This is a genomic window from Caenispirillum salinarum AK4 (assembly GCF_000315795.1).
Classification (GTDB): Bacteria; Pseudomonadota; Alphaproteobacteria; order Rhodospirillales; family Rhodospirillaceae; genus Caenispirillum; species Caenispirillum salinarum.
In genome coordinates, this window is the sequence record NZ_ANHY01000007.1 from 1 (window position 1) to 55,210 (window position 55,210).

Annotated in this window: 55 protein-coding genes (1 of these 55 cut by a window edge); 35 read left to right on the forward strand and 20 right to left on the reverse strand. The window is 68.6% G+C overall.

The genetic code is table 11. From position 1 onward, the window contains the following. Nucleotides 1-99: 99 nt before the first annotated feature. Nucleotides 100-1,035: a phytoene/squalene synthase family protein gene (locus C882_RS23075; protein ID WP_009540130.1), complete on the forward strand. Its 936-nt coding sequence runs from the start codon at nucleotides 100-102 to the stop codon at nucleotides 1,033-1,035. Nucleotides 1,036-1,050: 15 nt separating this feature from the next. Here C882_RS23075 and C882_RS08305 read toward each other — a convergent pair whose 3' ends face one another. Together C882_RS08305 and C882_RS08310 are read right to left on the reverse strand one after the other, a co-directional pair. Then, nucleotides 1,051-2,061 carry a zinc-binding metallopeptidase family protein gene (locus C882_RS08305; protein ID WP_009540131.1) on the reverse strand — a complete coding sequence of 337 codons (1,011 nt, stop codon included), beginning with the start codon at nucleotides 2,059-2,061 and terminating at the stop codon, nucleotides 1,051-1,053. A gap of 46 nt (nucleotides 2,062-2,107) precedes the next feature. Next, nucleotides 2,108-2,839: a winged helix-turn-helix domain-containing protein gene (locus tag C882_RS08310; RefSeq protein ID WP_009540132.1), complete on the reverse strand. Its 732-nt coding sequence runs from the start codon at nucleotides 2,837-2,839 to the stop codon at nucleotides 2,108-2,110. Between the two features lie 313 nt (nucleotides 2,840-3,152). Here C882_RS08310 and C882_RS08315 point away from each other — a divergent pair, with 313 nt between their 5' ends. The 9 genes from C882_RS08315 (at nucleotide 3,153) to C882_RS08355 (ending at nucleotide 12,397) form a co-directional block, all read left to right on the forward strand. Further along, nucleotides 3,153-3,335, forward strand: coding sequence for a Flp family type IVb pilin (locus C882_RS08315; protein WP_009540133.1), 183 nt, complete (start codon nucleotides 3,153-3,155; stop codon nucleotides 3,333-3,335). A 146-nt stretch (nucleotides 3,336-3,481) separates the two neighbouring features. After that, on the forward strand, nucleotides 3,482-4,030 hold the full coding sequence (locus C882_RS08320; protein WP_009540134.1) for a prepilin peptidase: 549 nt from the start codon (nucleotides 3,482-3,484) through the stop codon (nucleotides 4,028-4,030). Between the two features lie 22 nt (nucleotides 4,031-4,052). After that, complete coding sequence (gene cpaB, locus C882_RS23080; RefSeq protein WP_009540135.1) at nucleotides 4,053-5,267, forward strand: Flp pilus assembly protein CpaB; 1,215 nt, start codon at nucleotides 4,053-4,055, stop codon at nucleotides 5,265-5,267. Nucleotides 5,268-5,366: 99 nt separating this feature from the next. Then, nucleotides 5,367-6,830: a type II and III secretion system protein family protein gene (locus C882_RS08330; RefSeq protein ID WP_009540136.1), complete on the forward strand. Its 1,464-nt coding sequence runs from the start codon at nucleotides 5,367-5,369 to the stop codon at nucleotides 6,828-6,830. 38 nt (nucleotides 6,831-6,868) lie between these two features. Further along, nucleotides 6,869-7,516: a CpaD family pilus assembly lipoprotein gene (locus C882_RS08335; protein ID WP_009540137.1), complete on the forward strand. Its 648-nt coding sequence runs from the start codon at nucleotides 6,869-6,871 to the stop codon at nucleotides 7,514-7,516. Between the two features lie 82 nt (nucleotides 7,517-7,598). Beyond that, nucleotides 7,599-8,741: an AAA family ATPase gene (locus tag C882_RS08340; RefSeq protein ID WP_152415261.1), complete on the forward strand. Its 1,143-nt coding sequence runs from the start codon at nucleotides 7,599-7,601 to the stop codon at nucleotides 8,739-8,741. Between the two features lie 81 nt (nucleotides 8,742-8,822). Further along, entirely contained in the window at nucleotides 8,823-10,319 is a 1,497-nt protein-coding gene (locus C882_RS08345; protein ID WP_009540139.1) for a CpaF family protein, read from the forward strand. Next, the gene (locus C882_RS08350) at nucleotides 10,312-11,415 is read left to right on the forward strand and encodes a type II secretion system F family protein (RefSeq protein ID WP_009540140.1); all 1,104 of its coding nucleotides are present in this window, start codon (nucleotides 10,312-10,314) and stop codon (nucleotides 11,413-11,415) included. Before C882_RS08345 ends, C882_RS08350 begins: the two co-directional genes overlap by 8 nt. Before the next feature lie 16 nt (nucleotides 11,416-11,431). Beyond that, nucleotides 11,432-12,397, forward strand: coding sequence for a type II secretion system F family protein (locus C882_RS08355; RefSeq protein WP_009540141.1), 966 nt, complete (start codon nucleotides 11,432-11,434; stop codon nucleotides 12,395-12,397). Between the two features lie 38 nt (nucleotides 12,398-12,435). On the opposite strand, the gene C882_RS23085 is transcribed toward C882_RS08355, so the two are convergent. Together C882_RS23085 and C882_RS08365 are read right to left on the reverse strand one after the other, a co-directional pair. Beyond that, a complete protein-coding gene (locus C882_RS23085) occupies nucleotides 12,436-13,266 on the reverse strand; it encodes a tetratricopeptide repeat protein (protein ID WP_009540142.1) in 831 nt (276 codons plus the stop codon). A 45-nt stretch (nucleotides 13,267-13,311) separates the two neighbouring features. Continuing rightward, entirely contained in the window at nucleotides 13,312-14,082 is a 771-nt protein-coding gene (locus tag C882_RS08365; RefSeq protein WP_009540143.1) for a Crp/Fnr family transcriptional regulator, read from the reverse strand. Between the two features lie 263 nt (nucleotides 14,083-14,345). Here C882_RS08365 and C882_RS08370 point away from each other — a divergent pair, with 263 nt between their 5' ends. Both C882_RS08370 and C882_RS08375 read left to right on the forward strand, forming a co-directional pair. Next, complete coding sequence (locus tag C882_RS08370; RefSeq protein WP_009540144.1) at nucleotides 14,346-15,803, forward strand: ATPase domain-containing protein; 1,458 nt, start codon at nucleotides 14,346-14,348, stop codon at nucleotides 15,801-15,803. After that, a complete protein-coding gene (locus tag C882_RS08375; RefSeq protein ID WP_009540145.1) occupies nucleotides 15,800-16,891 on the forward strand; it encodes a sensor histidine kinase in 1,092 nt (363 codons plus the stop codon). Before C882_RS08370 ends, C882_RS08375 begins: the two co-directional genes overlap by 4 nt. Nucleotides 16,892-16,925: 34 nt before the next feature. On the opposite strand, the gene C882_RS08380 is transcribed toward C882_RS08375, so the two are convergent. Beyond that, a complete protein-coding gene (locus C882_RS08380; protein ID WP_009540146.1) occupies nucleotides 16,926-17,393 on the reverse strand; it encodes a DUF983 domain-containing protein in 468 nt (155 codons plus the stop codon). Nucleotides 17,394-17,653: 260 nt separating this feature from the next. Here C882_RS08380 and C882_RS24995 point away from each other — a divergent pair, with 260 nt between their 5' ends. After that, complete coding sequence (locus C882_RS24995) at nucleotides 17,654-19,015, forward strand: hypothetical protein (protein WP_009540147.1); 1,362 nt, start codon at nucleotides 17,654-17,656, stop codon at nucleotides 19,013-19,015. Between the two features lie 74 nt (nucleotides 19,016-19,089). Here the strand turns inward: C882_RS24995 and C882_RS08390 are convergent, their stop codons facing one another. Together C882_RS08390 and C882_RS08395 are read right to left on the reverse strand one after the other, a co-directional pair. Continuing rightward, nucleotides 19,090-19,767, reverse strand: a complete 678-nt coding sequence (locus C882_RS08390; protein WP_009540148.1) for a haloacid dehalogenase type II — start codon at nucleotides 19,765-19,767, stop codon at nucleotides 19,090-19,092. Nucleotides 19,768-19,818: 51 nt separating this feature from the next. Further along, complete coding sequence (locus C882_RS08395) at nucleotides 19,819-20,586, reverse strand: SDR family oxidoreductase (RefSeq protein ID WP_009540149.1); 768 nt, start codon at nucleotides 20,584-20,586, stop codon at nucleotides 19,819-19,821. Between the two features lie 336 nt (nucleotides 20,587-20,922). On the opposite strand from C882_RS08395, the gene paaA reads away from it, so the two are divergent. The 6 genes from paaA to C882_RS08425 all read left to right on the forward strand — a co-directional run bounded on the left by paaA (nucleotide 20,923) and on the right by C882_RS08425 (nucleotide 25,119). After that, on the forward strand, nucleotides 20,923-21,891 hold the full coding sequence (gene paaA, locus C882_RS08400; RefSeq protein WP_009540150.1) for a 1,2-phenylacetyl-CoA epoxidase subunit PaaA: 969 nt from the start codon (nucleotides 20,923-20,925) through the stop codon (nucleotides 21,889-21,891). 55 nt (nucleotides 21,892-21,946) lie between these two features. Continuing rightward, on the forward strand, nucleotides 21,947-22,234 hold the full coding sequence (paaB, locus tag C882_RS08405; RefSeq protein ID WP_009540151.1) for a 1,2-phenylacetyl-CoA epoxidase subunit PaaB: 288 nt from the start codon (nucleotides 21,947-21,949) through the stop codon (nucleotides 22,232-22,234). A gap of 16 nt (nucleotides 22,235-22,250) precedes the next feature. Next, entirely contained in the window at nucleotides 22,251-23,090 is an 840-nt protein-coding gene (gene paaC, locus C882_RS08410; protein ID WP_009540152.1) for a 1,2-phenylacetyl-CoA epoxidase subunit PaaC, read from the forward strand. 5 nt (nucleotides 23,091-23,095) lie between these two features. Further along, entirely contained in the window at nucleotides 23,096-23,593 is a 498-nt protein-coding gene (gene paaD / locus C882_RS08415) for a 1,2-phenylacetyl-CoA epoxidase subunit PaaD (RefSeq protein WP_043644545.1), read from the forward strand. Between the two features lie 12 nt (nucleotides 23,594-23,605). Next, entirely contained in the window at nucleotides 23,606-24,670 is a 1,065-nt protein-coding gene (gene paaE, locus C882_RS08420) for a 1,2-phenylacetyl-CoA epoxidase subunit PaaE (protein ID WP_009540154.1), read from the forward strand. A 113-nt stretch (nucleotides 24,671-24,783) separates the two neighbouring features. Then, complete coding sequence (locus C882_RS08425) at nucleotides 24,784-25,119, forward strand: PepSY domain-containing protein (RefSeq protein WP_009540155.1); 336 nt, start codon at nucleotides 24,784-24,786, stop codon at nucleotides 25,117-25,119. 515 nt (nucleotides 25,120-25,634) lie between these two features. Here C882_RS08425 and paaN read toward each other — a convergent pair. Both paaN and C882_RS08435 read right to left on the reverse strand, forming a co-directional pair. Next, nucleotides 25,635-27,314 carry a phenylacetic acid degradation protein PaaN gene (paaN, locus tag C882_RS08430; RefSeq protein WP_009540156.1) on the reverse strand — a complete coding sequence of 560 codons (1,680 nt, stop codon included), beginning with the start codon at nucleotides 27,312-27,314 and terminating at the stop codon, nucleotides 25,635-25,637. Nucleotides 27,315-27,427: 113 nt separating this feature from the next. Then, complete coding sequence (locus tag C882_RS08435) at nucleotides 27,428-27,883, reverse strand: flavodoxin domain-containing protein (protein WP_009540157.1); 456 nt, start codon at nucleotides 27,881-27,883, stop codon at nucleotides 27,428-27,430. A gap of 181 nt (nucleotides 27,884-28,064) precedes the next feature. Here C882_RS08435 and C882_RS08440 point away from each other — a divergent pair, with 181 nt between their 5' ends. From C882_RS08440 to C882_RS08480, 9 genes are all read left to right on the forward strand, one after another. Continuing rightward, complete coding sequence (locus C882_RS08440) at nucleotides 28,065-28,847, forward strand: Phenylacetic acid catabolic protein (RefSeq protein ID WP_009540158.1); 783 nt, start codon at nucleotides 28,065-28,067, stop codon at nucleotides 28,845-28,847. Between the two features lie 195 nt (nucleotides 28,848-29,042). Further along, nucleotides 29,043-29,870: an enoyl-CoA hydratase-related protein gene (locus C882_RS08445; protein WP_009540159.1), complete on the forward strand. Its 828-nt coding sequence runs from the start codon at nucleotides 29,043-29,045 to the stop codon at nucleotides 29,868-29,870. A gap of 28 nt (nucleotides 29,871-29,898) precedes the next feature. Continuing rightward, the gene (gene paaG / locus C882_RS08450; protein ID WP_009540160.1) at nucleotides 29,899-30,690 is read left to right on the forward strand and encodes a 2-(1,2-epoxy-1,2-dihydrophenyl)acetyl-CoA isomerase PaaG; all 792 of its coding nucleotides are present in this window, start codon (nucleotides 29,899-29,901) and stop codon (nucleotides 30,688-30,690) included. An 8-nt stretch (nucleotides 30,691-30,698) separates the two neighbouring features. After that, nucleotides 30,699-32,228 (forward strand): 3-hydroxyacyl-CoA dehydrogenase PaaH, encoded by a 1,530-nt coding sequence (gene paaH / locus C882_RS08455; protein WP_009540161.1) that lies wholly within the window; start codon nucleotides 30,699-30,701, stop codon nucleotides 32,226-32,228. Beyond that, nucleotides 32,221-32,697 (forward strand): hydroxyphenylacetyl-CoA thioesterase PaaI, encoded by a 477-nt coding sequence (gene paaI, locus C882_RS08460; protein ID WP_009540162.1) that lies wholly within the window; start codon nucleotides 32,221-32,223, stop codon nucleotides 32,695-32,697. Before paaH ends, paaI begins: the two co-directional genes overlap by 8 nt. Beyond that, nucleotides 32,694-33,902: a 3-oxoadipyl-CoA thiolase gene (pcaF, locus tag C882_RS08465; RefSeq protein ID WP_009540163.1), complete on the forward strand. Its 1,209-nt coding sequence runs from the start codon at nucleotides 32,694-32,696 to the stop codon at nucleotides 33,900-33,902. Before paaI ends, pcaF begins: the two co-directional genes overlap by 4 nt. Before the next feature lie 138 nt (nucleotides 33,903-34,040). Further along, the gene (paaK, locus tag C882_RS08470; protein WP_043644554.1) at nucleotides 34,041-35,381 is read left to right on the forward strand and encodes a phenylacetate--CoA ligase PaaK; all 1,341 of its coding nucleotides are present in this window, start codon (nucleotides 34,041-34,043) and stop codon (nucleotides 35,379-35,381) included. A 172-nt stretch (nucleotides 35,382-35,553) separates the two neighbouring features. Next, nucleotides 35,554-37,185, forward strand: coding sequence for an FAD-dependent oxidoreductase (locus C882_RS08475; RefSeq protein WP_009540165.1), 1,632 nt, complete (start codon nucleotides 35,554-35,556; stop codon nucleotides 37,183-37,185). A 26-nt stretch (nucleotides 37,186-37,211) separates the two neighbouring features. Then, nucleotides 37,212-37,463: a DUF2783 domain-containing protein gene (locus C882_RS08480; RefSeq protein WP_009540166.1), complete on the forward strand. Its 252-nt coding sequence runs from the start codon at nucleotides 37,212-37,214 to the stop codon at nucleotides 37,461-37,463. Nucleotides 37,464-37,538: 75 nt separating this feature from the next. On the opposite strand, the gene C882_RS08485 is transcribed toward C882_RS08480, so the two are convergent. The 10 genes from C882_RS08485 to nifH all read right to left on the reverse strand — a co-directional run bounded on the left by C882_RS08485 (nucleotide 37,539) and on the right by nifH (nucleotide 46,892). Beyond that, complete coding sequence (locus C882_RS08485; protein WP_009540167.1) at nucleotides 37,539-38,144, reverse strand: nitrogen fixation protein NifQ; 606 nt, start codon at nucleotides 38,142-38,144, stop codon at nucleotides 37,539-37,541. Nucleotides 38,145-38,276: 132 nt separating this feature from the next. Further along, nucleotides 38,277-38,579 (reverse strand): ferredoxin III, nif-specific, encoded by a 303-nt coding sequence (fdxB, locus tag C882_RS08490; protein WP_009540168.1) that lies wholly within the window; start codon nucleotides 38,577-38,579, stop codon nucleotides 38,277-38,279. Nucleotides 38,580-38,594: 15 nt separating this feature from the next. Next, on the reverse strand, nucleotides 38,595-38,834 hold the full coding sequence (locus C882_RS08495) for a CCE_0567 family metalloprotein (RefSeq protein WP_009540169.1): 240 nt from the start codon (nucleotides 38,832-38,834) through the stop codon (nucleotides 38,595-38,597). An 11-nt stretch (nucleotides 38,835-38,845) separates the two neighbouring features. Next, entirely contained in the window at nucleotides 38,846-39,325 is a 480-nt protein-coding gene (locus tag C882_RS08500) for a NifX-associated nitrogen fixation protein (RefSeq protein WP_009540170.1), read from the reverse strand. A 4-nt stretch (nucleotides 39,326-39,329) separates the two neighbouring features. Further along, the gene (gene nifX, locus C882_RS08505) at nucleotides 39,330-39,833 is read right to left on the reverse strand and encodes a nitrogen fixation protein NifX (protein ID WP_009540171.1); all 504 of its coding nucleotides are present in this window, start codon (nucleotides 39,831-39,833) and stop codon (nucleotides 39,330-39,332) included. Further along, on the reverse strand, nucleotides 39,805-41,196 hold the full coding sequence (nifN, locus tag C882_RS08510) for a nitrogenase iron-molybdenum cofactor biosynthesis protein NifN (RefSeq protein ID WP_009540172.1): 1,392 nt from the start codon (nucleotides 41,194-41,196) through the stop codon (nucleotides 39,805-39,807). The genes nifX and nifN overlap by 29 nt, the downstream gene beginning before the upstream one ends. A gap of 3 nt (nucleotides 41,197-41,199) precedes the next feature. Beyond that, entirely contained in the window at nucleotides 41,200-42,618 is a 1,419-nt protein-coding gene (nifE, locus tag C882_RS08515; RefSeq protein ID WP_009540173.1) for a nitrogenase iron-molybdenum cofactor biosynthesis protein NifE, read from the reverse strand. A 236-nt stretch (nucleotides 42,619-42,854) separates the two neighbouring features. Beyond that, on the reverse strand, nucleotides 42,855-44,393 hold the full coding sequence (gene nifK, locus C882_RS08520) for a nitrogenase molybdenum-iron protein subunit beta (protein WP_009540174.1): 1,539 nt from the start codon (nucleotides 44,391-44,393) through the stop codon (nucleotides 42,855-42,857). Between the two features lie 44 nt (nucleotides 44,394-44,437). After that, complete coding sequence (nifD, locus tag C882_RS08525) at nucleotides 44,438-45,880, reverse strand: nitrogenase molybdenum-iron protein alpha chain (protein ID WP_009540175.1); 1,443 nt, start codon at nucleotides 45,878-45,880, stop codon at nucleotides 44,438-44,440. Nucleotides 45,881-46,007: 127 nt separating this feature from the next. Continuing rightward, nucleotides 46,008-46,892 (reverse strand): nitrogenase iron protein, encoded by an 885-nt coding sequence (gene nifH, locus C882_RS08530; RefSeq protein ID WP_009540176.1) that lies wholly within the window; start codon nucleotides 46,890-46,892, stop codon nucleotides 46,008-46,010. A 338-nt stretch (nucleotides 46,893-47,230) separates the two neighbouring features. Here nifH and C882_RS08535 point away from each other — a divergent pair, with 338 nt between their 5' ends. The 3 genes from C882_RS08535 (at nucleotide 47,231) to C882_RS08545 (ending at nucleotide 49,524) form a co-directional block, all read left to right on the forward strand. After that, the gene (locus C882_RS08535) at nucleotides 47,231-48,073 is read left to right on the forward strand and encodes an NAD(+)--dinitrogen-reductase ADP-D-ribosyltransferase (RefSeq protein WP_009540177.1); all 843 of its coding nucleotides are present in this window, start codon (nucleotides 47,231-47,233) and stop codon (nucleotides 48,071-48,073) included. 117 nt (nucleotides 48,074-48,190) lie between these two features. Further along, entirely contained in the window at nucleotides 48,191-49,078 is an 888-nt protein-coding gene (gene draG / locus C882_RS08540; protein WP_043644563.1) for an ADP-ribosyl-[dinitrogen reductase] hydrolase, read from the forward strand. A gap of 20 nt (nucleotides 49,079-49,098) precedes the next feature. Further along, the gene (locus C882_RS08545) at nucleotides 49,099-49,524 is read left to right on the forward strand and encodes an ArsC/Spx/MgsR family protein (RefSeq protein WP_009540179.1); all 426 of its coding nucleotides are present in this window, start codon (nucleotides 49,099-49,101) and stop codon (nucleotides 49,522-49,524) included. Nucleotides 49,525-49,597: 73 nt separating this feature from the next. Here the strand turns inward: C882_RS08545 and C882_RS08550 are convergent, their stop codons facing one another. Then, nucleotides 49,598-50,518 carry a HEAT repeat domain-containing protein gene (locus C882_RS08550; protein ID WP_160166778.1) on the reverse strand — a complete coding sequence of 307 codons (921 nt, stop codon included), beginning with the start codon at nucleotides 50,516-50,518 and terminating at the stop codon, nucleotides 49,598-49,600. A gap of 526 nt (nucleotides 50,519-51,044) precedes the next feature. Between C882_RS08550 and C882_RS08555 the strand changes: the two genes are divergently transcribed. The 4 genes in view from C882_RS08555 to C882_RS08570 are tightly spaced (at most 56 nt apart) and all read left to right on the forward strand, a layout consistent with a single transcriptional unit that may run on beyond the window. Then, nucleotides 51,045-52,640 carry an ABC transporter ATP-binding protein gene (locus C882_RS08555; RefSeq protein ID WP_009540181.1) on the forward strand — a complete coding sequence of 532 codons (1,596 nt, stop codon included), beginning with the start codon at nucleotides 51,045-51,047 and terminating at the stop codon, nucleotides 52,638-52,640. After that, nucleotides 52,630-53,751: an ABC transporter permease gene (locus C882_RS08560; protein ID WP_009540182.1), complete on the forward strand. Its 1,122-nt coding sequence runs from the start codon at nucleotides 52,630-52,632 to the stop codon at nucleotides 53,749-53,751. Before C882_RS08555 ends, C882_RS08560 begins: the two co-directional genes overlap by 11 nt. Beyond that, complete coding sequence (locus C882_RS08565) at nucleotides 53,751-54,671, forward strand: ABC transporter permease (protein ID WP_009540183.1); 921 nt, start codon at nucleotides 53,751-53,753, stop codon at nucleotides 54,669-54,671. The genes C882_RS08560 and C882_RS08565 overlap by 1 nt, the downstream gene beginning before the upstream one ends. Nucleotides 54,672-54,727: 56 nt before the next feature. Continuing rightward, nucleotides 54,728-55,210, forward strand: the 5' end (the start) of a protein-coding gene (locus C882_RS08570) for a BMP family ABC transporter substrate-binding protein (protein ID WP_009540184.1). Its footprint extends 636 nt past the window's final position; only the first 483 of its 1,119 coding nucleotides appear in the window; the start codon lies at nucleotides 54,728-54,730; its stop codon lies beyond the right edge, outside the window.

A 55,210-nucleotide genomic window follows, 5' to 3' on the forward strand; every position in this document is an offset into this window, starting at 1 on the left:
CGCCTGACCCCGGCCGGGGGGTGGCGGCGCGGGGGGCGGCCCCCATCTTGAGTGGCCCGCCCGCCCCGACCGCTCCCCGAGGCCGAGGACCCGTCCGCCATGACCGCACCCGCCGCACCGGCCAGCCAGGCCGGCACCAGCATCACGCTCCTGAAAGGAGCGGCGCGGCTGCTGGCGGGCGAGCGGCGGCGGGATGCCGTGGCGCTGGGTGATGCCTGCCTCGCCGCCGGCGCCCTGGCCGCCCAGCGCACCGGCCGTCATGGCGCCCGCATTCGCCTGCGCCGCCTGCGCGCCGCCCTCCGCGCCGGGGAAGCCTCCGACGATCTGGCCGCGCCCTTCCTCGACCTGCACGGGCGGTGCGGACTGCGGCTGGACATGGCGGAGCTGTTCGTCACGACGCTGCTGCGCGACACGGAAGACCCCGTGATCGAGACGTGGAACGGCCTGATCCGCTACTGCCACGGCTCGGGCGGAACGGTGGCGGTGATGCTCGCGCCCGTGCTGGGCGCAGCGGCCGAGGCCGAGGACGTGCTGCCGTTCGCCATCGACCTGGGCATCGCCGTGCGGCTGGTGGATATCGCCCGCGACACACGCCACGATGCTGAATGCGGCCGCGTCTACCTGCCCGCTGCCCTTCTGCCCCGCTCCGTCACGCCGGCACGTCTGGCCGAGGGCGCGCCGGCCGCCGTCGCGGCTGCGCACGGAGTCGCGCAGAAGCTGTTGAAGCGCGCCGCCGTCCACTTCCGCAGCGCGGAGTCGGGGCTGTCCGCCCTGCCCGCCCGCTCCCGCGCCGCCGTGCTGGTCGCCATCCGCCAGCACGAGGCCCTGGGCGAGCGCATCGCCGACGCCGCGCCAGAGACATGGTGGCAGCGCCCCACCACGTTGCCGGCCATGGGGCGGACGTGGCGCACGGGGCGCACGCTGGCGGGATTTGCCACCGACAGCCGTTTGCGTAACGGCCACCAGCCGCCGCCCGAACACGTCGCCGCGCTTCACCGGCCGCTGCGGGGGCTGCCGGGCGTTCCACGCCCCTAGCGCGCCCCTTACTATCTATAAAGACTCCGCCCGCACGATCCGGTGCACGAAGCCCAGCTTCGCCACCACGGCATCCGACAGTACGAAGGGATAAAGGTCCGCCTGGCCCATGCTGCGGTTCAAGCTGTTAACCGCCACCGTCAGGGGCACCCAGGCCTCCAGAATGCGGTCCAGCTCTTGCTCGGCGTAGGGGTCGAAATCGGCCGCCAGCCGTGCGCCGTCGCCGCCGGCGCGGGGACGGCTGCGCAGGCCGAAGGCATAGGCGGTTTCCAGCGCATCGACCATGTGAAGATAATGCGCGAAGCACTCCGCCCAGTCCTCCCAGGGGTGGGAGGCGGCATAGCGGCTGATGAAGCCCCCGCGCCAGGCGCCGTCATCGGGCGCGTCGTAATGGGCCTGGAGCGCCTGCGCGTAGTCCGCCGTCTCGTCCCCGAACAGGGTGCGGAACTCTGCCAGTGCCGGCCCGTCCTTCACGCGCAGGTCCCACACCCAGTGCCCCACCTCGTGCCGGAAATGGCCGAGCAGGGTGCGGAAGGGCTCGGCCATGGTGTCGCGCTGGCGTTCCCGCTCCACCGGGTCGGCCTCGGCTATGTTGATGGTGACGACGCCGCCCGCGTGGCCGGTCATCACCTCGCGGAACTCGGGGTCGGGGTCGGCCAGGAAGTCGAAGGCAAGGCCGGCTTCCGGCGACTCCGTCTTGGGCGTCAGCGGCAGGCCCAGCCGCATGAGGCTGTAGACCGCCCGGTGCTTCGCGGTCTCCAGCCGGCGCCACAGGACGACGTGGGCGTCTGCCGTCAGGTCGGGGATGGTGCGGTTGAGCCGGCAGGCCCGGCAGAACGCCTGCCCCGGCTCCGCCAGCCAGTTGCAGGCGCCGTGCGCGGCATTGGCGCACAGGGCGTCGCCGCCGTCGGGCGATCGCAGGCGCAGGACGTGCGGATCGAAGGCCAGGGCCGCGCCGCAGGTTTCGCAGCGCGTGTTTTCGAAATAAAGCAGGCTGCCGCAGGTGTCGCACTCGAACAGGCGCATGGCCGATTCTCCCAAGGGACCGTCCGGAGAGGAACGCCGGCGGCGGTCAGTACGGCAACTCGCCGAACATGTATCCTTCGCCGTAGACGGTGACGATCAGTTCCGGGTGGGCGGGGTTGGGCTCGATCTTCTTGCGCAGGCGCCCGATCAGCACGTCGACGGTCCGGTCCGTCGGGTTCCAGCCGCGGCCGACGGCGTCCATCAGCGCGTCGCGGCTCATCACGCGGCCGGGATTGTCCACCAGCGCCTTGAGCACCGCCGCCTCCTGCCGGGTCAGCATCACCGGCTGCTCATCGGTGCCGATCAGCAGCCGCTTGCCGTGGTCGAACACCCAATCGGCGAAGCGCACCCGATCCGCCCCCCTGAGCACGGCAGCGGTGCCGGCTGTGGACACCCGCCACATGAGATTGCGGCAGCGCACGGCCAGCTCTCGCGGCTCGAACGGTTTGGTGACGTAGTCGTCGGCGCCCATCTCCAGCGCCACGATGCGGTCCACCACCTCGGTCCGCGCCGTCAGCGCGATGAGCCCGATGGCCGAGGCCGCCCGCAGGTCGCGGATGAGCATGAGGCCGTTGCCGTCGGGCAGGTCAAGCTCGGTCACCACCAGGTCGCAGGGCCGCACGTCCATCAGCCCCCGCACAGACGCCGCATCGACGGCGCCCAGGGCCTCCATGCCGCTGTCCCGCAGGGCGGACACCGCATGCTCGCGCGCTGCATCGTCACCATCCACGATGATGATGCACCGCCGGTCGCCCTGTTTTCGCGGTTCCTGCGCCATGCGCCCCGTCCGTTTCCACCACCGCGCGTGCAGCGGCTAACCCACCCTTACCTGAATTTACATTTCCTAACATTTTTCCCACAAGTGCGTCACCTCTTTCACAAACGTTTTTCACATCATCTGGCTATACTCCAAAAGACAGAGGGGGACATAGGCCGATCGGCCAGAGGCATAAGGGGCCCCTCCTTGACGGACCAGCCCCGCCGCGACACCGCGGCAACCGCCTCTCCCACCGGACCACCGCCTCCCTCGCGGATACAGGTTTCAGACGCGCCGCGATCGCGGCCATGGACTTAACGCGGAGGATAAGATCATGCGCACCATCATCGCTCGTTTCCGTAAGGACGAATCCGGCGCCACCGCCATCGAATACGGCCTGATCGCCGGCCTGATCTCCGTCGTCATCATCGGCGGCGTGACCCTGGCGGGTACCGAGATCCAGGCTCTGTTCACCACCATCCAGAACAGCCTGACCGGCGTCGGCACCGGCGCCTGACGCCACCCACCACGGCCGCGCGGGCCGCTCCCCCCACGGAACCCCCACAGGCCCGCGCGATCCCACAGGGAGCCGGCCGCCGATCCACCGGCGGCCGGCTTTCCTCGTTTCCGCCCGATCCCCTTTCGGCAGGGAGCAGGTCCGCCATGTTGTCCTACGGTCTGTCCGACATGAACACCATCGCCGACCTGCTGCGCACGCTCAGCGTGCTGGTGCTGTGCGGGGTGGTCACCTATGCGGCGGTGGTCGACGCCCTGACCTTCGAGATCTCCAACACCGTCTCGCTGGTCATCATCGGCGCCTTCGCCGTCTGGCTCCTGACCGGCGCGCCCACCGGCGAACTGGCGCTGGAGCGCCTGACGGCCCACGTGCTGACCGGCGGCGCCGTGCTGATTGGCGGCGTCCTTTTGTTCGCGGCCGGAGCCTTCGGCGGCGGTGACGCCAAGATGCTCGCCGCCGTGGCGCTGTGGGCCGGTCCGCAGTGGGTCGGCCTGCTGCTTCTGTTCACCGCGCTCTACGGCGGCTTCCTGTGCCTGGCTCTGCTGATGGCGCGAGCCGCCGCCCGCCGGACGGACAGCGTGCCGCCGCTTTTGGAACCGCTGCTGAGCGGCGAGACGCGGGTGCCCTACGGCATCGCCATCGCCGCCGGCACCCTGACCCTGTTCTTCGTGCCCGCTTCGGTGGCGGGCGCGTAATGCTGCAAGTGAGGAGGCCGCCATGCGTGGGCTCATGATCGTCCTGGTGATCGTCGCGCTGGCCGCCGCCGGCGGCGTCAGCTTCTTCACCAACCGCCTCATCGACGAAGTGCGCGACAAGCCCGCCACCCCGCTGGAGGCCGAGGTGCCGACGCCGCCCATGGTCGCCGTCGCCGCCTCCGACATCGCCCCCGGTGCGACGCTGACGGACAAGGCCGTGCGCTGGCAGCCGTGGCCGGCCGACGCCCTGCGCCCGGAATACGCGCTGGTGCCGGCCAACGCCGCCCAGCCCGAGGCCGTGAAGGCCAACGCCCTGCCCCGCTTCGCCGGCAAGGTTGCGCGCCGCCCCATCGCCGCCGGTCAGCCGCTGACCGACGAACTGGTGTTCACCCGCGGCGACGCCGGGTTTCTTGCCGGCACGCTGGAAAAGGGCTTCCGCGCCGTCGCCGTACCGGTGGCCGCCGACAGCGCCGCCGCCGGCTTCATCCTGCCGGGCGACCGCGTCGACGTGATCCTGTCGCAGGACGTGCGCCGTCATGTGGGCGAAGCCGTCGCCGCCCAGGCGCGCGACGTCGCCCTGGTGCGCTACGCCGCCGAAACGGTGGTGGAGAACGTGCGCGTGCTGGCCGTCGACCAGTCCATGGCCGCCGGCGAGGAGGCGGCCGACGTCGTCGAGACCGCGACGCTCGAAGTCACCCCCGACCAGGCCGAGGCGCTGGCCGTCGCCCGTCACATGGGCGCCATCAGCCTGACGCTGCGCAGCCTTGAGGAACCCGCCATGATGGTGGCAGGCGATGCCGGCCCCGCCATGGACGAGGCCGGGGACATCGTGCAGGCCAGCGGCGTGGCGCTGGCTGTGGGTCGCCAGGCGGCCGGCACCTGGGTGGGCGACGTGGAGGTCAGCCCGAGCCTTGCGGCCGTCGCCGGCTTCGACCGCAACGGCAATCCGCTTCCGTCCGCACAGCCTGCCGCCCCGGCAGCGCCCGCCGCCGAGACCGGACCGGCGCCCGAGCCGGAGCCCTGGCGGGTCACCATCCACCGAGGCCGGGAGCCAGCGGAGGTGGTGCGTGGTCGCGACGACGAGGACGCCGCTGACGCCGGGGATCAGGGGTTCGACGAGGTCTATCGCGGCAGCCCGGCCCCCGCCGTCAATGCCGACCGCCTCAACCGCGGGTTCTCGGCCATGCGCGGCGGGGCGTTTGGCGGCACCCCTACGCGGATCATCGGCGGCGGATAAGGAATTCAACGCTTAATCGCCCGACTCTGACGTGATACCGTAAGGCCCATCAAGACAAAGAGGCTGGTCCGGGTACGGACGAGGGGAAGGACCGACGGAATGACCCACCGCATGCGGCACCTGGGTGCCGTTTTCACCGCCATGGTCTTTCTGGCCGCGACGCCGGCCGCCGGGCAGGAGGATGAGGCGACGCCTGCCGCGCCGGCTCCGGCCGGGGCGGCGGCCGACCCCGCCGCCACGCCCGTTCCCGTCACCCGCCGGCCCGACGCGCCGGCTACGCCCGTCGACACGGCCCGGACCTACGCCGTGAAGGTCGGCCAGTCGGTGGCGCTGGAACTGCCGCGCCCCATCAGCGACGTGGTGGTCGCCGACCCGGAAACCGCCGACGTGGTGGTGCAGCAGCCCACCAAGGTTTTCGTCCTGGGCCGCGAACCAGGCACCACGAACATGTTCTTCGTGGACGACACCGGCGAGGTGATCCTCAACGCCCGCGTCCTGGTGGCGCCCGACGTGGCCGCCGTGCGCGAGGCCCTCCGCGACCTTCAGCCCGCCAGCGCCATCGACATCAAGACGGTCAACGAAAGCATCCTGATGTCGGGCGTCGTGCAGTCCGCCGCCGATGCCGCCGACGCCGAGGCCGTGGTGCAGGCCTTCATGGGCGCCGACACCAGCGTCATCAACGCCCTGCGCATCGCCGGCGACCAGCAGGTGCTGCTGCAGGTGACGGTCGCCGAGATCAGCCGCACGACGCTCAAGAGCCTGGGCGTCGAGACCTCGGTGGACGTGGGCAACCAGACGCTCCAGACCGTCACCAGCTTCGCCCGCGACGTCACCGGCGGTGTGTTCGGCCAACTGGCCGTGGACGCCGGCATCGACAGCATCGCCTTCTCCGCGCTGGAGCGTGAGGGCCTGGCCAAGATCCTGGCCGAGCCCGCGCTGACGGCCATTTCCGGCGAGACCGCCAACTTCCTGGTGGGCGGCGAGTTTCCCCTGCCCACCGGCGCCGACCGTGACGACGAGGGCAACGTGGAGGTCACCGTCGAGCTGCGCGAGTTCGGCGTGTCGTTGAGCTTCACGCCGGTGGTGCTGGCCAACGACCAGATCAACCTGCGCATCGCCACCGAGGTCAGCAACATCACCGAGGAGAACGCCATCGACCTGGCGGGCGTGCGCATCCGCGGCCTGTCGGTGCGGCGGGCGGACAGCACGGTCATGCTGCCCTCGGGCGGCAGCCTTATGATCGCGGGCCTCATCCAGAACGACGAGTTCAACCGCGTGGAGGGCATTCCGGGCCTCATGGACATGCCCATCCTGGGCGCCCTGTTCCGCAGCAACCAGTTCCAGACCAACCGCACCGAACTGGTGGTGGCCGTGAAGGCCTTCCTGGTGCGCCCCATCGAGTTCGGCCCGCGCATGGCCTATCCCACCGACGGCTTCGTGCCGGCCAACGACCTGGACATCTACCTCTACGGCCGCCTGCGGTCCACCTATGGCCCCAAGGACGGCGAACCGGCCGGCGAGCCCTATGTGATCGCCGGTCCCAGCGGATACATGATGCGATGACCGCCACGCCCGCTTCCGGTCAAGGAGACGCCCCGGCCATGACCGCCCACCACCGCACCGCCGCGTCCCGCCGTCCGCAGCTGGCCGGCGCCGTCGCGGCTGCCGTCCTGGCCCTGGGCCTGGCGGCCTGCGAGACGCCGCCCTCCCCGCCCGTGGCGGACCGCTATGGCATAGAGGTGGAGATCCGCACCTTCCAGGCCTCCGTCCCCGTGGGTGCGCGGGCGGAACTGCCGGCCGACTTCGTAACCGAGTACCGGCGGCGCGGTCGCGGAGCCATGCTGCTCACCGCCCCGCCGACACCCGAGGGCGAGCGCACCGCGCGCCGCCTCAAGCGATGGCTGGCGGACCAGGCCATCAAGGCCGACATCGTCACCGGCTACAGGCCCGAAGCGGTGGTGCAGGCGTCCTTTCCCGCGGCCGTCGCCGCCGTGCCCGAGTGCGGCAACTGGTCGGACGGCGACACCTACAATCCCAACCGCATGAAACCGCTGAACTTCGGCTGCGCCTACCAGCGCAACATCGGCCTGATGCTCGCCGATCCGGGCGACCTGCAGCAGGCCGATCCCATGGGCCGGCCTCGGGCACCCCGCCAGGTGGACATCGTGGAGAGCTACCGCCGCGGCGAACCCACGGCCACCACGTCACCGGCAGAGGAAGGTCGCCCGGCCAGCGACATCACCGAATAGGCCCGCAGCCGCCTGCAGGAGGACCCGTCCCATTCGCATCTCCATCCTGGCCTTCGTGACCTCCGAGGACCGCGCGCGCACGGTGCGCGACGCGACCGGCCTGCCGCGCCTGCACCGGGCCACCTTCACCGCCGAGGCCGGCGGGATGGCCGAGGCGCACGCCCACCTGTCGCGCCACGACAGCCCCGACGTCCTGATCCTGGAAACCGCCGACGACGCCGAGGCCCTGGTCCAGGGCCTGGACAGGCTGGCCGACGTTGTGCGGCCGGGCACCAAGGTCATCCTTCTGGGCGACAACAACGACATCGCGCTCTATCGCCGCCTGCTGTCCATGGGCGTGTCCGAGTACCTTTACGGCAGCGTAACGCCCGACGAGTTGGTCGACGCCGTCCAGCGCATCGCCTCCACCGACGGTGACCAGGCCGGGGGCGGCCGGGTCGTCGCCGTCTTCGGCACCGCCGGCGGCGTCGGCACCAGCACGGTTGCGGTGAACATGGCCGACGCCATCGCGGCCCGCGGCGACGAGAGCGTCGTGCTGGTGGACCTGGACCTGTGGTTCGGGGTCGATGCCCTGGCGCTCAACCTCACGCCCCGCCAGGGTGCGGCCGACGCACTGAGCGACCCCAACCGTATCGACGACATGCTGCTGGACCGCGTGCTGGAAAAGCACGGGGACGGCGTTCAGGTGCTGGCCGCCCCCGCCTCGCCCGAGGTGGCCGCGCCGCCGTCGGAGGACGCGCTGGAAAAGCTTCTGTCGGTGCTGCGGCGGAAGATGGACGTGGTGGTGCTCGACCTGCCGCGCCTGTGGACGCCCTGGGTCAAGACCGCGCTGATCGAGGCGCGGGAGACGGTGCTGGTGACCTACCCCGACCTCGCCAACCTGCGCAACACCCGCTCCATCGTGGACGTCATCGGCCCGGCCCGCGCGGGCGGCGCCCCGCGCATCGTCTTCAACCGCGCCGGCCTCAGCCGCAAGAACGAACTGACGGCCGGCGACTATTCCGAAGCCCTGGGCCACGCCCCCGCTGCCGTTCTGCCCTTCGAGCCGGCGCTTTGCGCATCCGCCATGAACCAGGGCCAGACGCTGCGCCAGGCCGGCCGGACCAATGCCCTGACGCGCGCCATCGGCACCCTTGCCGACACCGTCGATCCGCCGGCCGGAAAGGGGACCGGCAAGGGGCGTCCCCGGCTCAGCCTCAAGACTTTGTTCACTCACGGACGCTAGACTGGCGGTTCGGGGCGCCCTGCCCCGACGCCGTCCCGCCCCCACGTCCGCAACCCTTCGCGAAAGCCCGAGCCCCCGCCCATGTTCGGCCGCCGACAAGGTCCCGTTCCGCCGCCTTCTCCCGCCCGGCCCGCGCCGGCCCGGCCGGCCGCGCCCGCAGCGGCGGAGACCGCGCCGGATCAGCCCGTCGGCGGTGCCGCCAAGCCGGCTCCGGCCGGGTCCGCGCCGCGCGGTGAGCCGACGCCGAGCCCCGCACCCGCCGCCAAGGCCGAGCCGAAAAGCGCGACCGCCGGCGCATCGGCGGCCGCGGACCGCCTGCACGACGTGAAGGTGGAGGTGTTCAACGCCCTGATCTCGGCCATGGACCTGGCGCAGCTGTCCGCCCTGTCGCCCGAGGCCGTGCGCGAGGAGCTGACAGACGTCATCTCCGAGATCATCTCCATGCGCGGCTTCAGTCTGTCGGCGGCCGAGCAGAAGCAGGTGGTCGACGACATCTGCAACGATGTGCTCGGCCTGGGTCCGCTGGAACCGCTGCTGGCGCGCGACGACATCGCCGACATCATGGTCAACGGCGCCGACAAGGTCTACATCGAGGTCGGCGGCCGCATCCAGCTGACCGACATCAAGTTCCGCGACAACGCGCAGCTGATGAACATCTGCCAGCGTATCGTTTCCGCGGTCGGGCGCCGCGTGGACGAGGCGAGCCCCATCTGCGACGCCCGCTTGGCCGACGGCTCGCGCGTCAACGTCATCGCCCCGCCGCTGTCCATCGACGGCCCGGCGCTGACCATCCGAAAATTCCGCAAGGACAAGCTGACGCTTGAGGAGCTGATCGGCTTCGGCACCATTTCTCCGGCCGGTGCCGTGGTGCTGGAGGTCATGGCCGCCAGCCGGTGCAACATCCTGGTCTCCGGCGGCACGGGCTCGGGCAAGACGACGCTCCTGAACATCCTGACCAACTACATCGAGCACACCGAGCGCGTCGTCACCTGCGAGGATTCGGCCGAGCTTCAGCTCAAGAACCCGCATGTGGTGCGCCTGGAAACCCGCCCGCCCAACCTGGAGGGGGCCGGCGAGATCACCATGCGCGACCTGGTGAAGAACTGCCTGCGCATGCGCCCCGAACGCATCGTCGTCGGCGAGGTGCGCGGGCCCGAGGCCTTCGACCTGCTGCAGGCCATGAACACCGGCCACGACGGCTCCATGGGCACGGTCCACGCCAACAGCCCGCGCGAGGCCATCTCGCGCCTGGAAAACATGATCGCGATGGGCGGCTACAACCTGCCGCCCAAGGCCACGCGCGAGCAGATCGCAGCCGCCGTGGACGTGATTGTCCAGGCCTCGCGCATGCGCGACGGCAGCCGCAAGATCACCCACATCACAGAGGTCGTCGGCATGGAAGGCGACGTGGTGACGCTGCAGGATCTGTTCGTCTACGACTTCGAGGGCGAGACCGCCGACGGCAAGATCATCGGCCGGCACCGCGGAACGGGCCTCCGCCCGGCGGTGTGGGACAAGGCGCGGTACTTCGGCCTGGCCGGGCGGCTGGCGGAAGCGTTGGAGATTCCCAATGCCTGACGCGCTGGGCCTCATCGCGCCGGCGGCAGCGGCCGCCGCCAACGCCGCCGTTCCGGCGGCGGAGGCCGAGGGTGCGGTGTCGGGCATGGTGCTGTCGCTGGTAGGGGCGCTGATCCTCATGCTCGTCGCCCTGGCCGCGCTTCTGGTGGTGCTGGTGGCCGACGGGCCGCGCCGCCGCCTGCGCCGACGCATGAGCGCCATCGGCCTGGTGGACGGCCCGCCCGGCGCTGCCGCCGGCGGCGCGCGCCTCATGCGGGCGGGGGCGCGCGGCGGGTCGCAGGCGGCCCGGCAGAAGCGTATCCAGGAAAAGCTTCAGGAGCTGGAGGGCAAGAACACCGGCAAGGCCCAACGGCGCAACCAGTTGCGCGCCGACCTTGTGCAGGCCGGACTGGACTGGGACGTACGCAAGTATACCGGCGTCATGATGGGATCGGGCGTCGCCATCACCATGGCGGTCATGCTGATGCTGGGCAACGTGCTGCTGGCCCTGGCCGCCGGCGTCGTGGGCGCCTTCGGCGTGCCGCGGCTGATCCTGCGGTGGAAGGCGGCGCGCCGGCGCAAGGCTTTCGTGCGCGAGTTCCCCAACGCCATCGACGTGCTGGTGCGTGGCATGCGCTCGGGCCTGCCGGTGGGCGAGTGCATGGGCATCGTCGCCCGCGAAAGCCCCGAGCCCCTGTCGGGCGAGTTCAAGCACCTGGTGGACGGCATGCGCCTGGGCATGTCCATGGAAGAGGTCATGCACCGCGCCACCGAGCGCCTGCCCGTGCCGGAATACCGCTTCTTCGCCATCGTCCTGCAGATCCAGCAGCAGACGGGCGGCAATCTGGCCGAGACGCTGTCCAACCTGTCCAACGTGCTGCGTGACCGCAAGAAGCTGCGCGACAAGGTCAAGGCCATGTCGTCGGAAGCCAAGGCCTCGGCCGCCATCATCGGATCGCTGCCGTTCATCGTCGGGGGCATCGTCTACCTGGTGAACGCCGACTACATCATGCTGCTGTTCACCGAGTTCGCGGGCAACGTCATCGTCGGCGGCGGCATCGCATGGATGCTGCTGGGCATCGCCATCATGGCGAAAATGATCAATTTCCGTATGTAGCGGGCCGGAGACCGCCGTGGAGCTGCTCAAGACCATCGACATGCAGGCCTGGATCACCGCGCTGACGTTCGTCGGCGCGGCGGCCACGCTGCTGGCTTTGCTGCTGCCCCTGCTCCGCCGCGACGAGCGCAGCCGGCGCCTGAAGGCGCTCAAGCAGCGCCGCGAGCAACTCCGCCAGGAAACCCAGCGCCAGCTGGAGCGCCGCAAGGCCGAAGCGCGCGGGCCGAAAAAGCACGTCACCCTCATGCGCAAGGTGCTGGACCGCCTGCGCCTGGGACATCTGGTCTCCAGCCGGTCACTGCAGCAGCGGCTGTCGGCGGCCGGTTACCGGCAGCCGCAGGCGCCGGTGGTCTACGTGTTCGTGCAGGTGGTCGCGCCCTTTGTCTTCGCCGGCGTGGCGCTTCTGCTGATCGGCCTTGCGCGCGAAGCACCGTCGACGGGGATGCAGATCCTCATCGTCAGCGGCCTGACGGCGGCGGGCCTGCTGCTGCCCTGGATTCTCCTGAAGAACGCCGCCGACAAGCGCCGGGCGGAAATCACGCTCTATTTCCCCGATGCCCTGGACCTGCTGGTCATCTGCACCGAGGCCGGGCTGTCGGTGGACGCCGCCTTCGCCCGCGTGACCGAGGAACTGGCCGAAACCTCGCCCGTGCTGGCCCAGGAACTGAGCATCACGGCCGCCGAACAGGCCTTTCTGGGCGACCGCCGAAAGGCCTACATGAATCTGGCGGAACGCACCGGCGTGCCGGCGGCGCGCGCACTGGCGACCTCTCTCGCGCAGGCGGAAAAGTACGGCACGCCGGTCAGCCAGGCGCTCAAGGTGCTGTCGCAGGAGAATCGCGAGGAACGGCTGTCCCGGGCCGAACGCAAGGCCGCCGCCCTGCCGGCGCAGTTGACGGTGCCGATGATCATCTTCTTTTTGCCGGTGCTTCTGGTGGTCATCATCGGCCCGGCGATCATCCAGGTGTTCAAGACGTTCTGAGGCGGCCGTCCGGCCGGTTCGGCTACGCCGCTTCCCCGCTACTCCGCCTCCCGCGTCGCCGCCTCCGCCCCTGCGAGCCGGCGCAGGTCGGCCACCGCGCGCTCGGCCAGGTCGGCGGGCAGGTGCTGGCGGACCATGCGCTCGGCGCGCGGCACGTCGCCCTTCATGGCGTACAGCAGTGCAAGGTTCTGCCGCACCTGGAGCGGCGCGCCCGGGCGCTTGGCCTGCTTTTCCAGAAGTGCGACGCCCTGGTCGATGTCGCCCGTCATCGCCAGCGACAGGGCGTAGTTGTTGGCCGCCTCCACGTCGTCGGGCGCCAGGGCGAGGGCCGTCTGATAAGCCGTGCGCGCGTCCTGCGGACGGTTCAGGCGGTCGTAGGCGATGCCGAGAAGCTTCTGCATGGGGGCATCGCCCGGGTCCTGGGCGCGCATGTCCTCCAGCAGCGCCGCCGCATCGGGCACCAGCCCGCCGGCAAGCTGCGCCTTGGCCAGTTCCAGCTTCACCGCCCGCACCTCCGCACCACGCTCGGGCAGGTCGTCCAGCAGCCGTTGCAGGACCAGCATGGCCTCCTGCGGCTGGCCGGCATACCGCAGCAGCCGCGCCTGGTCGAGCCGGGCCGGCAGCGGGTCGTCCAGGCGCTCCGCCAGCCGGCCATAGTGGGCGGCGGCCTTCTCGAACTGGGCGTCCTGCTCCGCCCGCTCGGCCATCGAGCGCAGCGCCGACGTCACCGCCGCACCGTCGCGCGCCGACCGCTCCACCCGGTCGCCCTGGCCCGCCTCTCCGGCGCAGCCGGTCAGCGCCAGGCCGAGGGCAAGGCCGAGCGTCGCGGATCGGAACGTCGTGCGGACAGCGGTGCGGCGGCGGGTCATGGAGGCGTCGGAACTCCGGCTGGATGCGCGTGTCGGCGGTCAGGTTCAGGTAAGGTGCGCCAGCAGGCGCAGGCGGGCAAGGTCGCGGATGATGAGGGTCTTGTGCCGGCGCTCCACCAGGCCTTCGCGGGCCAGCTGCCCGACGGCGGCGGCCACGGTTTCGCGGTCGGCCCCGACCCATCCGGCGATGTCGCCGTGGGCCGGCAGGGGATCGACCGCCCAGGTGCCGTCGCCGACGGCGCGAGGCTCGGCCAGGCGCACCAGTTCCATGAACACGCGCTGGCGCGGGGTCAGGGTCGACAGGCTGTGAACGCGCCGGTTGAGCGAGCGGATGAAGCCGGCGAACCGGCGCAGCAGCGCCATGGCGAGCGGCGGATGGGCCTCCACGAGGTCGAGGAAGTCCTCGCGCGGCAGGATGGCGAGCAGGCCGTTGTCCAATGCCACCGCCCGCGCCGACCGGGGCCGGCCATCCACCGCCGCCAGTTCGCCGAAGGTGTCGCCGCTTGTGAACTCTGCCAGTGTCACCAGTTCACTGAGGGAGCTTTCCGGGACGGCGTCGGCGCCCTCGGCGGGCGCCGCCCGATCGGCATCGTCCGGTCCGTCCCGGCGGATGACGATACGCAGCTTGCCGCGCACGATGAAGAACACCGCCGCGGTCGGATCGTCGAGTTCAAACACCACGTCGCCGGGCCGCGTCTCCCGCCATTGGCAACGGGCCTCCACCGCGCGCAGGCGCTCGGCAGGGATGGCGCGCAGAAGGTCGATGGCGGCGAGGGAGCGACCGGAGGCCTCGGCGGCGGATGAGGGTTCGGCCATGGAAGAGTGTCCAGACACGGTACGGGGTTGTGCAGCCGCCCACGACAGGAGCGGACGGCAGGGTCGGCAACACTCTATCGGCCCCTCGCGCGACCGGCAACGGCCACCGTCACAGACAGCGCCGCCCGGGGCCCGACGCCGCGCTTTCGTTTGCCGCCTCCCATGGGGTCCGATATGCTTCCACAACAGGAACAATCGCTTAAGGATGCGCGCCGGGCCAAACGGCTGTTTCAGCAGTGCATTTCGGGACAGGGAGCCATTTCGTGGGTCAAGCAGCTGAAAAGACGCTTATCGGGTCCGGCATAAGGGGCCTCGACCACATCCTGAACGGCGGCCTGCCTCGCGGCCACGCCTATGTCGTCATCGGCGAGCCCGGCACCGGCAAGACGACGCTGGGCCTTCATTTCCTGCTTGAGGGGCTGAAGCAGGGTGAGCGGGTGCTGTACCTGACCCTTTCCCAGACCGAGGACGAATTGCTCGGCATCGCCCGGTCCCACGACATAGAACTCGACGCCGGAATCGTGCGCGAATTGTCGCCGAGCGGCCTCGCCCGCTTGGCCACGCGCGACCAGACGGTGCTGCAGACCACCGACGTCGAGTTCGCCGCCACCATGAACGCGATCGAGAACATCATCAAGGAAACGGCGCCCGCCCGCCTTGTGCTGGACACCGTCGGCGAGATCCGGCTGCTCAGCAGTTCCCCGCTCCGCTTCCGCCGCCAGTTCCTGGAAATCAAGGACATGCTGGGCCGGCACGGCGTCACGGGGGTGGTCCTGGACACGGCGGAAAGCTCGGACATCCTGTCGGGGGACATCGACGCCATGGCCCATGGCGTCATCCGCATGACCTGGAACCTGCCGCCGCACGGCACCGCCCGCCGCCGCATCGCCGTCACGAAACTGCGCGGCCATGCCTTCGTGGAAGGCTACCACGACATGACCATCCGCCGCGGCGGCGTGGAGGTCTATCCGCGCATCCTGCCGCGCCAGCACGAAACCGACAAGCCGGTGCCCAGCCTTGGCAGCGGGATCGAGGACCTCGACGCCCTGTACGGCGGCCAGTTGTCGGGCGGCGGCACGCTCATGCTTGCCGGATACGCAGGCACCGGCAAGTCCACGCTGCTGACCGCCTATGCCCGCAACGCCGCCAGGGAAGGCCGGCGGGCGGCGCTGTTCCTGTTCGAGGAGCGCCCAGACATTTTCCGCCAGCGCGCCGCCGACCTCAGCCTGGGCCTCGACGATCAGCCCGGCACCGTGCAACTGAACCGTATCGATCCCATGGAGGTCTCGCCCGGCCAGTTGTTCCAGCACATCCAGGCCGAGGTTCATGCCGGCGCCGACATCATCGGCATCGACAGTCTGCAGGGCCTCGTCGCGGCCATGCCGGACGAGCGCGAGGCGATGACGCAAATCCACAGCCTGCTCAGCTTCCTGGGCCGCCACAAGGTGCTGACCATCCTGACCATGAACATCCAGGGCATCGTCGGGGCCGGCGCCCGCCCCGATGTGGACATGAGCCTGATGGCCGACACCATCCTGCTGCTGCGCCAGTACGAGGCCACAAGCGAAATCCGCCGCACCCTGGCCGTCGTCAAGAAGCGCTACGGCCCGCACGAAACGGTCTTGCGGGAGTTCTCCATCACGTCCGACGGCCTCAGCGTCCATCCCATCCGGGATGACGTGGACATGCGCCGCCACTTCCAGCTGGGTGTGCCGCATTGACCGGCGACCTGCCCGGCCCCGACGCCGCGACCGGACCGCCGGACGCCGGAACGGCCGTCGTGCTGGCACCGTTCGGCGGTGATGCCGCCATCCTGGTGGAGGCGCTGCAGGCCGCCGGCGTGCCGGTGCGGCGGGGCGACGCCAACGGCGCCCTTCCCACGGCGCCCAAGGCCATCAAGGCCCTGCACCCGGGCATCCTGCTGCTGACGGAGGAAGCGCTCGGCCCTGCCGTCGTTGCGGCTCTGGCGGGCTTCCAGGCGGCGGAACCGCAGTGGTCCGCACCGCCCGTCATCCTGCTCTGCAGCACGGGAACGGACGTGCGCCGCCTGACCGCCCCCCTTCTGTCCCGGCGGCCGGACACGCCGCTGACGGTCCTGCGCCGCCCGACCACCGAGGCCGACCTGCTGACCGCCGTGCGCAGCGCGCGGCGCGTCCGGGCCGTGCAGCTTCGCACGCGGGACGTGCTGGAGGAACGCGAGCGGTCGGAACAGTGGGCGCGGTTCCTGCTGAACGAACTCAGCCACCGCACCAAGAACATGTTCTCCATGGTGCTGGCCCTGGCACGGCAGACCATGCGCCAGACGCCCCAGACGCCCGAAGCCTTCATGAAAACCTTCGAGGGCCGGGTGCACACGCTGGCCGAGGCCTATTCGGCGCTGACCCGCAACGACTGGCAGGCGGCCACGGTGGGCGACCTGGCCGAACATGTTGTCCTCCCCCTGGCCGAGGACGACGGGTCGCGCGGCCGGGTGACGCTGGCCGGGCCGGTCCTCGCGGTACCGCCCGCCACGGCAACGACGCTTGCGCTTGCCATGCACGAACTGGCAACGAACGCCACCAAGTACGGCGCCCTCTCCACAACCGGCGGCACCGTTCGCATCACCTGGTCCCGCACACCCGGCGGACTCGGCCGGCTGGAATGGCGGGAGCGGGACGGTCCGCCGGTGACACCGCCGACACACATGGGGTTCGGCACGCGCGTCATCACCGGCGCCATCAAGACGGAAGCCGGCGGAGACGCCGACATGCGGTTCGAGCCCGAAGGCCTGACCTGCATCCTGACCTTCCAGACCAGCAGGACGAGTTGACCCGTCTCCGGCAGGACCGGCGCACCGGTGGCGCCTAATACTGGTGCTCGTCCCCGCGCAAGCCCAAGGCCCACATGAAGCCGAGCCCCATGCCCTTGGCGCGGGGCAGGAACAGCAGCACCATCTCCAGCCCGATGGGCACCCACAGCAGCAGGTGCACCAGAAGCGACGGAGCGAACAGTTTTTCCACCAGGATCGCCAGCGGCACCAGCGTGTGACCGATCACGAAAATGCCCAGCCACGGGGCGAAGTCGTCGGTGCGGATATGGTCATAGGCCTCGCCGCAGTGGCCACACGACGGGCTGGGCGTCAGGAAGCCCGTCAGCAGCCTGCCCTTGTCGCAGTTGGGGCACCGGAGCATGAAGCCCCGCCGCATGGCGCGCAGGATAGGCCCCTTGCGGGCCCGCTCGGCCGCCCGCTGGTGCTTGTGGATTTCCCAATCGCGCTCCCATTCCGTCAGGCGATACTCGGGTCGCGGCGACTTGTCGGGACGATGTGTCATGGCGGCGCCTCGCGCGGTTGCAGGCCTTCAGCATACCCGACGAACGCCCGGCGCTGGCAAGAGTGCGAATTGGATGCATTTCCATAAATGATCTGGGGGTGACACAACGGATCGACGTGGCAACCCCGTCCATCACTGTTCGTTGCGACAGTAGACGGCCGGGCGACGCCAGTGACCGGAGGAAAAAGAGGAAGATGAGTAGAAAGCGTCGTCCAGTAATTTCACGATCATCGTGCAACGATGCAGAGAGGACAACGCCCATGACTCTCATGTGCAAGCGCACCCGATCCACGACGCTCGCGTCCGCCCTGATGACCGGCATCGCCACCGTGGCCCTGACGGCCGGCGGTGCGCTGGCGCAGGACAATGCAACCAACACGGCCGAGCAGAACGGCGACATTCAGACGCCGACGAACCTCGGCACCTCCGCCGAGACCAACGGCGAGCAGGATGCCGCCGCCGGCGCGGAGACGGCCGACACCGGCGCCGACACCGATCAGGAGCAGGCGGCCGCCCCCACCGGCACGACGGGGGATACCGAAACCGACGCCGCCACCGAATTCTATGACGAGGATTCCGAGCCCGTCCCGTCCTTCGGCGAAGGAATGACCGGCGAGACGGCCGCCACCGGCGCCGGCACCGGCACCGGCACCGCGACCGGCCAACCCGACGCCGGGGCCGGCGCGGAGGAAAAGGTCGCCGCCGATCAGCCGCAGTTCGAGCAGCAGCGGGCCAAGCGCCTTCTGCAGGCCCTGAGCGAGGGCCGCGATCTGCCGCCGGGCACCATGGTGATGGTCGTGCCGCAGGATGCCTTCGATGCGGGCTATCACGACCCCCAAAGCCGCATGAGCACGGACCGCGAGAGCTTCTCGGCCGAAACGCCGGGCAATCTGGTGGTCATCCCCATGAGCCGCGACCAGCTTCAGCGCATGCAGGACATGCCCGGCGGCCAGGGCCAGCAGATGGCGCAGCAGGGCCAGGGCCAGCAGGATGAGTCCTGGGCGCAGCGCCGCGAGGACCGCATGATGCAGCGCTACCAGCGCATGCTCGACCAGCAGGACGCCATCGACGCCGAAGAGTTCCGCCGCCGCATGCAGCAGGACGGCGGACAGCAGATGGGTCAGATGGGCCAGATGGGCCAGATGGGCCAGCAGATGGGCCAGATGGGCCAGCAGATGGGCCAGATGGAGATGAACCGGAACCAGCAGATGCGCCAGATGCAGCAGCAGGCGCAGCGTGACGGCCAGATGGACCGCTATCGCGAGTTTCGGGCGGACCGCCTGTCGCAGCTGGACGAGGACTACAGCCGCTGGCGCGCCGATCAGCTGAGCGAGATGGACCGCAGCTACCAGCAGTGGCGCGAAAACTTCCAGCGCCGTCTGGACCAGGCCTATATGGACCAGCGCCGCCAGCAGCAGCGCGGCCAGATGATGGGCCAGATGCAGGGCCGCGACCAGGGCCAGCAGATGGGCATGCGGGGCTCGGAGCTTCACTTCTACGACCCGCAGACCGGCGCGGTGATCGACCCTGATCTCGCCTACGTCCTGCCGGACGGCCGCGTGATCGTCGACGCGATGCCGCACGTCCCGGGCATTCAGCCCGAGGAACTGGCCGAACGCTAAAACGCTCAAGGCGTGAATGACGAACGGGCCGGAGCCTCAGTGGCTCCGGCCCGTTTCGCTTGCCCGTCGCGCCCCTACTCGGACAGCGCCAGCAGGCCGTCCACCACCTCAGTCAGCGAGGCGCCCGTCACCGACGGCTGACGGAAAATGGCGGGAAAGGGCTCGTGCCGGGCGACGTAGCCCGTGGACAGTCCGGCCGCCGCCGCACCGTGGATGTCCCACGGATGCGCCGCCACCAGGGCGCATTCCTCGGGCGTGATGCCGCAGGCGGACGCGGCCTTGTGGTAGACCTCGCGCCGGGGCTTTGCGAGTCCCACGTCCTCGACGCTCAGCACATGGGCCACCATATCGCGCAGGCCGGCGCCCTCGAACAGCGCTTCCGTCGCCGAGAGGCTGCCGTTGGACAGGGCGACGGCCATGACACCCGCCTCCCGCAGCGCCTCCAGCGCCGGGCGCGCGTCGTCGTGGGGCGGCAGCTTGGCGAAGGTGGACAGCACCCGGTCGCGCTGGGCCTCGTCCGGGTCGGTGCCGTGGTCGCGGGCGACGGCGATCAGGTTTGCTTCCAGCACGCTGCGGAAAGGTTCGAAGCAGTCCGTCGCCGCCAACGCAAACGCGTCACGCAGCGACCGGGCGAACCACGTCGGCAGGGCGTCGCTGCGCACACCGATCTCCTCCAGCCGATCACGCAGCGGATGGAGGGAGAAGGTGGTCTCGATCACGTCGAAGGCGACGACCTTGGGACGGTGGGCCATAAATGAACCTCCTGGATACTCGTTGGACTTGCCGTTACAACGCGCGCCGCGTCAGAAATGGGTGACGTGGCCGCCGTCGACAAAGAGTGTGTGCCCGGTGATGTAGGATGCCGCCGGCGAGGCCAGGAACACGACCGCCCCCGCAATCTCCGCCGGGCGGCCCCAGCGGCCGAGCGACGTTCGGCCCTTGAGCCAGGCGGCAATGCCATCGTCAGCGGCCATCTCCGCGTTGGCTTCGGTGGCGAAAAAGCCGGGCGCCACGGCATTGACCGTTACCCCCGCAGCGCCCAGTTCCGCTGCCAGCGCGCGCGTCAGCGCCTCCAGGCCGCCCTTGCTCATGGTGTATGCGGGGTCGCCCGCCCGCGCCACGGGACCGGCGATGGAGGTCATGTTGATGATCCGCCCTGCCCCTTTCGCGACCATGCCCGCCGCCGCCCGACGGCAGAGCAGGAAGGGCCCCATCAGGTTGCCCTCCACCACGGCGCGGGCGGCATCGGCCGGCAGGTCGGCAAGGCCCCGGCGGTCGCGGGTGCCGGCGTTGTTCACGAGAATGTCGAGCCCGCCATATTTTCCGTCGATCGTGGCGAACGCGGCAGCGACAGCGGCTTCGTCGGTCACGTCGAAGGCCAGAGGCTCGGCCGTGCCGCCCTCGGCGCGAATGGCCTCGACCAGCGGAGCCAGGCGATCTGCGGCGCGCCCGTTGACCAGCACCAGCGCCCCTGCCTCGGCCAGCGCCCGCGCCATGACAGCGCCGAGACCCCGCCCGGCACCCGTCACCAGTGCCACGCGGCCATCCAGCCGAAAGTCCGCAATCGCCATGCCCTGCCCTCCTGCTGCTGATCAAGCCCCGGCAGAAGTGCCACGGCGCGGCCTTCCCGGCAAGCGGAGGGCCTTGTCGCAGTGCTAACCATCGTGCCATTTATGACCATGAAAAATATAAGCGTATCAAATCGCGCGCCCCCCGCAGCCGCTCCGTTACGCACTGACAATCGGCATTTTTCGCCATTTTCTGCGTTGTAACCGATATGGCTAACCGCAACCCATCCTTAAAAGCGTTACACTTTCCTTGGCATCATCGGGATTTCTGTACTATATTCCAGACCATGGAAAACAGGCGGCCCGAACGGCCGCGTCCCTGTGGGAGGACACGCTGCGATGAAGGATGCCCTGACCGCCACCGATCCGCGCGAAACCGCGTTCGAGGAACACGTGAGCGCCGACGGCCAGGTCGAGCCCAAGGACTGGATGCCCGAGGCCTACCGCAAGACGCTGGTGCGCCAGATCAGCCAGCACGCGCATTCGGAAATCATCGGGATGCAGCCGGAAGGCAACTGGATCACGCGCGCGCCCAGCCTGCGCCGCAAGGTCGCCCTGATCGCCAAGGTCCAGGACGAGGCGGGCCACGGCCTCTACCTCTACAGCGCCGCGGAAACGCTGGGCGCCTCGCGCGACGACATGGTCGACGCCCTGCTGGAAGGGAAGGCCAAGTATTCCAGCATCTTCAACTATCCCACCCCGACCTGGGCCGACATCGGCGCCATCGGCTGGCTGGTGGATGGCGCGGCCATCACCAACCAGGTGCCGCTGTGCCGCACGTCCTACGGTCCCTATGCCCGCGCCATGGTGCGCGTGTGCAAGGAGGAGAGTTTCCACCAGCGCCAGGGCTACGAGATCATGCTCCAGCTTGCGCGCGGGACCGACGCTCAGAAGAAGATGGCGCAGGAGGCCCTGAACCGCTGGTGGTGGCCGTGCCTGATGATGTTCGGCCCGCCCGACCACGACAGCCCCAACTCCGCGCGCTCCATGGCCTGGAAGATCAAGCGCCACTCGAATGATGAGTTGCGCCAGCGCTTCGTCGACCAGACCGTGCCGCAGGCGGAATTCCTGGGCCTGAGCATCCCCGACCCCGACCTGAAATGGAACGAGGAGCGCGGCCACTACGACTTCGGCACCCCGCCGTGGGACGAGTTCATGGAGGTCGTCAAGGGCAACGGCCCCTGCAACCGCCAGCGCCTGAACGCCCGCCGCAAGGCCCATGACGACGGCGCCTGGGTGCGCGAGGCCGCCCTCGCCCATGCCGAGAAGCGCCGCGAGCGGGCCGAGGCGGCGTCGCAGGCGGCCTGACGAGCGGCTCTGCCGACAGCGATACAACGATAAGACACAGGGAACGGACAGGATCATGAGCAAGCAGCATTGGCCGCTCTGGGAGGTCTTCGTGCGCGGCAAGAACGGTCTCGCGCACAAGCACGCCGGTAGCATACGTGCCGCCGATGGCCGCATGGCGCTGGAGAACGCGCGCGACCTTTATACCCGCCGGGGCGAAGGCGCCTCGCTGTGGGTGGTGCCGGCCGAGGCCATCATCGCCAGCGCGCCCGAGGACAAGGGCGAGTTGTTCGACCCGGCCGACGACAAGGTCTACCGCCACCCGACCTTCTACGAGATCCCCGACGACGTCGGGCACATGTAAGGAGGGCGCCGGAGCCATGATCGACCCCCAAGCCTCTCCCCTGCCCGCCGGCACTGATCCGGCCGTGACACTGGGCACCATCGGCACCACCGTTCCGGGCGTCGATGCCGCCGACGTGGTGGCCTATGCACTCAGGCTCGGCGACGACAGCCTCATCCTGGGCCAGCGCCTGTCCGAGTGGTGCGCGAAAAGCCCGGAGATGGAACTGGACATCGCGCTGATGAACCTGTCGCTGGACCTGTTCGGCCGCGCGCGCACGCTGCTCTCCCACGCCGCCGCGCTGGAGAACGAGGGCCGCGACGAGGACAGCATCGCCTTCCTGCGCGACATCGGCGACTTCCGCAATGTCCTGCTGGTGGAGCAGCCCAACGGCGACTTCGCGGAAACCATCGTCCGTCAGGTGCTGTTCGACTGCTTCGACCTGCCCTTCCAGGAGGCGCTGGCCGCCTCGGCCGACGAAACCCTGGCCGCCGTCGCCGCCAAGGCCGTGAAGGAAAGCGCCTATCATCTGCGCTTTTCCGCCAATTGGCTTATCCGCCTGGGCGACGGGACCGAGGAAAGCCACCGCCGCGCGCAGGCCGCCCTGGATGCGCTGGCGCCCTATGCCCACGAACTGTTCGAGACCGACGCGCTGGAAGACCGCCTCATCAAGGCCGGCGTTGCCGTCGATCGCGCCGCCCTGCGCCCGCGTTTCGACGAGCGACTGGCGGCCATCCTCAAGGAGGCGACGCTCACCCTGCCCGGCACCGAGTGGCGGCCGACAGGCGGCCGGCGCGGCGAGCATTCCGAGGCGCTGGGCTTCCTGCTGGCGGAAATGCAGTGGATGCAGCGCGCCTACCCCGACAGCGAGTGGTGACCGCCATGCGCGATGCCACCGCCGAACAGCGGGCGTGGGAGGCCCTGGAAACCGTCTTCGACCCTGAAATCCCGCAGCTTTCCATCGTGGATCTGGGCATCGTCCGGGCGGTGGAGGCTGGCGGCGACGGAACGGTGCGGGCGGACCTGTCCCCCACCTACTCCGGCTGTCCGGCGGTGTCGGTGATCGAGCTGGACGCCGAGGTTGCTCTGCGCGCGGCCGGGTTCGCGTCGGTGACCATCAAGCGCGCGCTCTCGCCCGCCTGGACCACCGACTGGATCACCGACCGGGGCCGGCAGAAGCTACTGGAGGCCGGCATCGCGCCGCCCGCCGGGGAAGCCTCCAAAATGGCGCTGCTGGACCCGGAGGTCTCCTCCGTCACCTGCCCGCACTGCGGGTCGGAGAACACGGAACAGGTGTCCGAGTTCGGCTCCACGGCGTGCAAGGCGCTGCATCGCTGCCGCGACTGCCTTGAGCCCTTCGACTACTTCAAGTGCATCTGAGGACCATCGACCATGGCCCGCTTCAACACCCTGACCGTCAGCGACATCAAGCGCGAGACCGAGGACTGCGTCTCCATCGGCTTCGACGTGCCGGAGGACTTGCGCGACGCCTACGACTTCCGCCAGGGCCAGTACCTGACGCTGAAGACCACCATCGACGGCGAGGAAGTCCGCCGCAGCTATTCCATCTGCGCCGGCGTGCCCGAAGGCCGCCTGCGCGTGGCGGTGAAGACCGTGCCGGGCGGGGTGTTCTCCACCTACGCCAACTCCCGCCTTCACCCTGGCGACGTGCTGGAGGTGATGCCGCCGGCGGGCCGCTTCACCACGCCCATCGAGCCGGAAAAGGCCAAGAGCTACGTCCTGTTCGCCGCCGGCAGCGGCATCACGCCGGTCATGTCCATCGTCAAGACCGTGCTGGCGCTGGAGCCCGACAGCGACGTGACGCTGTTCTACGGCAATCGGCGCGGCGGCTCCATCATCTTCCGGGAAGACCTGGAGGACCTGAAGAACACCTACATGGACCGCCTGCGCGTCTTCCACGTCCTGTCCCGCGACGTGCAGCAGACCGACCTGCTGCGCGGCCGGCTGGACCGCGAGAAAGTGGACGCGCTGCTGGACGCCTTCGTGGACCTGGAGACCACCGATCACGTCTTCGTCTGCGGCCCCGAAGGCATGACGGAGGCCGTGCGCGATGCCCTGAAGGACCGGGCCTTCCCCTCGGGACATGTCCATTTCGAGCTGTTCGGCGCGCCCGGCCAGGCCAAGGCCGCCGCCAAGCCCGCCTCGGAGCCGACGGGCGAGCAGACGACGGTGCGCATCACCATGGACGGGCTGAACACCGAGTTCGCCATGGACCGCGCGGAAACGGTGCTGGACGCCGGCCGCACCGCCGGCCTGGACTTGCCCTTCGCCTGCAAGGGCGGCGTCTGCGCCACCTGCCGCTGCAAGGTGGTCGATGGCGACGTGGCGATGGACGTCAATTACGGCCTTGAAGAGGCTGAAGTGAAGGCAGGATACATCTTGTCCTGCCAAGCCCGCCCCAAGACGAAGAGCCTGACGGTGGACTTCGACGCCTGATCTTCGGTGGGCCTTCGCTTACGAACGATACAGCTTCGCTTGCGTTGGAAAGGGTGAAAGAGCCGCCGGAAGGGTGGCTCGATCCCTAAAACTACTCCGACGGAGGCCAAGACATGAAACGCTTCGCCGCCATGACCGCCGCCGCATCCATGACCGCCGCCGCCATGACGGCCGCCCCCGCCCTCGCCCAGGACGACATGGCCGAGGCCGACCGCGCCGCCGAGGAAATGATGGCCGAGATCTACGTCTACGACACGGTCGACTACAAGACTCCCAGCCAGATCATCGCCAACCTTCTGGATCGCGGCTACACCAACATCGAGGAATTCGATGTCGAGTGGGGCAGCTACGAGGTCGAGGCCGTGCCGCCGGGCGGCACGGACGAGATGGAAATCGAAATCGACCCCGTCACCGGCGCCATCACGGACATCGACGAAAACTGGTTCTAATCCGCCCGCACGGATTGGAACTCGGCAAGCGGCCGGAGCCTTCGTGCAAGGCTCCGGCCGTTTTGCATGGATAGCCACGAAGGCACGAAGAACACCAAGAGGATGTGCTTGCTGTGGCGCTGCGGCTTCAGCGGTCTGCGTAGTGCGGGTGAAACACCAAGACACCAAGGCATCAAGACAGCGCGCGAAGGCGCGCAATCATCCTCTTCCCGACCACCTTCGCCCGGTCCGTCAGGTTCATGATGATTAAATCGTCGAGGGAGCGCGAGGGAGCCCGTGGCTCCCTCGCATAACCATTCCGGCGAAGCCGAAAAGCCTTGGTGTCTTGGTGTCTTGGTGTTTCAAAAGCGACGCTGGACCCTGAAGCCGCAGCACGCTCCATCAGCACACCGGCTTCGTGCCCTTCGTGTCTTCGTGGCCTCGCCGCACCCCGCCAGACCCAGCCCCTCCCCACAAAAAGCCCCGCCGACCAAAGCCGGCGGGGCAAGATGAGGCAGGGGCCTCCTTCTTCGGCGCTACGCGGGTTCGCGCACGCCGACGAAGCGGAATCGGTTGGCGACGAAGGCCAGGTCCACCAGGGCCGCGTTGGCCGCCGGGTTGCCGCCGGTGGCGTGGAAGTCGCTGAAGGCCGCCGTCTGGTTCACGAACACGCCGCCCGTCAGGTTGACCGACAGGGCGACCTGCGCATCCAGGCAGGCTTCCTCCGCCTGCTCGACCAAGTCGCGGCTGGTGGAGTACAGGCCGGCGGTGATGGCGCCGTGCTCCCGCACCGTGCGCTTGGCGGTCTCGATGCAGTCCGCGCCGTCGTCGCAAGCGATGACGAAGGACACGGGGCCGAAGCACTCCTTGCAGTAGTCCGCCGCTCGGTCCTTTTCCAGCACCAGCATGGCCGGCGTGTGGACGCGGGCGCCCTTCAGGTACGGGTGGTCGATGGGGCGGCTTTCCAGGATGACCTGGCCCATCTTTTCCGCCTCCTTGATGCGCTCGGCCGTGGCGGGGTTCTGGATGGCGCCCAGAACTTCCACCGCGCGGGCGTCGTCGGACAGGAACTTCTCCACGCCCTTCGCCAGCGCCTCCGCCACCTCGTCGAAGCTCTTGTGGCCCTGGTCGGTCTCGATGCCGCCCTTGGGGACGAAGATGTTCTGCGTGGTGGTGCACATCTGGCCCGTGTAAAGGGACAGGGTGAAGGACATGTTGCGGATCATGCCCTTGAAGTCATCCGTCGACTCGATGACGACGAAGTTCACGCCGGCCTTTTCCGTGTAGACCTGCGCCTGCCGGCAGTTGTCTTCCAGCCAGTTGCCGAAGGCGGTGGAGCCGGTGAAGTCGATCACCTTCACCTCGGGCCGGGTGCACAGCTCCTTGGCGATGGGGGCGTTGTGGTCGTCGGCGGCGAGCGTCACCAGGTTGGGGTCGAAGCCGGCTTCCGCCAGAACCTCGCGCGCGATCTTGACCGTGATCGCCAGCGGCAGCACGGCACCCGGATGCGGCTTGACCACCACCGGGTTGCCGGTCACCAGGCTTGCGAACAGGCCGGGGTAGCCGTTCCAGGTGGGGAAGGTGGAGCATCCGATCGTCACCGCGACGCCGCGCGGGGCGACGCGCCAGTGCTTTTTCATGACCAGCGGCGGGTTCTTGCCCTGGGGCTTCTCCCAGATCACCTCGCCTTCCGGCACCTGCGTCATGGCCATGTAGCCGTAGGTGACGGCCTCCAGCCCGCGGTCCTGGGCGTGCGGGCCGCCGGCCTGGAAGGCCATCATGAAGGCCTGGCCGGTGGTGTGCATGACGGCGAAGATCATCTCCGGCGTGCGCTTGTTGAGGCGCTCCAGGATTTCGGCGCAGACGCTCGCGCGCACTTCCGGCACGGCGCGGCGCCAGTCCGGCATGGCGGCCTGGGCGGCCTTCAGGACTTCGTCGATGTCGGGCTTCGGGTAGGTGATGCCCATCTCGATGCCGAACGGGCTTTCCTCGGCGCCGACAGTGCCGGACGCGCCGGGCACGTCGATCTCGAACGGCTTGCCCAGGTGCGCCTTGAAGGCGGCCATACCGTCGTCCTTGGCAGTCTCGCCGTAGGGCTTCAGGTGCTCGGGGTAGAGCGACCAATAGCCGCGCGCATTTGCGGCCTCGACCGCCTTTTCCAGCGTCGGCTTGTGCTTGGACACAAGCTCCATCGCGCGGGTGCTGATGACGTTCATCGGGGTCTCCGTTTCCTTGGACGGTGCGCCACCGGCCTTGCATGAACCTTCCGGCGGCGGCGGTGTTCCCTGTTGTCTTGTTCTGTTCGTTGAGCAGCGCAGAAAGCGGGCGGTCAGCCCAGCTGCGCCAGCCATTCCTCGCCCCAGGTCAGCGCGTCCTCGTCGGGCAGGGGCTGGGTGCAGGCGTCGATTTCCAGGCGCTCCCCGACCTTGTGGGCGCCGAGTTCGGCCAGCAACGCATCCATGGTCTTGCCGGCCTTGCAGAAGGTGTCGGAATACGTCTGGTCGCCCAGCGCGATGACGCCGTACTTCAAGCCCGACAGGTCCGGCTTCTCCTCGCCCAGCGCGTCGTGGACGGGGATGATATTGTCGGGCAGTTCGCCCAGGCCGTGGGTGGAGGTCACCACCAGCAGCACGTCGCGCGCGGGCAGATCCAGCCCGTCGAGCGTGGCGTCGTCCATGGCCATGTCCACATCGTGGCCCTTGGCGCTGAACTCGTCCATGAGGGTCTCGCCCACCATCTGCGCGTTGCCCGATTCGGTGCCGACGAGAATCAGGATGCTGCTCATGGATGTCCGTCCCCGTTCTTACGTTCTTGTTGCCTGTTTTCCTGGCCTCCCGGAGCGGTCCGGTTTCCGTTAACGGAACCCACTCGCCCACGTCGGAATTTTGTGATACCAAATCGCAGGCTAAGTGTCTATTTTTGTATCACGCGCAAAACACAGAACACGCAAGGGAGGGCGCAGATCCATGGCACGAGCGGATTCCGAGGTCATCGAACACGTCGCGGGCGGCGGGACGCTGGGGGCCGACGACACGCTGTCGCCGGGTTACAAAGGCGAACTGATGCGGCTGATGGCTGTCTTCGTCGACAGCGAACTGGCGGGCGCGGCGGGCTTCGTGCCGTTCATCAACAGCGCGCCGGGGCTGAAGCAGCGCAGCATCGCGGCGCGAATCGTCAGCGAAAAGTACCGCCACGCCGAACAGGGCCTGAGTTTGATGGAGCCGTTTGGTATCAACCCGGAACTCTATGTGCGCAGCCACTGCTGGTGGTCGCGGCTGGATCGCTCGCTGGACCTGGGCGCGCGGCGCGTGGGATCGGACAAGCGGCTGAACGTGTTTCACTACCCGCTGGAGGGGTGGACGGATGCGGTCGTCCTCAACCTGCTCATGGGCACCGCCTCGGCCGTGCAGATCGATGAGCTGGCGGGCTCCTCCTACCGCCCCATGGCCGAGGTGATGGGCGCCATTGCGAGCCGGGAGAAGACCCACGCCGAATGGGGCGAAGAGGGCCTGCGCCAGGAGGTGGAGCGCCTGCGCGACCACCGCACGCCGCAGGTCAACGTTGACTACTGGTTCCCGCGCGTCGCCGCCACCTTCGGCCGCCACGGGGCGACGGACCAGAGCCAGCAGTACCTGAAATACGGCCTGCGCCAGGCCACCAGCGGCGAGCTTCTGAACCGCTGGCTGGTCGATATCGGACCGCGCCTCAAGGGCTTGGGCCTGACGCTGCCGCCCGTGCCGACCGCCTGAGCCCAGCGGTTACGCCTTTCGGCACCTGCGGCACGGGCTCAAAAAGGTTTACATTTTCCGACGCTGGTGACAGGATTTTGTATCATTAAAAATTGCAGCCCGGCGGGGCGCTGGCGCATCCGCCGCCAACACCTGACACGACGGGCCTCCGCACCCTGGATGAACCGGGGGCGGACAGGGAGGACACGAGACACGATGACCACGGCCGAGTTCACTCGGGCGGGGCGTTCGGAGGCCGGAGCGGAGACCCCGTTCGCCGATATCCGCATCGACATGGTGCGTCCGGGCGTCCTGCGTCTGACCATCGACCGCCCCAAGGCCCGCAACGCCCTGCGGACCCAGACCCTGCGCGAGATCGCCGAGGCGCTCGATGCCGCCGCGCGCGATGCCGACGTGCGCTGTGTCGTGCTGACCGGCGGCCCCAAGGTCTTCGCCGCCGGGGCCGACATCGGGGAACTGGCGGCGCATGACGCGACGTCCATCCTCGACGACGCCCGCCCCGGCCATTGGAAGGCCATCCGGTCCTTCCCCAAGCCCATCGTCGCGGCCATCAACGGCTATTGCCTGGGCGGCGGGAATGAACTCGCCATGCACGCCGATATCCTCATCGCCGGCACCACGGCCGTCTTCGGTCAGCCGGAGGTGAACCTGGGCATCATTCCCGGCGCCGGCGGAACCCAGCGCCTGACCCACGCGGTCGGCAAGTCCAACGCCATGCTCATGGCGCTGACAGGCGCCTTCATCGACGCGCAAACCGCGCTCGCCCAGGGGCTGGTGAGCGAGGTGACCCAGCCGGAACTGACGGAAGACCGCGCCATCACCATCGCCGAGACCATCGCCGCCAAGCCGCCGCTGGCCGTGCGCATGGCGAAGGAAGCGGTGCTCAAGGCGCACGAGGTGGGGCTGGAACAGGGCCTGCACGCCGAGCGCCGGGCCTTCTGCCAACTGTTCGCAACCGAGGATAAACGCGAGGGCGTGAGCGCCTTCCTGGAAAAGCGCCGCCCGGCCTTCACCGGCCGCTGAGACAAGCCACAAAGGACGACGCAGAGGCATGAACACCGAGACGATCCTGTACGAGGTCGCCGACGGCGTGGCGAAGATCACGCTGAACCGCCCGGACAAGCTGAACAGCTTCACCGTCCAGATGCACGGGGAACTGGCCGAGGCCATCAAGGCCGCGCGCACGGATGAAAGCGTCCGCTGCCTGCTCATCACCGGCGCCGGGCGCGGCTTCTGCGCCGGCCAGGACCTGGGCGACCGCGCCGTGTCTCCCGGCGGTGAGGCGCCGGACCTGGCGGAGAGCCTGGAGAAGCGGTACAACCCGCTCATCCGCTCCATCGCCGACCTTGAGATGCCGGTGATCTGCGCGGTGAACGGTGTGGCCGCCGGCGCCGGCGCCAACCTGGCGTTCGCCTGCGACATCGTGCTGGCCGCGCGCTCGGCGTCGTTCATCCAGGCGTTCTGCAAGATCGGCCTCGTGCCCGATTCCGGCGGCACGTGGTCCCTGCCCCGCCTTGTCGGCCCGGCCCGCGCCGCCGCGCTGATGCTGACCGGCGAGAAGGTCCCCGCCGACAAGGCCGCCGACTGGGGCATGATCTGGAAGGCCGTGGACGACGAGGCCCTGGCGGAAGAAGCCGAGGCCCTGGCGAAGCACCTCGCCACCCAGCCGACCGCCGGCCTCGCGCTCATCAAGCGGGCGCTGAAGGAAACCTGGACCAACACCCTGGACCAGCAACTGAACCTGGAGCGCGACCTGCAAAGCCTCGCCGGCCGCACGCGCGATTATCAGGAGGGCGTGGACGCCTTCATGAACAAGCGCCAGCCGGCGTTCGTGGGCAAGTGAGGCCGGGCATGACCGACCACACCACCGCCACCGCCCTGCCCGACTCTTCCGTTGTCGGCGTCATCGGCGCCGGCACCATGGGGGCCGGCATCGCCCAGGTCGCCGCCGCCGCCGGGCATCCCGTCGTGCTGTTCGACGCCGCCCCGGGCGCCGCCGCCAAGGGCAAGGAGGGTGTCGCCGGGCAGCTCGGCAAGCGGGTCGAAAAGGGCCGCATGAGCGAGGCCGACCGCGACGCCCTGCTCGACCGCATCACGGTCGTGGACGCGCTGGAGGGCCTGTCCGACGCCGCCCTGGTGGTGGAAGCCATCGTGGAGCGCCTGGAGGTCAAGCAGGAGGTCTTCGGGACGCTGGAAGACCTGTGCGGCGAGAGCGTCATCCTGGCGTCGAACACCTCCAGCCTGTCGCTGACCGCCATCGGCGCGGGCCTCAAGCGGCCGGAGCGGCTGGTGGGGATGCACTTCTTCAACCCCGCCCCTGTGATGCAGCTGGTGGAGGTGATCTCCGGCGTCGCCACCGATCCGGCCGTCGCCGCCACCGTCCACGCCACGGCGGCGGCCTGGGGCAAGAGCCCGGTGCACGCGCGCTCCACCCCCGGCTTCATCGTCAACCGCGTGGCCCGGCCCTTCTATGCCGAAGCCTTGCGGGTGCTGGAGGAACAGGGCGCGGACGTCGCCACCATCGACGCCGTCATGCGCGAGTGCGGCGGCTTCCGAATGGGGCCGTTCCAGCTCATGGACCTGATCGGCCATGACGTGAACTACGCCGTCACCTCGTCGGTCTTCGCCGCCTACTACAACGACAAGCGGTTCCTGCCGTCGCTGGTGCAGAAGGACCTGGTGGACGCCGGCTGGCTCGGCCGCAAGACCGGGCGCGGCTTCTACGACTACGCCGAGGGCGCCGAGACGCCCGAGCCCGCCACCGCCGCCCCCTGCCCCATGCCGGAAGGCCCGGTGGTCGCCGATGCCAACGCCCCCCTGCTCGACCGCCTGCGCGCCAACGGCGTGGCGGTGGAGGTTGAGGAGGCCGAGGATTTCTCCATCACCGTCGATGGCGTTGTCCTGCTGCCCTCCGACGGCGGCACAGCGACGGAGGTGGCCGAGGCCGAGGGGCTGACGGACGTGGTCGTCTACGACCTGGCGCTGGACTTCATGCAGGCGACCCGCATCGCCGTCGCCGTCGCCGATCAGGCCGCGCCCGGCACGCTGGAAAAGGCCGTGGGGCTGCTCCAGGCCGCCGGCTTGGCCGTGTCGGTGATCGACGACGTGCCGGGGCTGATCGTCACCCGCACCGTCGCCATGCTCGCCAACGAGGCCGCCGACGCCGTCTTCCAGGGCGTCGCCGGCGCGGCCGACGTGGACACCGCCATGACCAAGGGCGTGAACTACCCGCGCGGGCCGCTCGGTTGGGCCGAGGACCTGGGCCTGGAGCGCATCCACGCCACCCTCACCAATTTGTACGAAACCTATCACGAGGACCGCTACCGCCCGTCGGCGCTGCTGCGGCGCAAGGTCCTGGGAGGAACCCGTTTCCATGCCTGAAGGTGATCCGATCATGGAGCCCGCCCGCAAGCAGCAGGTGGCCGAGGCCGCCCGCGAGGCCATGTACGCCCGCGACCACGCCGCCCAGGCCCTCGGCATCGAAGTGACGGAGGTCGCGCCCGGCTTCGCCAAGTGCACCATGACGGTGCGCCAGGACATGGTGAACGGGCACGACATCCTGCACGGCGGCCTGTGCTTCACGCTGGCCGACACCTGCTTCGCCTACGCCTGCAACAGCCACAACCGCGTCACCGTCGCCCAGTCGGCGAGCGTGACGTTCTGCGCGCCGGGCAAGCTTGGCGACGTGCTGACCGCCGAGGGCACGGAAACCTGGCAGCAGGGCCGCGGCGGTGTCACCGACGTCACCGTCACCAACCAGGATGGCGTGGTGCTCGCCATGTTCCGGGGCAATTCCCGCACCATCAAGGGCCAGGTCGCCGACCTGCCGGGAGAGGAGGCCGCGCAATGACCCGCGACGCTTTCATCTGCGACGCCATCCGCACCCCCGTCGGCCGCTACGGCGGCGCGCTGGCGAGCGTCCGCGCCGACGATCTGGCCACCGTGCCGCTCAAGGCGCTGATGGAGCGCAACAAGTCCGTCGAGTGGAACCAGGTGGACGACGTGATCCTCGGCTGCGCCAACCAGGCCGGCGAGGACAACCGCAACGTCGCCCGCATGGCCGCCCTGCTGGCCGGGCTGCCGACCGAGGTGCCGGGCACCACCGTCAACCGCCTGTGCGGCTCCGGCATGGACGCCACGGGCTTGGCAGCGCGCTCCATCAAGGCCGGCGACGGCGACCTGTGGATCGCGGGCGGGGTGGAGAGCATGAGCCGCGCGCCCTTCGTCATGCCGAAGGCGGAAACGGCGTTCTCGCGCGCCAACGCGGTCCATGACACCACCATCGGCTGGCGCTTCGTCAACAAGATCATGCAGGAGCAGTTCGGCATCGACAGCATGCCGGAGACCGCCGAGAACGTCGCCGCCGACTTCCACATCGCCCGCGAGGACCAGGACGCCTTCGCCCTCCGCAGCCAGCAGCGCACCGCGAGCGCCATGGAGGCCGGGCGCCTCGCCGCCGAGATCACGCCGGTGACGATCCCCAAGCGCAAGGGCGACCCGGTGGTGGTCGATACGGACGAGCACCCGCGCCCAGAGACGACGCTGGAGGCGCTGGCGAAGCTCAAGACCCCGTTCCGCAAGGACGGCTCCGTCACCGCCGGCAATGCGTCGGGGGTGAACGATGGCGCCGCCGCCCTTCTGTTGGCCTCGGAGGATGGCGCCAAGCGTCACGGCCTGACGCCGCGCGCCCGCGTTGTCGGCATGGCGACGGCCGGCGTGCCGCCGCGCATCATGGGCATGGGGCCTGCGCCCGCCACCCGCAAGGTGCTCGCCCAGACCGGCCTGACGCTCGACCAGATGGACGTCATCGAGCTGAACGAGGCCTTCGCGGCCCAGGCGCTCGCGGTGCTGCGCGACCTCGGCCTGCCCGACGACGCCGAGCACGTGAACCCCAACGGCGGCGCCATCGCGCTCGGCCACCCGCTGGGCATGAGCGGCGCGCGCCTCGTCACCACCGCGCTGAACGAGTTGGAACGCCGCCAGGGCCGCTATGCGCTGTGCACCATGTGCATCGGCGTCGGCCAGGGCATCGCCATGGTGATCGAGCGGGTCTGAAATCCTCACACCCGCCCGGCGCTTAGCCGTGGCATATTAAAAAGAATGAAAGAGCCGGCTTCCCCCAAAACAACAATCCGCCGGCCGACGGGAACAGAGACTGGAACGTCCGAGACAGGAAGGAATCGGGGCATGAACATGGTGAAGACCGCGCCCAACGGTGCCATGGACCTGACCAAGCGTCCGCTGGAACACGAACTGGACCCCATCGAGATCGCCTCGCGCGACGAGATCACGGCAATCCAGACCCGCCGGCTGAAATGGTCGGTGCGCCACGCCTACGAGAACGTCCCGCACTTCCGCAACAAGTGCGACGCGGCAGGAATCCACCCGCGCGACATCAAGGAGTTGTCGGACCTGAGGCACCTGCCCTTCACCACCAAGGACGACCTGCGCGAAACCTACCCCTACGGCATGTTCGCCGTGCCCATGAGCGAGGTGGTGCGCATCCATGCCTCGTCGGGCACCACGGGCCGCCCGACGGTGGTGGGCTACACGCAGCAGGACATCGCCATGTGGTCGCGGGTGATGGCGCGCTCCATCCGCGCCGCCGGCGGGCGCCGGAACATGAAGGTGCACGTCTCCTACGGCTACGGCCTGTTCACCGGCGGCCTGGGCGCGCACTACGGAGCGGAGGCGCTGGGCTGCACGGTCATTCCCATGTCCGGCGGGCAGACGGAAAAGCAGGTGCAGCTGATCCGCGATTTCGAACCGGACGTCATCATGGTCACGCCGTCCTACATGCTGGTCCTGGCCGACGAGATGGAACGCCAGGGCATGGACCCGCGCGACAGCAGCCTGAAGATCGGCATCTTCGGCGCCGAGCCCTGGACCAACGACATGCGCACCGAGCTTGAGGGCCGCCTGGGCCTGGACGCCATCGACATCTACGGCCTGTCGGAAGTGATCGGGCCCGGTGTGGGCATCGAGTGCATCGAGACCAAGGACGGCCTGACCCTCTGGGAAGATCACTTCTATCCCGAGATCATCAACCCGCAGACCGGCGAACCGGTGGCGGACGGCGAGATCGGTGAACTGGTCTTCACCAGCCTGACCAAGGAAGCCATGCCGGTCATCCGCTACCGCACCCGCGACCTGACCCGCCTGCTGCCGGGCAGCGCGCGCTCCATGCGGCGGATGGAAAAGATCACCGGCCGGTCCGACGACATGCTCATCATCCGCGGCGTCAACGTCTTCCCGACCCAGATCGAGGAACTGATCCTGAAGGACGAGCGCCTGTCGCCGCACTACCAGCTCATCGTCGGGCGCCAGGGCCACTTGGACACGCTGAAGGTGCGCGTGGAGATGCGTGCCGGCGTCGACGGCTCGGCCTGCGACATGGCCGCCAAGGAACTGCAGCACCACATCAAATCGTTGATCGGCGTCTCTTCGGTCGTCGACGTGGAGCCCCACGGCGCCATCGAGCGCAGCCAGGGCAAGGCCAGGCGCGTCGTCGACCTGCGCAAGGACGAGGGCTGACGGGGGCCACCACCCCGTCCCGTCCCCCGGCCCCCCTTTCCGCCATCGCCGCCGTCCAGACCCAGCCTTGGACGGCGGCGATGGACCTTGAACGGGGCTCTCTCGGCAGTTAGTATCAAATGAAACTGTAACGGATGAAACAAACATCCGCAGGCGAACGGGGAAGCGTCCAATGCTGCAAACCTATCAGTACCCGGAGTTCCAGTACGTCCCACCCAGGGAGCTTTCGTCGGACACGGTCACGCGCAAGCCCGCCGTGGTGGTCGGCGCCGGTCCCATCGGCCTGACCGCCGCGCTCGACCTTGCCGCCCAGGGCGTACCGGTGGTGGTTCTGGATGACAACAACACGGTCTCCATCGGCTCCCGCGCGGTGTGCTACGCCAAGCGCGCGCTGGAGGTGTGGGACCGCCTGGGCGTCGCGGGGCCCATGGTCGACAAGGGCATCGGCTGGAAAATCGGCAAGGTCTTCCGCGATGAGGAAATGGTCTATCAGTTCGACCTGCTGCCCGAGGCCGACCACAAAATGCCGGCCTTCATTAACCTCCAGCAGTACTACCTGGAGGAATACCTGGTGGAGCGCTGCAAGGCCTATGGCGACCTTGTGGACCTGCGGTGGAAGAACAAGGTCACGGGCCTGGAGAACAACGCCGACCACGTCGCACTCACCATCGCCACGCCCGACGGCGACTACCGCCTGGATGCCGACTGGGTCATCGCCTGCGACGGTGCGAAGTCCGACATCCGCGGCATGATCGGCGCCAGCTTTGAGGGGCAGGCCTTCCAGGACCGTTTCCTCATCGCCGACGTGGTGATGAAGGCGGACTTCCCGACGGAACGCTGGTTCTGGTTCAACCCGCCCTTCCACCGGAACCAGAGCGTCCTGCTGCACAAGCAGTGCGACAACGTCTGGCGCATCGACTTCCAGCTGGGCTGGGACGCTGACCCGGAGGAAGAGAAGAAGCCGGAAAACGTCATTCCGCGCCTGAAGGCCATGCTGGGCGAGGACACGGAATTCGAACTGGAGTGGGTGAGCGTCTACCAGTTCGCCTGCCGCCGCATGGAGCACTTCCGCCACGGCCGCCTGCTGTTCGCCGGCGACGCCGCCCACCAGGTCAGCCCCTTCGGCGCGCGCGGGGCCAACACCGGCGTGCAGGACATCGACAACCTGTCGTGGAAGCTGAAACGGGTGATGGACGGCACCGCGCCGGAAAGCCTGCTCGACACCTACGATACCGAGCGGGTCTTCGCCGCCGACGACAACCTGATGAACTCCACCCGGTCGACGGACTTCATCACGCCGAAAAGCCCGATCAGCCGCGCCTTCCGCGACGCGACCCTGGACCTCGCCCGCGAGCACCCCTTCGCCCGCGCGCTGGTGAACTCCGGCCGCCTGAGCATGCCCACACCCTACGCGGCCTCGCCGCTCAACACGCCGGACACGGACGCCTTCAAGGGCCGCATGACGCCGGGCACGCCGGCCGCCGACGCGCCGGTGACGGCGGACGGACAGGATGCGTGGCTGCTCAACCGCCTGGGCGGGGACTTCACGGTGCTGTACTTCACGCTGGACGGCGGCGTGCCGGACGAGCTGAAGGCCTTCGAGGATGACCCCGCCGGCGTGAAGGTGGTGACGGTCGGCCCCGGCGGCCTCGCGGACGTGAAGGGGCTGGTGGCGGAGCGCTACGATGCGACGCCGGGCTCGGTCTACCTGATCCGCCCCGACCAGTACGTGGCGGCCCGCTTCCGCCAGTTTGACGCGCGCCGCCTGCGGGTGGCGCTGGACACCGCGCTCGGCAAGGGCTGAGGCCCGAGTACAGGGAGAATACGCCCATGTTCATCGACAAGGACAAGACCGTGCGCGAGGACGGCATGACCAAGCTGACCACCCAGCCGAACCTGTCGCGGCCGGATGACTTCTATGAAGCCCTCATCGAGGCGCACCGAGGCCTGTCGGACGACCAGAGCCGCGACGTCAACTGCAAGCTGGTGCTCCTGCTCGCCAACCACATCGGCGACATGGATGTGCTGAAGGACGCGCTGGAGATGGCGCGGAAGGGGCATGAGCCGGAGACTGCGACCTGAGCGCCTGACGGCGCGCGGGGCTCAGGCCGCCCCGCACCCGCTTTTGCGAGGGCCGTCGGGCCCTCGCGCTCCCGGTTACTCCGCCGCCATTCGCGCCGCATTCGCCAGCGGGAGCAGCGGGTCGCCCGCTTCCTCGCCAAAGCAAACGGCGTAGTCGTCGCACACCGCGCAGTTGGGCGCCTTGCAGATGACGATGCCCTCCATCTGGCAGAGCTGGCGGTAGAAGAACTTCTTCCACTTCATGGTGTCGACGTTGCGGGCGGCCAGGGGCGCGAAGTGGCGGGTCAACAGGCCCGACAGCTCCGACCTCTCCCACAGGCCCAGGTCCTGCCACAGGTGATTCGCGCCCAGAGAGCGACGGGCGACAATGGCCGCCAGCCAGGCTTCCTCCGGCCGGGTGCCGGTGGTGCGGTGGTCGAGCAGGAGGCGCTTCAGGTCCTCTTCCTCCAGCGCTTCCTCCGCATCGGGAACGGCGGTGGCGGGGTCGTGCAGGATATCGCGGCAACCGGGGAAGTACGTGGCGAACAGGGCAAGCAGGGCGTCCGGCGCGAGCCCCGTGCCATCGCACAAGGTCCGCGCCGGATCGGCCCGACAGACGGCGATCACGCAGGCGAACACGTGCCGGTCGACGGACTCCCCCAAGCCATCGGCGGACATGAGACGCTGGTATACCGTCTGCATTGGAAACCTCCTTCAGCGGGTGCCTCGGCGGCAGGCGGTGGAGGTCGATTCCTGCTTTCGCAGGAATGACGGGTATTGGATAGCCCGTCGCCCAGCGTTGGGCTCCACACCCGATGCCAGTCACCCCGCCCCTCACGCCGCCGCTTCGGCGGGGCCGTGGGTCTGGCAGCTGTTGCCGCAGACCTTGCTGCACGAGTTGCAGCCGACACAGTTGCCCGGGTTGGCGACCGTCATGACCTTGCGCTCGATGTCCTCGTCATCGTCGAAGGGGTCCACAAGCTCCCCCTCGTCGTTGACGCCCTTCAGTTCCAGCACGCCCTGGTCGCAGACCTTGTAGCAGCGGCCGCAGCCGATGCAGCTGTCGCTGTCGATGCTTTCCAGGTACTGCGGCACCCACGGCGAGCCGTCGCGCCGGGCAAAGGTGATGGAAGCCATGACAATCCCCTTAGTTCAATACGTTATCCGTTGAACACCGCCTAAAGCGGCGGCGGCGGCCGTCTCGGCCTGCTTCAACTCGGCGCGGGCGGCCGTCAGCTCGGCGTAGGCGTCATGGGTGGCCTGGGCCACGTCCATGATCTTTTCCCAGTCCACCGGAAGCTCCTCCGACAGGTCGTGGAGGTTCATCTTGGCGTTGGTGGCCCTGGCGCTGAGCTTCTTCACGCGCGCCTTCAGATCCTCGATGTCGCTCATGGCCGCCCCCTTCACGCATCCGCCACGGCGGGGAAGGTCTCGATCCACTTGACCGCCTCGGCCACCAGTTTCTCGCCCGCCTCTTCCAACTTGGCGACGCTTTCAAAGCCGAAGCGGTGGACGTCGCGCAGGGACTTGGCGACCACCACCAGCCGGCCCGTCGTCATGATGACGCGGCCGAAGCCCTCGTGGCTCATCTTCATCATGGGGCTGCACATCCTGCCCGTGCGGCGCTCCACCGCCAGGCCGATGGCGGCGTAGAACAGTTCCACCCGCCACAGGATGTCGGGGTCCGGGTCGCCGATGATGGGGATCTCGCGGCGCCGCTCCTTGGTGACGATGAAGTCGTCCAGCAACTCGCGGTCGGATTTCTTCTCCCAGGCGCCGTAGCTGTCCTGGGCGCGGATCTGGCTGATCAGCTCCTTCACGAAGGGGCTTTTCAGGGCCGTCGCCTCCTCGGGCGTCAGCTCCAGCACGGGCGCGTCGGTCATCGGGTCAGTCCTCCTCGTCCATGAACGACAGGTCGCGTTCCTCGGTCTTGCCGAGGGCCTTGCGCAGCCACGGCGGCGGCGTGCCGTTCAGCATCGCCACGGTGCGGTCCAGCACCTGGGTGATGGGCTCGGGCTGCGGCACCTTGATGGGGTGGACGCGGGCCGCCACCACCTTGGCCGCCGCCGGGCCGCCGATGGCCTTCACGAACAGGATGGCGCAGCCGTCGAGCGCGCCGATCTTGGCCGCGATGCGGTCCTCGCCGTCGTCGGTGTGCTTGCCGTCCTCGTTGCTCGTGTTGTCGAACTGCAAGGCTTCGAGGAAGCGATAGCCGGCGTCGTCAACCTCGTAGACGGCGATGTTGCGGGCCGAGGCGAAGTGCGCGTCGACGGTTTTCATGTCCTGGGTGGTGAAGGCGATCTTCATGGTGCCCCTCTTGCGTTCCGGCCGTGCGGCGAGCGCGGTGCCGCCTCCGGCGTCCTCAACCAGCCGCAGCTTGCGAACCGCCATGGCTCCCCTCCCCTGACCCGGCGCCCGCCCAATCGGCCGGGCTGGCGTGGTGGGCGTGGTCGATGAAGGTGTTGGCAAGGTCGCAGACCAGCGCCCGCGTGCCGCGATAGCCCAGAAGCGTCTGATGCGCCGCCCCGATACGGTCGAACTGCGGGAAGCCCACCCGGAACAGCGGCAGGCCCAGGCGCTCGGACGCCTGCCGGCCGTGGCTGTGGGTGACCAGAAGGTCGGCGCCGGTCTCGGCCGCGCCCGTCTCCAGGTCGCCCAGGTCGCCGACGATCACCTTGGCGCAATCCAGCGCCTCCAGGTGCGGGGCTGGCATGGTGGTGACCACGGTCGAAAGCTCCGCCCCCATGCCCGTGAAGATCGGCCCCAGCGCCCACAGAAGGTCCGGCTCGGCGGCGATGGCGATGCGCTTTCCGCCGAAGTGGAAATGGCCGTCCAGCATGGAGTCCACCAGCTGGCTGCGCTGGCGGCGCAGGCGCTTCGGCACCGGCTTGCCCGAAATCTCGGCGAGCGTGACCACCAGCCGGTCCACCGCCTCCAGTCCCGTCAGGCCGTCGATGAAGCGGGTCGGCACGCCCGTGCGGGCCTCCAGCCGCTCACCGCTGATGCGCATGTGCTCCCCGATCGCCAGCGTGCAGGCGGAGCGGTGCATGCGGCCCATGTCCGCGATGGTCGTGCCGCCGTAGGTGGTGCCGACGTGGCGGCCCGGCACGTGCCCGTCCAGCGAGCCCGACAGGTCGGGCAGGATGATGGGCTCCAGCCCGAAGGCCTCGATGATCTCGCGCAGCTCGTCCACGTCGCCAGGGCTCATGTGCGCACCGGCCAGGACGTTGATCTGGCGCAACGTGCGGGTGCCGTCGCCGGCGGGCACGAAGCGGTCGATCATGGCCGACACCGCCTTGCCCCACCCTTCCTGCACGCCGCCGGCGAAATCAGGCGTCGCCGCGAAGACAAGCTGCGTGTCGCCCAGCGCCTCGGCGTGTTTCGCCTGGATGGTGCGGACGTCGGCGAAGGTGTCCTCGCCGCGCGTCTCCGTGAGGCCGGTGGAGCAGATGCCGATGACCTTCGGCCGCGCCCGCTTGTGGATGTTGAGCACCGCCTGTTCCACGTTGTCCATGCCGCCGAGGATGGTCGTGACCTCGTTCATGGCGGTGGTCTGGAACGGGATGGCTTCCTTGAAGTGGCGCACCAGCAGCACCAGCGCGAACGCCGTGCAGCCCTGGCTGCCGTGGAACAGCGGCAGGCAGCCGTCCAGGCCGAGATACGCCATGGCCGCGCCCAGGGGCGGGCTCATCTTCAGCGGATTGGTGGAGGCGGACTTGCGCGCGATGACGAACTTTTCGCTCGGCTTCTGCATGGCTCAGCCCTCCCCGCCGGCGGTGGTCAGAAGATTGCCGTCGGCGTCCCAGGGGGCGTCCTTCTGGATGGTCGCCCACATGGGGTTGTTCACCGCCTTGTCGAGCTGGCGCACCAGCTCCACCATGCCGACGTAGCCGGCGTAGGCGTAATGGCGCTCCTGGTTGATATCCAGCCACGGCCGGCGGGCCTTCAGCGCGACAAACTGCGTGCGGCCGCCCGACAGCATGATGTCGGCCTCGCCCTCCTCCAGCATCCGGTACATCTCCGGCGCGGGGATGGCGCCGACCAGCGCGCTTTCCTCGCCTTCCATGAGGTCCAGCGCGCGCGCCTTGTCGTTGTCGGTCGCCTTGCGGACGGATGTACGGACAACCTCCATCCCCACCTCCTGCAGGGCGGAGACCACCGACCAGCTCTTGTGGCCGCCGGTGTAGAGCAGCACCTTCCTGCCCTCCAGGCGCGGCTTGTAGGCGCGGATGGCGGCCCAGGCGTTTTCCTCTTCCTCGGCGATCAGCGCCTCGGCGCGGTCGATGAGGCCGGGATCGGCGCCCTGGTCTACGAGTAGACGGCTCATGGTGCGCAGGACGTCGGAGGTATCCTCGATGCCGTAGAAGCTGCCCTCGAAGAAGGGAATGCCCCACCGCTCCTGCATCTTGCGTCCGACGTTTATCATCGCCTGGCTGCACACCATCATGTTCACCCGCGCCCGGTGGGCAGTGGCGACGTCGCGATAGCGGGCATCGCCGGTGATGCAGGCGCGCAGGCGGATGCCAAGCTTCTCGAACAGCGGCTTGACCTGCCACAGCTCGCCGGAAAGGTTGTATTCGCCGATGATGTTGACGTCGGTCGGGCCGGCGTCGTCTGGCTCCATGGTGCCGATGACGTGGTCGAGCAGCGCCTCGCCGCCCAGCTTGTTGCCCAGGTTCTTGGAGCCGACGAAGCCCGGCGCGTTGACCGGAATGACCGGCACGCCCAGCTTTTCCGTCGCCACCTCGCAGACCTTTTCCACGTCGTCGCCGATGAGCGCCGGCACGCAGGTCTGGTAGACGAAGACGGCCGGCGGGTTGCGGTCGGCGATGACGTCCTTGATGGCCTTCCACAGCTTCTTTTCGCCGCCGTGGATGACGTCCAGTTCGCTCATGTCGGTGGTGAAGCCCATGCGGTACAGCTCCGACCCGGACGAGGCCGCATGGCGGTTGTCCCAGGCGTTGCCGGCGCAGGCGATGGGGCCGTGAACCAGATGGACGACATCGGTGATCGGCTGCAGGGCGATGAGCGCGCCGTCGTAGGCGCAGCCGCCGGCGGCGGCACCGGGCGTCAGGCCCTTGATGGAACAGCCCTTCTTGCGCTCGGCGTCCGACTTGCCCTGGTTGGTGACGCAGCCGGGCTCGTTGAACAGCTCCTGGACTTTCTGCTTCAGCATCGCGGTCTCCTCGGCGGAACGGGGGAGTGGTCCCGAGGGGGGTGATGCGGAGGTGGTTGCAACCCCTGTGCCAGAGGGAAAACGGCGGAGTTTCAGGGAGTTCAGGAAGTGTCGCTTTGTCGTGTCCGTGCCAATTGTCGGATGTGTGACATGCGTTACTCGGAGTGCCCCCAAAAGAAGACCGGCCGGAGGGTTTCCCCTCCGGCCGGCTTCCCGCAAAAAAAGCGGTCCCAGCGTTACCGGGTGAGGTCGAACGAGTAGTCCGACACGCCGGTCTCGTTGGTGTCGGCGTCGATCGTGTCGAACACCTTGTCCAGCAGCGTCACCAGGACGCGCAGGCCACCCTGGTAACCCCAGGTGGGGAAACGGTGGTGGTGGTGGCGGTCGAAGATCGGGAACGTCAGGCGGATCAGCGGGATCTTCAGGTCACGCTCCAGGTACTTGCCGTAGGAGTTGCCGATCAGGAAGTCCACCGGTTCCGTCGCCAGCAGGGACCGCAGGTGCCACAGGTCCTTGCCCGCCCACACCTGGCAGCCTTCGCCGTAAGGCGAGGACGCCAGGAGCGCTTCCATCTGCTTGCCCCAGGCCTTGGTGCCGTTGGTGGCCAGCACGTGGGTCGGCTCGGCGCCCAGCTCCATGACGAACTGCGCCATGCCCAGGCAGAAGTCCGGGTCGCCGTAGATGGCGAACTTCTTGCCGTGCAGGTGGCTCATGCTGTCGGCGATGGCGTCGACCAGGCGGCCGCGCTCCACCAGCAGCTCTTCCGGGATGTCCTTGCCCGTCAGCTCCTTGACGGCCATCAGGAAGGCATCGGTGCCCTGCACGCCCAGCGGGTAGTTGAGCGCCTTGACCTGCTGGCCCACGCTTTCCGCGTACTCCAGGGTCTTGCTGGTGCAGGCCTGCTGCATCGAGAGGGTCGCCTTGGCGTTCATGGCCGCCTTGGTGTCCTCGATGGTGGTGCCGCCGGCGTACATGTTGAAGGTGCCGTCGGCCGGCATGTCGTAGACGTCGGAAACGTCGGACAGCAGGGTGTAGTCGACGCCCATCATGTCCAGCATGCGCTTGATTTCACGGTTGTTGGCAACCGCGAAGCCGTCGAAGCCAGGGATGATGTTCAGGCTTTCGCCGGCCGTGCGCTCCTGCTTCTTCCAGAAGTACTGCAGGATGCCCTTCATCATGTTGTCGTAGCCGGTGGTGTGGCTGCCGACGAAGGCCGGGGTGTGCGCGAAGGGCACGTCCAGGTCCTGCGGGATGGAGCCCTTTTCCTTCGCCGTGGAGGTGAAGGCGTGCAGGTCGTCGCCGATGACTTCCGCCATGCAGGTGGTGGACACGGCGATCATCTTCGGCTTGTACAGCTTGTGGGCGGTGCCCAGGCCGTCGACCATGTTGGTTAGGCCGCCGAACACGGCCGCGTCTTCCGTCATGGACGAGGAGACGGCCGAGGACGGCTCCTTGAAGTGACGGGACAGGTGCGAGCGGTAGTAGGCCACACAGCCCTGCGAGCCGTGCACGAACGACAGGGTGTCGGCGAAACCGGCGGCGGCGAACACCGCACCCAGCGGCTGACAGGCCTTGGCGGGGTTCACGACCAGGGCCTCGCGGGCCAGGTTCTTCTCACGGTAGTCCCACGACTTGGTCCAGTCCGCGATCTCCTGGACCTTTTCGTCCGGGTGGCCGCATTCGAACTGTTCCTTCTTCGCCTTGAACATCTCGGTGTATTCGGGCTGGCGGAACAGCGGCTGATGGTCGAGGACCTTTTCAACGCTCTGAGGCATATCGGATACTCCTGAACAGTGTGGAGCCGGAGGTCGGAGGCCGCTTACGCGGCCTTCCACGGAGCCTGGAACAGACCCCACACCGGATTGTTGATCGCCATGTCCATGTCGCGGGCGAAGATGGCGAAACCGTCATAGCCGTGGTACGGGCCCGAGTAGTCCCACGAGTGCATCTGGCGGAAAGGCACGCCCAGCTTCTGGGTCGGGTACTTTTCCTTGACGCCGGAGCCCACCAGGTCGGGGCGCAGGCCCTCGATGAACTTCTCAAGCTCGAAGGCCGACGCATCGTCGTAGATGAGCGTGCCTTCCTTCACGTAGTCGCCGGTGCGCTGGTAGTCGTCGTTGTGGGCGAACTCGTAGCCCGTGCCGACGATCTCCATGCCCAGGTCCTCGTAGGCGGTGACGACGTGACGCGGGCGCAGGCCGCCGACGTAGAGCATCACGGTCTTGCCTTCCAGGCGCGGACGGTACTTTTCCGTGACCGCGTCGACCAGCGGGCGGTACTTGGCGATGACCTTCTCGGCGTTCTGCTGGATGGTCTCGTCGAACTGCTTGGCGATGTTGCGCAAGCTGGCTTCGATCTGCGAGGGACCGAAGAAGTTGTACTCCATCCAGGGCACACCGTATTTTTCTTCCATGAAGCGGCAGATGTAGTTCATGGACCGGTAGCAGTGGATGAGGTTCAGCTTGCCCTTGGGCGCGCGCTCCAGCTCCGCCAGGGTGGCGTCGCCCGACCACGAGCCGATCACGCGCAGGCCCATCTCTTCCAGCAGGATGCGCGAGGCCCAGGCATCGCCGCCGATGTTGTAGTCACCGATGATGACCACGTCGTAGTCGGTGCCTTCCCACTGCACGTCGGCCTTTTCCAGGACCCAGTCGCGCACGGCGTCGTTGGCGATGTGGTGGCCCAGTGACTGGGACACGCCGCGGAAGCCCTCGCAGCGGACCGGCACGATGGTCTTGCCGGTTTCCTTGGCCTTCTTGCGGGCGACGGCCTCGATGTCGTCACCGATCAGGCCGATCGGGCATTCCGACTGCACCGAGATGCCGTTGTTCAGCGGGAACAGCGCGTTGATCTCGTCGATCGTCTTTTCCAGCTTCTTGTCGCCGCCGAAGACGATGTCGCGTTCCTGGAAGTCGGTCGTGAACTGCATCGTGCCGAAGGCGTTCACGCCCGTCGTGCCGATGTAGTAGTTGCGACGCTGGGACCAGGAGTAGTGGCCGCAGCCGACCGGACCATGGCTGATGTGGACCATGTCCTTGATCGGGCCCCAGACCACGCCCTTGGAACCGGCGTAGGCGCAGCCGCGCACCGTCATCATGCCCGGAACGGACTTCACGTTGGACTTGACGCCGCAGTCGGACTTGCCGTCCGCCACGTTCAGGTGCTTCTTGCGCTTCTTGGCGCCCTTCTCGGGATACGCCTCGAGGACTTCCTCGATCAGCTTCTTCGAAAGCTCGGCGTCGTTGGTGTAGTCAAGGCTCATCGCCTTCCCTCCTTCAAGTACCGGCCCGGAAGGGCCCGGAGCGGGGTCCGGCGGCACCGCGCGCCCCCTTCAGCGCATGGATGCGGCGCGGCCGGACCCGCCAGGTTGGATGTCGCGAACGTCCGCCTTAGTTGGCGGCGGCGGCTTCCTTGGCGGCCAGCTCGGCGAGCTGCTGCTCCTCGGTCTTCATGATGCCGAAGTCCATCAGCATCTCTTCCAGCTCTTCCATGGAGATCGGGGTCGGGATGACGCCCTGGCCGCCGTTGGCGTGGATCTTGTTGGCAAGCTGGCGGTATTCGTCGGCCTGCTTGCTGTCCGGCGCGTACTCCAGAACCGTCTGGCGGCGCAGTTCGGCGTGCTGGACGATGTTGTCGCGCGGGACGAAGTGGATCAGCTTGGAGCCCAGCTTGGCCGCCAGGGCCTCGGCCAGTTCCAGTTCCTTGTCGGTCTGGCGCTCGTTGCAGATCAGGCCGCCCAGGCGCACGCCGCCGGAGTTGGCGTACTTCAGGATGCCCTTGGAGATGTTGTTGGCGGCATACAGCGCCATCATCTCGCCGGACATGACGATGTAGATTTCCTGGGCCTTGTTCTCGCGGATCGGCATGGCGAAGCCGCCGCAGACCACGTCGCCCAGCACGTCGTAGGAGACGTAGTCGACGCCTTCATACGCGCCGTTCTCTTCCAGGAAGTTGATGGCGGTGATGACGCCGCGGCCGGCGCAGCCGACGCCGGGCTCGGGCCCGCCGGACTCGACGCACTTGATGTCCTTGTAGCCGATCTTCAGCACGTCCTCGAGTTCCAGGTCCTCGACGGAGCCGGCCTCGGCGGCCAGGTGCAGCACGGTGTCCTGCGCCTTGGAGTTGAGGATCAGGCGGGTGGAGTCCGCCTTGGGGTCACAGCCGACGATGAGGATCTTCTGGTCAAGCTCCACCAGGGCGGCCAGGGTGTTCTGCGAGGTGGTGCTCTTACCGATGCCACCCTTGCCGTAGAAGGCGATCTGACGCAGCGACATGGAATTCTCCTTCCTGAGTGTGTGCTGTGTTCGAAACTCTGCGGCGGGGTCGCTCCCGCCTCGCAGGCCCCGTCCTTGCAGCGGCCGTGCCAATTCCATAGTTCGTCGCACACGACAGGAAATGTTCATTAATTTCCGATGGTTAACGAACCCTTCCGGCCGCACTGCCGGCCGATGTCGGCCTGTTGCGAACCCGACAATCCGCCGACACAGTGTCGCGACCCCCACAGCGGGAGGCCTGCGTCAGAGGTATCCGAATAAGGGTTTCCCCACATTTTCGTAACGGGCATACTGGCCGGCACAGTCTCAGCCTCATTGCGTTCCAGGAGACCGCGGCCGTGACCGTCACCGCCCGTGCCAGCACCGCGCCGCCGCCGGCCGTCGGACATTCCACCAACCTGGTGGGGGTGCCGACGCCGCTGCTGGCCAGCCGCGCCTTCAACGAGCACCCGGTACCGCTGTCCATCGCCGGCGTGCGCGAGATGAACCGCTCGTTTTTCACCATGCTGGACGACAGCCCGACGCTCGCCGACGCGGCGGAGGCCTTCCATAAGTACATGGCCGCCGTCTTCGACCTGGAGCCGGAGCAGCACGAGACGGCCCGGCGCACCGACGGTGGCGTGCGCCGGTTCCGGTCGAGCTACCTGCGCCTGTTCAAGGGCTGGGGCTACGACAACAACAGCCCCGAGGGCGCGGTGCTGAAGGGGTGGGTGGAAAGCCGCTTCGGCCTGTTCCCCACCTTCCACAAGGGGCCGATCCCGGCCATGGGGTGCAAGGCGTGGGCGGATTACATCAGCGAAAAGATGTCCAGCCGCTTCCACAACAACAGCATTTACGTTCAGCTGGACATCATGTACGGCTTCTGCCAATGGGCGCTGAACCGCTTCGTTGCGCCGGGAGAAAGCCACCTGACGCTCTGGCGCGGCGTGAACGACTACGACGAGCATCAGATGGTGGAGCGGCTGGAAAAGCGCCGCGTGGTCATCCGCATGAACAACCTTGTTTCCTTCACGTCGGAGCGGGAAATCGCGGACTGCTTCGGCGACAACATCCTGGAAGCGCGCGTGCCGACGGCCAAGGTGGTCTTTTTCTCGCGCCTTCTGCCGGTGCATCCGCTGAAGGGCGAGGACGAATTCCTTGTCATCGGCGGCGATTATGCCGTCAACGTGTCATACTTCTAATCAAGAGGCCGCAGCGGAACGCGGCCACGAAGGGAGAAACGGCGGGAAATGTTCGTCAAGCGCCCCGCAGAGGGTGCCGAGGCTTCACGCATCGAGACACAAGGACACCGCCTGACCATGGAGAGTCCCGACCTGCACGCCCGGGCGCTCGGCGCCTATCTGGGCTTGGCCGTGGGCGACGCGCTGGGCGCCACCGTCGAGTTCATGACGCGCGGCGAAATTCAGCAGCAGTACGGCGTCCACGCCAAGATGATCGGCGGCGGCTGGCTGCGGCTGAAGCCCGGCCAGGTGACCGACGACACGGAAATGTCGCTAGCGCTGGGCCGGTCGCTGGTGCGCTCCGGCGGTTTCGACCTGGGCGACATCAACGAGTCCTTTGCCGATTGGCTGCGCACCAAGCCCAAGGACGTGGGGAACACCTGCCGGCGCGGCATCCGGCGCTACATCACCAAGGGCACGCTTCAGACCGAATACCACGAGGGCGACGCCGGCAACGGCGCGGTCATGCGCACCCTGCCCGCCGTCCTGGCCACCCTGCACGACGCCCGGCGTTGCGCCGAATGGTGCCGCCAACAGGCGCACGTCACGCACAATCACCCCCTCTCCGACGACGCGACGGTCACGGTCGGGGAAATGGTGCGGCGGCTGATCCTGGGCGGCTCCATGCGCGACTGCCGGGATCTGGCGACGGACCTGGTGGAGCGCCACAAGACCTTCCGCTTCGAGCCCTACAAGGGCCAGAGCAGCGCCTATGTGGTCGACACCATCCAAACCGTGCTGCACTTCTATTTCCTGACCGACAGCTTCAAGCAGTGCATCATCGAAACGGTCAATCAGGGCGGCGATGCCGACACGACGGGCGCCATCGCCGGAATGCTGGCCGGCGCGACCTACGGCGTCGACGCCATTCCCCGCCCCTGGCTCACCCGCCTGGACGGTACGGCCAAGGGGGACATCTTCAAGCAAACCAACGCTCTGCTGGCGCTTTCCGGCATAGAGATCTAACGGGGAAGAAGGAGCCTCCCATGGCCGACGTGGTGTTCTTTGAAAAACCCGGCTGCCGCAACAACACGAAGCAGAAGGCGTGGCTGTCCGCCTCCGGGCACCGTGTCGAGGCGCGCAATCTGCTCGCCGAACACTGGAAGGCCGAAGACCTGGCCGCATACTTCGGCGACCGGCCCGTGACCGAGTGGTTCAACAAGGCGGCGCCGGCGGTGAAGGCGGGTACGGTGGACCCGGCGGCAATGACGGCCGAGGCGGCGCTGGCGCTCATGCTGGCCGACCCGCTGCTCATCCGCCGCCCGCTCATGCGCGTCGGACCCGAGCGCCGCGCCGGCTTCGATCCGGCGGCGGTGCGGGCCTGGATCGGGCTGACCGGCGAGGACCAGGGCGACATGGAGACCTGCCCGAGCCTGCACACGACGCGCCGCTGCCCCGAACCGGGGCGCTGACGACCGCCCTGCCCCTGACGCAGGACTGCGGGGGGCGCCGGCTCGCACGAATGCGAACTATTGCTGTTCCCTGTCACCACTCCGTCGCCTGTTCGGCCAGGGCCTGCAACGTCTGCTCCGCCGCATCGGCGACCGTCGGGTCGTCGTCGGCCGCCAGTTCCTGAAGGACCGGGGCCGCCGATGTGTCGGCGCATTTCTCCAGGGCCTCGGCCACCGCGCCGCGCACGGCCGGCTTGCGGTCCCGGGCCAGGCGGCAGAGCCAGGTGACCGCCGCGCGGCCGCCCAGGTCGCCCAGCGCCGCGACCACCGCCAGGCGGCCGTCCAGGTCCGCCCGCTCCGCCGCCCGGCCGAGAAGCACCGCCGTGTCCGCATCCGCCACCGGGGCGAGGGCCCGGACCACGCGCGGCAGGTCCACGGGGGCCGCCGTCGACAGCCACGTCTCCAGCGGTGCCCGCCCCGCCGGCAGTCCCAGAGACCCGAGCGCCAGGGTCGCCGCCGCCGCCACGCCGGGCGCCGGATCGGTGAGCAGTGCCTCCAGCGCCGGGCCGCTCGCCCGCAGCCGCAGGCGCGCCGCCAGCTCGCAAGCCGCCGCCCGCACGGCCGGCGCCTCGTGCGTCAGGTGCTGGCGCGCCAGCGGCGCCGCCGGGCGGTGTCGCAGGGTCGCCAGACACGCCAGCGCAAGCGCCAGCGACTCGGACGACAGGGCGTCGAGCGTCGCCAGGTCCGTGACCGCGCTGGCGCAGGCGGGATCGTTAAGCTGCGCCAGCGCCGCCAGTGCCGCCCGCATCTCCGGTGCCCCGGCATCGCGGTCGAAGCCGGCGAAGCGATGCGCGAGCCGCAGCAGCGGCGCCGTCGCCGCCCGCTCGCCGCGGCCACCCAGGGCCTCGGCCAGCGCGACGAAGGCCGCCATGGCGGGGCGGTCGTCGTCGAGCAGCGCAACCAGCCGCGCGATCAGCTCCGCCGTCGGAGCCGACTTCAGGTTCTCGAGCACCACGGCCGGCGCCTCGTCCGGCTCGGGATCCGATGCCGGTGCAGCGGCATGGGGCTGCGCCACGGGGCGCCGGGGAAAGCTGAACAGGTCACCCTGGATCCGCCCCGGCGCGCGCCGGCGTGTCCGGCTGCCGCGCTTTGATGCCGCCGGGCGCTCCGGCGGGCGGGACGCGGCGGCGGGCGGCGGTGATGGCTCGGGCAAGGGAAGGCTGAGGCTGTCGGGCACCATGGCACCTGTCGCGGGTTCCGTTTCTGTTCCGTGCCACCGATGATGGCGGCAACGAGAACATTCTGTCAACATGCTCGCGGCTGCGGCGGTCGCTGGCGACGAAATGGGCAGGTGGCCGTCCGGGGCCGAAAGGGTGCGCAAAAAAGTGCGATTTTCCGCTGTAATGGAATTGGCACAAACGGTGCATTCCGCTAAAAGGACGACTTGGATCACCCGCCCCGCTTACGCCTTTGACCGTGCGGCGTTTTCGGGTCGGCCGGCGACGGACCACGGCGGCGCCGGCTCCATCGATGGAAGAGGCATGTCCCCCGACATCCATTCAGGTTCCGCCAGCGCAAACGTTTCCGCGGGCGCCGTGCCGCGCCTTGCCTTGCGCGGCATCACCAAGGCATTTCCCGGCACCGTCGCCAACGACGACGTGAGCCTTGCCCTGCGCGCCGGTGAAATCCACGCGCTGCTGGGCGAGAACGGCGCTGGCAAGTCGACGCTGGTGAAAATCGTCTACGGATTGCTCCAGGCCGATTCGGGCGATGTTCTGTGGGAAGGACGTCCCGTCGTCATCCCCTCCCCCGCCGAGGCGCGCAAGCTTGGCATCGGCATGGTCTTCCAGCACTTCTCGCTGTTCGACTCGCTGACGGTGGCCGAGAACGTGGCCCTGGGCATCGGCGACAAGACGCCCATGCGCGTCCTGGAAGACCGCATCCGCGAGGTTTCGGAGCGCTACGGCCTGCCGCTGGACCCGCGCCGCCCCGTCCACGCCCTGTCGGTGGGCGAGCGCCAGCGCGTCGAGATCGTGCGCTGCCTGCTCCAGGACCCGAAGCTGCTCATCATGGACGAGCCGACCAGCGTGCTCACCCCGCAGGAGGCCGAGCAGCTGTTCACCACGCTGCGCGCCCTGCGCGACGAGGGGCGGACGATCCTCTACATCTCCCACAAGCTGGACGAAATCCGCGCGCTGTGCGGCCGCGCGACCATCCTGCGCGCCGGCAAGGTGGTCGATGCCTGCGACCCGACGGAAAAGACCGCGCGCGAGCTGGCGCAGATGATGATCGGGTCCGACTACGCCACCCCCGCCGGCGCGGCGGAAGACCGAAAGACCGGCGAAGCGCGGCTGACCGTGCACAACCTCAACCTTGCCGCCTCCGGTCCCTTCGGCACGACGCTGGTCGACGTGGACCTTGAGGTGCGCGGCGGCGAGATCCTGGGCATCGCGGGTGTCGCCGGCAACGGCCAAGCGGAGCTTCTGTCGGCCCTGTCCGGCGAGCTTCTGGTGCAGGACGCAGGGTCGGTCCGGCTGGAGGGCGTGCCCGCCGGCCACCTGGGCCCGCGCCAGCGCCGCGCCATGGGGCTGGGCTTCGTGCCCGAGGAACGGCTGGGCCGGGGCGCGGTGCCCGACATGAGCCTGGCGGAAAACGCGCTGCTGTCGCGCGGCACCGGCGATGACATGGTCTCGCGCGGGATGATCCGCTTCAGCCGCGCCCACGGCTTGGCGGAAAAGATCATCGACGCCTACAACGTGGTCGCCGGCAAGGGCGCGCACGCGACGGCCAAGAGCCTGTCGGGCGGCAACCTTCAGAAGTTCATCATCGGCCGCGAGATCATGCGGAAACCCCGCATCCTGATTGCCGCGCACCCCACCTGGGGCGTGGACGCGGGCGCGGCGGCGGCCATTCATCAGGCCCTCATGGACCTGCGGGACGAGGGAACGGCCGTGCTGATCGTCAGCCAGGACCTGGACGAGCTGTTCGTGCTGTCCGACCGCATCGCCGTCATGTACCACGGCCGCCTGTCGCAAAGCCGCCCCGCCCACGAGGCGACCGTCGAGCAGATCGGCCTGCTCATGGGCGGCGTGTTCGATACCTCCGACGCCTGGGAGGGTGACGCCCATGCGTCCTAGCCTGGAACTGCGCAGCCACACGCCGCGCTCCATCCTCTACCTGACGCCCGTGATCGCGGCGCTGCTGACGGCCTTTTCCGGCGGCGTGCTGTTCGCCGCGCTGGGATACCCACCGCTGGAGGCGCTGTACGCCTTCTTCATTCAGCCGCTGACCAGCCTGAACGGACTGGCGGAAATCGGCGTGAAGGCGACTCCGTTGGTGCTCATCGGCATCGGCCTGTCCATCGGCTTTCGCGGCAACGTCTGGAACATCGGCGCCGAAGGCCAGTTGACCCTGGGAGCGATCTGCGGCGGTGCCGTCGCCCTGGCCTTCTACGATGTGGAGGGCGTGTGGCTGCTGCCGCTGATGGTCATCGCCGGCACGCTTGGCGGCATGGCTTGGGGCGCCATTCCGGCGCTGCTGAAGACCCGTTTCAACGCATCCGAAATCCTGGTCAGCCTGATGCTGACCTACGTGGCGACGCTGTTCCTCAGCTACCTGGTGCACGGGCCGCTCATGGACCCGGAGGGGTTCAACTTCCCGCAGAGCCGCCTGTTCCACGACAGCGCCCTGCTGCCCACCCTGATCCCCTTCACCCGCCTGCACCTGGGCGCGGCCATCGCGCTGTTCATCGTGGTGGCCGGCTGGTTCGTCATGGCGCGCACGCTGATCGGCTTTCAGGTCAAGGTGATCGGCCTGACCCCCGCCGCCGGCGGCTATGCCGGCTTCAGCCAGAAGAAGGTGGTGTGGATGGCCTTCCTGACCTCCGGCGGGCTGGCCGGCATGGCCGGCCTGTTCGAGGTGGCCGGCCCCATCGGCCAGCTCTCGCCCAGCGTCTCGCCCGGCTACGGCTTCACGGCCATCATCGTCGCGTTCCTGGGCCGCCTGCATCCTGTCGGAATCCTGCTGGCGGGGCTGCTGATGGCGCTGTCATATCTGGGTGGCGAGGTGGTGCAGATCGAACTGGGCCTGCCGCTCGCCATCACCGGCGTCTTCCAGGGCATGCTGCTGTTCTTCCTGCTGGGCGCCGACCTGTTCACCCGCTACCGCCTGCGCTGGAACCGCTCGCCGGCGGCCGGCACGGCCGCCGGGGCCGCGCGCCCCGCCGAGGCCCGTGAGGAGGCCGCCTGATGGAATCCTTCGTTCCCTTCATCGTCATCATGCTGGGCGCCGCAACGCCGCTGATCTTCGCGGCCATCGGCGAACTGGTGACCGAGAAGTCCGGCGTGCTGAACCTGGGCGTCGAGGGCATGATGCTCATGGGCGCGGTCTCGGCCTTCGCGGTCTCCATCACCACGGGCTCCACCACGCTTGGCCTTCTGGCGGCCATCGGGGCGGGCGTGCTGATGGCGCTGCTGTTCGGGCTGCTGACGCTCACCCTTCTGGCGAACCAGGTGGCCTGCGGCCTGGCGCTGACCATCTTCGGCATCGGCCTGTCCAGCTTCATCGGCAAGGACTATGTGGGGAAGCCGCTGGACGCCCTGCCGTCCATGGACCTGGGATGGCTGTCGGACATTCCCGTGCTCGGCCCCGTGCTGTTCAGCCAGGACCTGATGGTCTACGCCGCCATTGCCGTCGTGGCGGCGGTCGCCTGGTTCCTCTACCACACCCGCGCCGGTCTGGTGCTGCGGGCGGTGGGCGAGAGCCACCACGCCGCCCACGCCATCGGCTACCCGGTCATCCGCATCCGCTACATGGCCGTCGCCTTCGGCGGCGCCATGGCGGGCCTGGGCGGGGCCTACCTCAGCCTCGCCTATACGCCCATGTGGGTGGAGCACATGACCGCCGGCCGCGGCTGGATCGCGCTGGCGCTGGTGGTCTTCGCCACATGGCGGCCGTTCCGCGTGCTGCTGGGCGCGTGGCTGTTCGGCGGCGTGACAATCCTGCAGCTTCACGCGCAGGGGGCGGGCATCGCCGTGCCCTCGCAATTGATGAGCATGCTGCCCTATATCGCGACCATCGTCGTTCTGGTGCTGATCTCGCGCGATGCCACCCGCATCCGCATGAACGCGCCGGCCTCCATCGGCAAGGTGTTCCACCCGGAGCGCTGACCGCCCTTGCCGATCTTTGCTTTCCGTGACCTGTCCTTTCAGGGAGTGAGTGTGGGATGAAAACCAAGACCTGGACCCTGACGCGCCGCGCGGCGCTCAGCCTCGCGGCCGGCGCCATGGCGCTGTCCGCCGCCGCCACCATGCCCGGCGGCGCCGCCGTCGCGCAGGACGACCCGCTGAAGGTCGGATTCGTCTACGTCGGCCCCGTGGGGGACCACGGCTGGACCTACCAGCACGACAAGGGCCGTCAGGCCGTGGTGGAGAAGTTCGGCGACGCGGTGAAGACCACCTACGTCGAAAGCGTGCCGGAAGGTGCGGACGCCGAGCGCGTCATCAACCAGCTGGCTCAGTCGGGCCACGACCTGATCTTCACCACCAGCTTCGGCTTCATGAACCCGACGGTGAAGGTCGCGAAGCGTTACCCGGACGTCATGTTCGAACACGCGACCGGCTACAAGCGCGCCGACAACGTCTCCACCTACGCCGGCCGCTTCTACGAAGGCCGCTACCCCATCGGCGTCATGGCCGGCCGCCTGACC

Excerpts from the sequence above, each read along its gene's own strand:
- paaK (WP_043644554.1), top strand. The coding sequence starts at position 34,041 with ATGGTGAAGACCGCGCCCAACGGTGCCATGGACCTGACCAAGCGTCCG.
- pcaF (WP_009540163.1), top strand. The coding sequence starts at position 32,694 with ATGACCCGCGACGCTTTCATCTGCGACGCCATCCGCACCCCCGTCGGC.
- C882_RS08475 (WP_009540165.1), top strand. The coding sequence starts at position 35,554 with ATGCTGCAAACCTATCAGTACCCGGAGTTCCAGTACGTCCCACCCAGG.
- C882_RS23085 (WP_009540142.1), bottom strand. The coding sequence starts at position 13,266 with ATGACCCGCCGCCGCACCGCTGTCCGCACGACGTTCCGATCCGCGACG.
- paaC (WP_009540152.1), top strand. The coding sequence starts at position 22,251 with ATGATCGACCCCCAAGCCTCTCCCCTGCCCGCCGGCACTGATCCGGCC.
- C882_RS08445 (WP_009540159.1), top strand. The coding sequence starts at position 29,043 with ATGACCACGGCCGAGTTCACTCGGGCGGGGCGTTCGGAGGCCGGAGCG.
- paaE (WP_009540154.1), top strand. The coding sequence starts at position 23,606 with ATGGCCCGCTTCAACACCCTGACCGTCAGCGACATCAAGCGCGAGACC.
- C882_RS08435 (WP_009540157.1), bottom strand. The coding sequence starts at position 27,883 with ATGAGCAGCATCCTGATTCTCGTCGGCACCGAATCGGGCAACGCGCAG.
- paaG (WP_009540160.1), top strand. The coding sequence starts at position 29,899 with ATGAACACCGAGACGATCCTGTACGAGGTCGCCGACGGCGTGGCGAAG.
- C882_RS08565 (WP_009540183.1), top strand. The coding sequence starts at position 53,751 with ATGGAATCCTTCGTTCCCTTCATCGTCATCATGCTGGGCGCCGCAACG.
- nifE (WP_009540173.1), bottom strand. The coding sequence starts at position 42,618 with ATGCTGAAGCAGAAAGTCCAGGAGCTGTTCAACGAGCCCGGCTGCGTC.
- paaH (WP_009540161.1), top strand. The coding sequence starts at position 30,699 with ATGACCGACCACACCACCGCCACCGCCCTGCCCGACTCTTCCGTTGTC.
- C882_RS08545 (WP_009540179.1), top strand. The coding sequence starts at position 49,099 with ATGGCCGACGTGGTGTTCTTTGAAAAACCCGGCTGCCGCAACAACACG.
- cpaB (WP_009540135.1), top strand. The coding sequence starts at position 4,053 with ATGCGTGGGCTCATGATCGTCCTGGTGATCGTCGCGCTGGCCGCCGCC.
- C882_RS08315 (WP_009540133.1), top strand. The coding sequence starts at position 3,153 with ATGCGCACCATCATCGCTCGTTTCCGTAAGGACGAATCCGGCGCCACC.
- nifH (WP_009540176.1), bottom strand. The coding sequence starts at position 46,892 with ATGTCGCTGCGTCAGATCGCCTTCTACGGCAAGGGTGGCATCGGTAAG.
- C882_RS08350 (WP_009540140.1), top strand. The coding sequence starts at position 10,312 with ATGCCTGACGCGCTGGGCCTCATCGCGCCGGCGGCAGCGGCCGCCGCC.
- C882_RS08390 (WP_009540148.1), bottom strand. The coding sequence starts at position 19,767 with ATGGCCCACCGTCCCAAGGTCGTCGCCTTCGACGTGATCGAGACCACC.
- C882_RS08345 (WP_009540139.1), top strand. The coding sequence starts at position 8,823 with ATGTTCGGCCGCCGACAAGGTCCCGTTCCGCCGCCTTCTCCCGCCCGG.
- C882_RS08425 (WP_009540155.1), top strand. The coding sequence starts at position 24,784 with ATGAAACGCTTCGCCGCCATGACCGCCGCCGCATCCATGACCGCCGCC.
- C882_RS08480 (WP_009540166.1), top strand. The coding sequence starts at position 37,212 with ATGTTCATCGACAAGGACAAGACCGTGCGCGAGGACGGCATGACCAAG.
- C882_RS08320 (WP_009540134.1), top strand. The coding sequence starts at position 3,482 with ATGTTGTCCTACGGTCTGTCCGACATGAACACCATCGCCGACCTGCTG.
- C882_RS23075 (WP_009540130.1), top strand. The coding sequence starts at position 100 with ATGACCGCACCCGCCGCACCGGCCAGCCAGGCCGGCACCAGCATCACG.
- C882_RS08330 (WP_009540136.1), top strand. The coding sequence starts at position 5,367 with ATGACCCACCGCATGCGGCACCTGGGTGCCGTTTTCACCGCCATGGTC.
- C882_RS08500 (WP_009540170.1), bottom strand. The coding sequence starts at position 39,325 with ATGACCGACGCGCCCGTGCTGGAGCTGACGCCCGAGGAGGCGACGGCC.
- draG (WP_043644563.1), top strand. The coding sequence starts at position 48,191 with ATGGAGAGTCCCGACCTGCACGCCCGGGCGCTCGGCGCCTATCTGGGC.
- C882_RS08335 (WP_009540137.1), top strand. The coding sequence starts at position 6,869 with ATGACCGCCCACCACCGCACCGCCGCGTCCCGCCGTCCGCAGCTGGCC.
- C882_RS08440 (WP_009540158.1), top strand. The coding sequence starts at position 28,065 with ATGGCACGAGCGGATTCCGAGGTCATCGAACACGTCGCGGGCGGCGGG.
- C882_RS08365 (WP_009540143.1), bottom strand. The coding sequence starts at position 14,082 with ATGGCCGAACCCTCATCCGCCGCCGAGGCCTCCGGTCGCTCCCTCGCC.
- fdxB (WP_009540168.1), bottom strand. The coding sequence starts at position 38,579 with ATGGCTTCCATCACCTTTGCCCGGCGCGACGGCTCGCCGTGGGTGCCG.
- paaD (WP_043644545.1), top strand. The coding sequence starts at position 23,096 with ATGCGCGATGCCACCGCCGAACAGCGGGCGTGGGAGGCCCTGGAAACC.
- nifN (WP_009540172.1), bottom strand. The coding sequence starts at position 41,196 with ATGCAGAAGCCGAGCGAAAAGTTCGTCATCGCGCGCAAGTCCGCCTCC.
- C882_RS08560 (WP_009540182.1), top strand. The coding sequence starts at position 52,630 with ATGCGTCCTAGCCTGGAACTGCGCAGCCACACGCCGCGCTCCATCCTC.
- C882_RS08380 (WP_009540146.1), bottom strand. The coding sequence starts at position 17,393 with ATGACACATCGTCCCGACAAGTCGCCGCGACCCGAGTATCGCCTGACG.
- C882_RS08310 (WP_009540132.1), bottom strand. The coding sequence starts at position 2,839 with ATGGCGCAGGAACCGCGAAAACAGGGCGACCGGCGGTGCATCATCATC.
- C882_RS08555 (WP_009540181.1), top strand. The coding sequence starts at position 51,045 with ATGTCCCCCGACATCCATTCAGGTTCCGCCAGCGCAAACGTTTCCGCG.
- paaA (WP_009540150.1), top strand. The coding sequence starts at position 20,923 with ATGAAGGATGCCCTGACCGCCACCGATCCGCGCGAAACCGCGTTCGAG.
- nifK (WP_009540174.1), bottom strand. The coding sequence starts at position 44,393 with ATGCCTCAGAGCGTTGAAAAGGTCCTCGACCATCAGCCGCTGTTCCGC.
- C882_RS08495 (WP_009540169.1), bottom strand. The coding sequence starts at position 38,834 with ATGAGCGACATCGAGGATCTGAAGGCGCGCGTGAAGAAGCTCAGCGCC.
- C882_RS24995 (WP_009540147.1), top strand. The coding sequence starts at position 17,654 with ATGACTCTCATGTGCAAGCGCACCCGATCCACGACGCTCGCGTCCGCC.
- C882_RS08305 (WP_009540131.1), bottom strand. The coding sequence starts at position 2,061 with ATGCGCCTGTTCGAGTGCGACACCTGCGGCAGCCTGCTTTATTTCGAA.
- C882_RS08395 (WP_009540149.1), bottom strand. The coding sequence starts at position 20,586 with ATGGCGATTGCGGACTTTCGGCTGGATGGCCGCGTGGCACTGGTGACG.
- C882_RS08485 (WP_009540167.1), bottom strand. The coding sequence starts at position 38,144 with ATGCAGACGGTATACCAGCGTCTCATGTCCGCCGATGGCTTGGGGGAG.
- paaN (WP_009540156.1), bottom strand. The coding sequence starts at position 27,314 with ATGAACGTCATCAGCACCCGCGCGATGGAGCTTGTGTCCAAGCACAAG.
- paaI (WP_009540162.1), top strand. The coding sequence starts at position 32,221 with ATGCCTGAAGGTGATCCGATCATGGAGCCCGCCCGCAAGCAGCAGGTG.
- nifX (WP_009540171.1), bottom strand. The coding sequence starts at position 39,833 with ATGGCGGTTCGCAAGCTGCGGCTGGTTGAGGACGCCGGAGGCGGCACC.
- paaB (WP_009540151.1), top strand. The coding sequence starts at position 21,947 with ATGAGCAAGCAGCATTGGCCGCTCTGGGAGGTCTTCGTGCGCGGCAAG.
- nifD (WP_009540175.1), bottom strand. The coding sequence starts at position 45,880 with ATGAGCCTTGACTACACCAACGACGCCGAGCTTTCGAAGAAGCTGATC.